The sequence below is a fragment of the Oerskovia sp. NPDC060338 genome (assembly GCF_042726295.1).
GTDB classification, from domain to species: Bacteria; Actinomycetota; Actinomycetes; order Actinomycetales; family Cellulomonadaceae; genus Oerskovia; species Oerskovia merdavium.
In genome coordinates, this window is record NZ_JBHXCQ010000013.1 from 1 (window position 1) to 54,773 (window position 54,773).

At 71.3% G+C, this 54,773-nt stretch carries 65 protein-coding genes and 1 tRNA gene (1 of these 66 running past the window's edge); 14 read left to right on the forward strand and 52 right to left on the reverse strand.

Annotation, left to right across the window (positions count from 1 at the left end; genetic code table 11):
• Positions 1-124: 124 nt before the first annotated feature.
• The 40 genes from ACFWGN_RS16100 to ACFWGN_RS16295 all read right to left on the reverse strand — a co-directional run bounded on the left by ACFWGN_RS16100 (position 125) and on the right by ACFWGN_RS16295 (position 27,812).
• Positions 125-610, reverse strand: a complete 486-nt coding sequence (locus ACFWGN_RS16100) for a hypothetical protein (protein ID WP_377618173.1) — start codon at positions 608-610, stop codon at positions 125-127.
• The gene (locus ACFWGN_RS16105; RefSeq protein WP_377618175.1) at positions 607-1,656 is read right to left on the reverse strand and encodes a M15 family metallopeptidase; all 1,050 of its coding nucleotides are present in this window, start codon (positions 1,654-1,656) and stop codon (positions 607-609) included. The genes ACFWGN_RS16100 and ACFWGN_RS16105 overlap by 4 nt, the downstream gene beginning before the upstream one ends.
• 65 nt (positions 1,657-1,721) lie before the next feature.
• Positions 1,722-2,108 (reverse strand): hypothetical protein, encoded by a 387-nt coding sequence (locus ACFWGN_RS16110; RefSeq protein WP_377618177.1) that lies wholly within the window; start codon positions 2,106-2,108, stop codon positions 1,722-1,724.
• A 67-nt stretch (positions 2,109-2,175) separates the two neighbouring features.
• Positions 2,176-3,255, reverse strand: a complete 1,080-nt coding sequence (locus ACFWGN_RS16115) for a hypothetical protein (RefSeq protein WP_377618179.1) — start codon at positions 3,253-3,255, stop codon at positions 2,176-2,178.
• On the reverse strand, positions 3,255-4,280 hold the full coding sequence (locus ACFWGN_RS16120) for a tail fiber domain-containing protein (protein ID WP_377618181.1): 1,026 nt from the start codon (positions 4,278-4,280) through the stop codon (positions 3,255-3,257). Before ACFWGN_RS16120 ends, ACFWGN_RS16115 begins: the two co-directional genes overlap by 1 nt.
• Positions 4,277-5,320 (reverse strand): hypothetical protein, encoded by a 1,044-nt coding sequence (locus ACFWGN_RS16125; protein WP_377618183.1) that lies wholly within the window; start codon positions 5,318-5,320, stop codon positions 4,277-4,279. The genes ACFWGN_RS16120 and ACFWGN_RS16125 overlap by 4 nt, the downstream gene beginning before the upstream one ends.
• 82 nt (positions 5,321-5,402) lie before the next feature.
• The gene (locus ACFWGN_RS16130) at positions 5,403-6,332 is read right to left on the reverse strand and encodes a hypothetical protein (RefSeq protein ID WP_377618185.1); all 930 of its coding nucleotides are present in this window, start codon (positions 6,330-6,332) and stop codon (positions 5,403-5,405) included.
• Positions 6,329-8,335, reverse strand: a complete 2,007-nt coding sequence (locus ACFWGN_RS16135; protein WP_377618187.1) for a hypothetical protein — start codon at positions 8,333-8,335, stop codon at positions 6,329-6,331. The genes ACFWGN_RS16130 and ACFWGN_RS16135 overlap by 4 nt, the downstream gene beginning before the upstream one ends.
• A 13-nt stretch (positions 8,336-8,348) precedes the next feature.
• On the reverse strand, positions 8,349-8,474 hold the full coding sequence (locus tag ACFWGN_RS16140) for a hypothetical protein (protein ID WP_377618189.1): 126 nt from the start codon (positions 8,472-8,474) through the stop codon (positions 8,349-8,351).
• 38 nt (positions 8,475-8,512) lie between these two features.
• A complete protein-coding gene (locus tag ACFWGN_RS16145; protein WP_377618191.1) occupies positions 8,513-8,950 on the reverse strand; it encodes a hypothetical protein in 438 nt (145 codons plus the stop codon).
• Between the two features lie 14 nt (positions 8,951-8,964).
• Complete coding sequence (locus ACFWGN_RS16150) at positions 8,965-9,291, reverse strand: hypothetical protein (protein ID WP_377618193.1); 327 nt, start codon at positions 9,289-9,291, stop codon at positions 8,965-8,967.
• A 252-nt stretch (positions 9,292-9,543) separates the two neighbouring features.
• Positions 9,544-10,578 (reverse strand): phage tail tube protein, encoded by a 1,035-nt coding sequence (locus tag ACFWGN_RS16155; protein WP_377618195.1) that lies wholly within the window; start codon positions 10,576-10,578, stop codon positions 9,544-9,546.
• Complete coding sequence (locus tag ACFWGN_RS16160; protein ID WP_377618197.1) at positions 10,562-10,807, reverse strand: hypothetical protein; 246 nt, start codon at positions 10,805-10,807, stop codon at positions 10,562-10,564. The genes ACFWGN_RS16155 and ACFWGN_RS16160 overlap by 17 nt, the downstream gene beginning before the upstream one ends.
• 11 nt (positions 10,808-10,818) lie before the next feature.
• Positions 10,819-11,286, reverse strand: a complete 468-nt coding sequence (locus ACFWGN_RS16165) for a hypothetical protein (protein ID WP_377618199.1) — start codon at positions 11,284-11,286, stop codon at positions 10,819-10,821.
• A gap of 14 nt (positions 11,287-11,300) precedes the next feature.
• Positions 11,301-11,837 carry a hypothetical protein gene (locus ACFWGN_RS16170; RefSeq protein ID WP_377618201.1) on the reverse strand — a complete coding sequence of 179 codons (537 nt, stop codon included), beginning with the start codon at positions 11,835-11,837 and terminating at the stop codon, positions 11,301-11,303.
• A gap of 2 nt (positions 11,838-11,839) precedes the next feature.
• On the reverse strand, positions 11,840-12,301 hold the full coding sequence (locus tag ACFWGN_RS16175) for a hypothetical protein (RefSeq protein WP_377618203.1): 462 nt from the start codon (positions 12,299-12,301) through the stop codon (positions 11,840-11,842).
• A 73-nt stretch (positions 12,302-12,374) separates the two neighbouring features.
• Positions 12,375-13,826 carry a hypothetical protein gene (locus tag ACFWGN_RS16180; protein WP_377618204.1) on the reverse strand — a complete coding sequence of 484 codons (1,452 nt, stop codon included), beginning with the start codon at positions 13,824-13,826 and terminating at the stop codon, positions 12,375-12,377.
• A gap of 138 nt (positions 13,827-13,964) precedes the next feature.
• The gene (locus tag ACFWGN_RS16185) at positions 13,965-14,663 is read right to left on the reverse strand and encodes an HK97 family phage prohead protease (RefSeq protein WP_377618206.1); all 699 of its coding nucleotides are present in this window, start codon (positions 14,661-14,663) and stop codon (positions 13,965-13,967) included.
• Positions 14,663-15,847 (reverse strand): phage portal protein, encoded by a 1,185-nt coding sequence (locus ACFWGN_RS16190; protein ID WP_377618208.1) that lies wholly within the window; start codon positions 15,845-15,847, stop codon positions 14,663-14,665. The genes ACFWGN_RS16185 and ACFWGN_RS16190 overlap by 1 nt, the downstream gene beginning before the upstream one ends.
• On the reverse strand, positions 15,844-16,035 hold the full coding sequence (locus ACFWGN_RS16195) for a hypothetical protein (protein ID WP_377618210.1): 192 nt from the start codon (positions 16,033-16,035) through the stop codon (positions 15,844-15,846). The genes ACFWGN_RS16190 and ACFWGN_RS16195 overlap by 4 nt, the downstream gene beginning before the upstream one ends.
• The gene (locus tag ACFWGN_RS16200; RefSeq protein WP_377618211.1) at positions 16,032-17,555 is read right to left on the reverse strand and encodes a hypothetical protein; all 1,524 of its coding nucleotides are present in this window, start codon (positions 17,553-17,555) and stop codon (positions 16,032-16,034) included. Before ACFWGN_RS16200 ends, ACFWGN_RS16195 begins: the two co-directional genes overlap by 4 nt.
• Positions 17,545-18,069 (reverse strand): hypothetical protein, encoded by a 525-nt coding sequence (locus ACFWGN_RS16205; protein ID WP_377618213.1) that lies wholly within the window; start codon positions 18,067-18,069, stop codon positions 17,545-17,547. The genes ACFWGN_RS16200 and ACFWGN_RS16205 overlap by 11 nt, the downstream gene beginning before the upstream one ends.
• A 160-nt stretch (positions 18,070-18,229) precedes the next feature.
• A complete protein-coding gene (locus ACFWGN_RS16210; protein ID WP_377618215.1) occupies positions 18,230-18,589 on the reverse strand; it encodes an HNH endonuclease in 360 nt (119 codons plus the stop codon).
• Positions 18,590-18,736: 147 nt separating this feature from the next.
• On the reverse strand, positions 18,737-19,675 hold the full coding sequence (locus tag ACFWGN_RS16215; RefSeq protein WP_377618217.1) for a hypothetical protein: 939 nt from the start codon (positions 19,673-19,675) through the stop codon (positions 18,737-18,739).
• Entirely contained in the window at positions 19,675-20,877 is a 1,203-nt protein-coding gene (locus ACFWGN_RS16220; protein WP_377618219.1) for an HNH endonuclease, read from the reverse strand. Before ACFWGN_RS16220 ends, ACFWGN_RS16215 begins: the two co-directional genes overlap by 1 nt.
• Before the next feature lie 174 nt (positions 20,878-21,051).
• A complete protein-coding gene (locus ACFWGN_RS16225; RefSeq protein ID WP_377618221.1) occupies positions 21,052-21,201 on the reverse strand; it encodes a hypothetical protein in 150 nt (49 codons plus the stop codon).
• A gap of 95 nt (positions 21,202-21,296) precedes the next feature.
• A complete protein-coding gene (locus ACFWGN_RS16230) occupies positions 21,297-21,563 on the reverse strand; it encodes a hypothetical protein (protein ID WP_377618223.1) in 267 nt (88 codons plus the stop codon).
• A gap of 169 nt (positions 21,564-21,732) precedes the next feature.
• On the reverse strand, positions 21,733-23,103 hold the full coding sequence (locus tag ACFWGN_RS16235; protein ID WP_377618225.1) for a hypothetical protein: 1,371 nt from the start codon (positions 23,101-23,103) through the stop codon (positions 21,733-21,735).
• Positions 23,100-23,561, reverse strand: a complete 462-nt coding sequence (locus ACFWGN_RS16240; protein WP_377618227.1) for a hypothetical protein — start codon at positions 23,559-23,561, stop codon at positions 23,100-23,102. The genes ACFWGN_RS16235 and ACFWGN_RS16240 overlap by 4 nt, the downstream gene beginning before the upstream one ends.
• Positions 23,558-23,755 (reverse strand): hypothetical protein, encoded by a 198-nt coding sequence (locus ACFWGN_RS16245; protein ID WP_377618228.1) that lies wholly within the window; start codon positions 23,753-23,755, stop codon positions 23,558-23,560. The genes ACFWGN_RS16240 and ACFWGN_RS16245 overlap by 4 nt, the downstream gene beginning before the upstream one ends.
• A gap of 21 nt (positions 23,756-23,776) precedes the next feature.
• The gene (locus ACFWGN_RS16250; RefSeq protein ID WP_377618230.1) at positions 23,777-24,064 is read right to left on the reverse strand and encodes a hypothetical protein; all 288 of its coding nucleotides are present in this window, start codon (positions 24,062-24,064) and stop codon (positions 23,777-23,779) included.
• 158 nt (positions 24,065-24,222) lie between these two features.
• Positions 24,223-24,621, reverse strand: a complete 399-nt coding sequence (locus ACFWGN_RS16255; protein WP_377618232.1) for a hypothetical protein — start codon at positions 24,619-24,621, stop codon at positions 24,223-24,225.
• Complete coding sequence (locus ACFWGN_RS16260; protein ID WP_377618234.1) at positions 24,618-24,905, reverse strand: hypothetical protein; 288 nt, start codon at positions 24,903-24,905, stop codon at positions 24,618-24,620. Before ACFWGN_RS16260 ends, ACFWGN_RS16255 begins: the two co-directional genes overlap by 4 nt.
• Entirely contained in the window at positions 24,902-25,351 is a 450-nt protein-coding gene (locus ACFWGN_RS16265; protein ID WP_377618236.1) for a hypothetical protein, read from the reverse strand. The genes ACFWGN_RS16260 and ACFWGN_RS16265 overlap by 4 nt, the downstream gene beginning before the upstream one ends.
• Complete coding sequence (locus ACFWGN_RS16270; RefSeq protein WP_377618238.1) at positions 25,351-25,539, reverse strand: hypothetical protein; 189 nt, start codon at positions 25,537-25,539, stop codon at positions 25,351-25,353. Before ACFWGN_RS16270 ends, ACFWGN_RS16265 begins: the two co-directional genes overlap by 1 nt.
• Positions 25,540-25,807: 268 nt before the next feature.
• Entirely contained in the window at positions 25,808-26,005 is a 198-nt protein-coding gene (locus ACFWGN_RS16275) for a hypothetical protein (protein WP_377618239.1), read from the reverse strand.
• Between the two features lie 35 nt (positions 26,006-26,040).
• On the reverse strand, positions 26,041-26,343 hold the full coding sequence (locus ACFWGN_RS16280) for a hypothetical protein (RefSeq protein WP_377618241.1): 303 nt from the start codon (positions 26,341-26,343) through the stop codon (positions 26,041-26,043).
• Entirely contained in the window at positions 26,340-27,212 is an 873-nt protein-coding gene (locus ACFWGN_RS16285; RefSeq protein ID WP_377618243.1) for a hypothetical protein, read from the reverse strand. Before ACFWGN_RS16285 ends, ACFWGN_RS16280 begins: the two co-directional genes overlap by 4 nt.
• Positions 27,209-27,472, reverse strand: a complete 264-nt coding sequence (locus tag ACFWGN_RS16290; protein WP_377618245.1) for a helix-turn-helix domain-containing protein — start codon at positions 27,470-27,472, stop codon at positions 27,209-27,211. Before ACFWGN_RS16290 ends, ACFWGN_RS16285 begins: the two co-directional genes overlap by 4 nt.
• A gap of 76 nt (positions 27,473-27,548) precedes the next feature.
• The gene (locus tag ACFWGN_RS16295; RefSeq protein ID WP_377618247.1) at positions 27,549-27,812 is read right to left on the reverse strand and encodes a helix-turn-helix domain-containing protein; all 264 of its coding nucleotides are present in this window, start codon (positions 27,810-27,812) and stop codon (positions 27,549-27,551) included.
• A 96-nt stretch (positions 27,813-27,908) separates the two neighbouring features.
• Between ACFWGN_RS16295 and ACFWGN_RS16300 the strand changes: the two genes are divergently transcribed.
• Positions 27,909-28,148, forward strand: a complete 240-nt coding sequence (locus ACFWGN_RS16300) for a helix-turn-helix domain-containing protein (protein WP_377618249.1) — start codon at positions 27,909-27,911, stop codon at positions 28,146-28,148.
• Positions 28,149-28,531: 383 nt separating this feature from the next.
• A complete protein-coding gene (locus ACFWGN_RS16305; protein ID WP_377618250.1) occupies positions 28,532-29,536 on the forward strand; it encodes a tyrosine-type recombinase/integrase in 1,005 nt (334 codons plus the stop codon).
• Positions 29,537-29,608: 72 nt separating this feature from the next.
• Here ACFWGN_RS16305 and ACFWGN_RS16310 read toward each other — a convergent pair.
• Together ACFWGN_RS16310 and ACFWGN_RS16315 are read right to left on the reverse strand one after the other, a co-directional pair.
• Positions 29,609-29,680: transfer RNA gene (locus ACFWGN_RS16310), tRNA-Lys, on the reverse strand.
• A 141-nt stretch (positions 29,681-29,821) separates the two neighbouring features.
• Complete coding sequence (locus tag ACFWGN_RS16315; protein WP_377618252.1) at positions 29,822-30,427, reverse strand: class I SAM-dependent methyltransferase; 606 nt, start codon at positions 30,425-30,427, stop codon at positions 29,822-29,824.
• Positions 30,428-30,673: 246 nt separating this feature from the next.
• Between ACFWGN_RS16315 and ACFWGN_RS16320 the strand changes: the two genes are divergently transcribed.
• The 6 genes from ACFWGN_RS16320 (at position 30,674) to ACFWGN_RS16345 (ending at position 36,959) form a co-directional block, all read left to right on the forward strand.
• Positions 30,674-30,958, forward strand: a complete 285-nt coding sequence (locus ACFWGN_RS16320; protein WP_056649148.1) for a Fe-S cluster assembly protein HesB — start codon at positions 30,674-30,676, stop codon at positions 30,956-30,958.
• 303 nt (positions 30,959-31,261) lie between these two features.
• Positions 31,262-32,143 carry a hypothetical protein gene (locus ACFWGN_RS16325; protein ID WP_377618254.1) on the forward strand — a complete coding sequence of 294 codons (882 nt, stop codon included), beginning with the start codon at positions 31,262-31,264 and terminating at the stop codon, positions 32,141-32,143.
• Positions 32,144-32,191: 48 nt separating this feature from the next.
• On the forward strand, positions 32,192-33,424 hold the full coding sequence (locus ACFWGN_RS16330; RefSeq protein WP_377618256.1) for a peptidoglycan-binding protein: 1,233 nt from the start codon (positions 32,192-32,194) through the stop codon (positions 33,422-33,424).
• A complete protein-coding gene (locus ACFWGN_RS16335) occupies positions 33,417-35,366 on the forward strand; it encodes an ATP-binding cassette domain-containing protein (protein ID WP_377618258.1) in 1,950 nt (649 codons plus the stop codon). The genes ACFWGN_RS16330 and ACFWGN_RS16335 overlap by 8 nt, the downstream gene beginning before the upstream one ends.
• A 1-nt stretch (position 35,367) precedes the next feature.
• Positions 35,368-35,991 carry an RNA polymerase sigma factor gene (locus ACFWGN_RS16340; protein WP_377618260.1) on the forward strand — a complete coding sequence of 208 codons (624 nt, stop codon included), beginning with the start codon at positions 35,368-35,370 and terminating at the stop codon, positions 35,989-35,991.
• Positions 35,988-36,959 carry a CU044_5270 family protein gene (locus ACFWGN_RS16345; protein ID WP_377618262.1) on the forward strand — a complete coding sequence of 324 codons (972 nt, stop codon included), beginning with the start codon at positions 35,988-35,990 and terminating at the stop codon, positions 36,957-36,959. Before ACFWGN_RS16340 ends, ACFWGN_RS16345 begins: the two co-directional genes overlap by 4 nt.
• 31 nt (positions 36,960-36,990) lie before the next feature.
• Here ACFWGN_RS16345 and ACFWGN_RS16350 read toward each other — a convergent pair whose 3' ends face one another.
• Positions 36,991-37,737, reverse strand: a complete 747-nt coding sequence (locus ACFWGN_RS16350) for a M50 family metallopeptidase (protein WP_056649170.1) — start codon at positions 37,735-37,737, stop codon at positions 36,991-36,993.
• A gap of 538 nt (positions 37,738-38,275) precedes the next feature.
• Between ACFWGN_RS16350 and ACFWGN_RS16355 the strand changes: the two genes are divergently transcribed.
• Both ACFWGN_RS16355 and msrB read left to right on the forward strand, forming a co-directional pair.
• Positions 38,276-39,712: a DEAD/DEAH box helicase gene (locus ACFWGN_RS16355; protein ID WP_318244364.1), complete on the forward strand. Its 1,437-nt coding sequence runs from the start codon at positions 38,276-38,278 to the stop codon at positions 39,710-39,712.
• 176 nt (positions 39,713-39,888) lie between these two features.
• Positions 39,889-40,338, forward strand: coding sequence for a peptide-methionine (R)-S-oxide reductase MsrB (gene msrB / locus ACFWGN_RS16360; RefSeq protein WP_377618264.1), 450 nt, complete (start codon positions 39,889-39,891; stop codon positions 40,336-40,338).
• Between the two features lie 20 nt (positions 40,339-40,358).
• Here the strand turns inward: msrB and ACFWGN_RS16365 are convergent, their stop codons facing one another.
• The 4 genes from ACFWGN_RS16365 to ACFWGN_RS16380 all read right to left on the reverse strand — a co-directional run bounded on the left by ACFWGN_RS16365 (position 40,359) and on the right by ACFWGN_RS16380 (position 43,679).
• Positions 40,359-40,823, reverse strand: coding sequence for a DUF2809 domain-containing protein (locus ACFWGN_RS16365; protein WP_377618266.1), 465 nt, complete (start codon positions 40,821-40,823; stop codon positions 40,359-40,361).
• A 1-nt stretch (position 40,824) separates the two neighbouring features.
• Entirely contained in the window at positions 40,825-41,301 is a 477-nt protein-coding gene (locus tag ACFWGN_RS16370; RefSeq protein ID WP_318244334.1) for a MarR family winged helix-turn-helix transcriptional regulator, read from the reverse strand.
• Between the two features lie 119 nt (positions 41,302-41,420).
• Positions 41,421-43,073 carry an MDR family MFS transporter gene (locus ACFWGN_RS16375; RefSeq protein WP_377618268.1) on the reverse strand — a complete coding sequence of 551 codons (1,653 nt, stop codon included), beginning with the start codon at positions 43,071-43,073 and terminating at the stop codon, positions 41,421-41,423.
• 99 nt (positions 43,074-43,172) lie between these two features.
• On the reverse strand, positions 43,173-43,679 hold the full coding sequence (locus ACFWGN_RS16380; RefSeq protein WP_377618270.1) for a MarR family winged helix-turn-helix transcriptional regulator: 507 nt from the start codon (positions 43,677-43,679) through the stop codon (positions 43,173-43,175).
• Positions 43,680-43,877: 198 nt separating this feature from the next.
• On the opposite strand from ACFWGN_RS16380, the gene ACFWGN_RS16385 reads away from it, so the two are divergent.
• The 3 genes from ACFWGN_RS16385 (at position 43,878) to ACFWGN_RS16395 (ending at position 46,701) form a co-directional block, all read left to right on the forward strand.
• Positions 43,878-44,477 carry a hypothetical protein gene (locus ACFWGN_RS16385; protein ID WP_377618486.1) on the forward strand — a complete coding sequence of 200 codons (600 nt, stop codon included), beginning with the start codon at positions 43,878-43,880 and terminating at the stop codon, positions 44,475-44,477.
• 593 nt (positions 44,478-45,070) lie between these two features.
• Positions 45,071-45,691 carry a DUF47 domain-containing protein gene (locus ACFWGN_RS16390; RefSeq protein ID WP_056649187.1) on the forward strand — a complete coding sequence of 207 codons (621 nt, stop codon included), beginning with the start codon at positions 45,071-45,073 and terminating at the stop codon, positions 45,689-45,691.
• A gap of 5 nt (positions 45,692-45,696) precedes the next feature.
• On the forward strand, positions 45,697-46,701 hold the full coding sequence (locus ACFWGN_RS16395; protein ID WP_056649191.1) for an inorganic phosphate transporter: 1,005 nt from the start codon (positions 45,697-45,699) through the stop codon (positions 46,699-46,701).
• A 293-nt stretch (positions 46,702-46,994) separates the two neighbouring features.
• Here ACFWGN_RS16395 and ACFWGN_RS16400 read toward each other — a convergent pair whose 3' ends face one another.
• The 5 genes from ACFWGN_RS16400 to ACFWGN_RS16420 all read right to left on the reverse strand — a co-directional run bounded on the left by ACFWGN_RS16400 (position 46,995) and on the right by ACFWGN_RS16420 (position 53,965).
• A complete protein-coding gene (locus ACFWGN_RS16400; RefSeq protein ID WP_377618272.1) occupies positions 46,995-47,948 on the reverse strand; it encodes a hypothetical protein in 954 nt (317 codons plus the stop codon).
• 421 nt (positions 47,949-48,369) lie between these two features.
• On the reverse strand, positions 48,370-49,395 hold the full coding sequence (locus ACFWGN_RS16405; RefSeq protein ID WP_191800682.1) for an NUDIX hydrolase: 1,026 nt from the start codon (positions 49,393-49,395) through the stop codon (positions 48,370-48,372).
• Positions 49,392-51,725, reverse strand: coding sequence for an RNA degradosome polyphosphate kinase (locus ACFWGN_RS16410; RefSeq protein WP_377618274.1), 2,334 nt, complete (start codon positions 51,723-51,725; stop codon positions 49,392-49,394). The genes ACFWGN_RS16405 and ACFWGN_RS16410 overlap by 4 nt, the downstream gene beginning before the upstream one ends.
• Complete coding sequence (gene mshD, locus ACFWGN_RS16415) at positions 51,722-52,720, reverse strand: mycothiol synthase (RefSeq protein ID WP_377618276.1); 999 nt, start codon at positions 52,718-52,720, stop codon at positions 51,722-51,724. Before mshD ends, ACFWGN_RS16410 begins: the two co-directional genes overlap by 4 nt.
• Positions 52,721-52,756: 36 nt before the next feature.
• Positions 52,757-53,965, reverse strand: a complete 1,209-nt coding sequence (locus tag ACFWGN_RS16420) for an alpha/beta hydrolase (RefSeq protein ID WP_377618278.1) — start codon at positions 53,963-53,965, stop codon at positions 52,757-52,759.
• Positions 53,966-54,130: 165 nt separating this feature from the next.
• Here ACFWGN_RS16420 and ACFWGN_RS16425 point away from each other — a divergent pair, with 165 nt between their 5' ends.
• Positions 54,131-54,773: the 5' portion of an NAD(P)-binding domain-containing protein gene (locus tag ACFWGN_RS16425; protein ID WP_377618280.1), read on the forward strand. 623 nt of this gene lie beyond the right edge of the window; 643 of the gene's 1,266 nt are visible here — the first part of the coding sequence; it begins with the start codon at positions 54,131-54,133; the stop codon falls past the right edge of the window.

A 54,773-nucleotide genomic window follows, 5' to 3' on the forward strand; every position in this document is an offset into this window, starting at 1 on the left:
ATCACTCCTGTGAACAGTACGGGCCCGGCCGCTAGAGCGGCCGGGCCCGTACCATCAACGCCGAACGTGTTGCGACCACCGCTGGAATCCGCCCGAGGGAGGGCGGGGCTACGTCGTGCGCAGGTCAGGCGAGGTCGTCCGGGCGGAACATTGCGACCAGGTCGGAGCCGTCCAGCCGGATGCCGTAGTGCCAACCGTCCTCGCGCTGCTCGACATAGAAGACCTTGCCGCGCTGGCCGGTGGCCGTGATGGTGACGTGGTCGCCTCGCTCGAGCACGCCGGGTGGGGTGCCGGACGTCGGGGGCATGTACTCGAGGGTGCCGATCTTGGCGTGGCGGGCGTAGATCGGGGTCTGGGCGGAGCCGAGGACGAGTCGGGTGAGCCAGTCGGGGATGTGTGGCTCGGCCCAGCGCCAGGCGATGTACCAGGCGCCGACGACCAGGGCCGTGATGGCGGTGATCGCGAGGTCGGAAGTCAGGAGGTCGGTGACCTCGGCGGGCAGGACCACGACCGTGAGCAGCCACGCGACGGCCGAGCCCCACAGGACGGGCACGACGGTGCGCAGGTAGGACACGGCGCGGTCGGAGATCGGAGACGTCGGGGTGCTCATGCGGGGGCTCCCTTGGTGGTCAGGGTGATGGACAGGCCCGAGAGGGCCTGGTTGACGGCCGCGGAGACGGCCGCGGGGTCGACGCCGGGGATCGCGGCGACGAGCTCGGCGGTGACCTTGCGGGTGGCGTCCTGCTCCGCGGGTTCGTAGCGCAGGAGGTCGCCGGCGGCCACGGTCGCGGGCTTGCCGGTGGGGCCCTTGGCGAGGGTGTGTTCGAGACGGTGTCCCCACACGGCGCCGGGCACGGCGGCCACGGCGCTCTGGACGGTGGAGAGGTCGTCGGCGATCGGGTGCCCGAGCACCCAGAGGTCCTCGATCGTCTGGACCGCGCCTGCCTTCGCGACCCGCAGGAGGCCGTTGGTGGCGAGCCACTGGATGTTCTTGAGGGTGTCCTGGGTGGCGATGCGGCGGCGGGTGATGCCGTCGCCGATCCAGACCTGCGGGTCGGCCTTGGTGCGTGCGATGACGAGCATGGTGTCGTCCTCCTCCTCGATGGGCGCAGGTGCGCCGGGGATGGTCGGGCTGGTGATGGAGCCGGCCGTGCTGCCGCCGATCGGGAAGCTGACGGTGCCGATGAACTCGTAGTGCCAGGGCTCGAGCGTGGGGATCTTGCGGGCCCAGGTGGGCCAGACCCACCCGAAGCGGGGGCCGTTCGCCACGAGCCACAGCTGCTCGCGGGTGCCGAGGTTGTTGACGTTCGAGCCGAGGTCGAGGGCCAGGCCCCACCCGTGGTTGGAGGTGCCGGGCACGGCGGCGGCTGCGGTGTTCTTGCGCCGCCACCATCGCTTGCCCTTCCATGGGCCGCGTTGGTCGTTGATGCCCTGGTAGGTCGGGTGCGGGTAGCGGTCCTCGAAGATCTCGACCTGACCGTTCGTGCCCCACTTGGGTCGGTACGCGTCGGTGACCAGCAGCGGCTTGCCGAACTCCCGGGCGAACGCCGCGGCGAGAGCCTCGAACGCCGCCGCGGCGTCGGCTCGAAGCAGGTGCCCAGTCGAGGTTCGAGTCAGCGCCTTGTCGGGGATCTCGCCGTTCGGGTAGGTAGCCATCTGGTGCCTCCTGGCATGACGAAGGGCCCCGACGCGGTGCGTGTCAGGGCCCGTGGATGGTGTGATCAGTCGGCGACGGTGAGGTGGTCGTCGAGTCTCTTGGCCAGGACGGCGTGCTCGCGGCGCTGCTCGGCGTCGCGGCCTTCCATGCGTTCGTCGAGTCGGGCCAGGGCGTCGGTCTGCTGACGCTGGGTGTGACGGATCCCGCCGATCTCCCCGTCGTGGCGCTTCTGCCCAGCCTCGAGGCGGTCGAGGCCGGCAGACAGGTCGCCACGCATGGCAGTGAGTTCGTCGCGCAGGTTCGGGTACTCGGCGTCCGCGTGCTCGTTCGCGGTCTGCTCGCGCGCCTCGCGTGCGTCGCGCCCGATCCGGTCAAGCTTGACCTTCCCAAGGGCCGCGACCAGGATCAGCCCCGCGGTCGCGATGAGTTGGATCACGACGGCGTCGCTCATCACAGGTCCCGGTACCAGACGGCGAGCAGCCACGCCCACCACGGGGTGCCTGCGGGAGGTGGTGTCATCACACTCCCAGGCCAAGATAGGTCGCCTCGACGACCGTCAGGCCGGAGCTGGCGCCGGTGACCCAGAAGGCACCGACGTCACGGCGATAGCCGACGCCGATCATGAGGTCGCCCCCTGGGTGGACGATCGTGCGCTCCACGCACGGCGACAGCGGATAGGTTCCGCCCGTGTTCGGTAGATCCCACCGGGCGAACTCGTGCGAGGGCGCCCCGCCGCCCGATGCCCACTCAACGTAGGCCGCGCCGACACAGCTCGAGCCGCTGGTGTAGAGGCTGGCGCGGCCGCTGATCCTCCAGACCCCGGCACGAGCCCCTTCGATCGTCCCGCCCGTGAGGCCGATGAGCCCGCCCGAGGAGACCTGGGCATCCGAGGTTGCCGCCCGGCTGAATCTGCGCGTGAGGCCGCCATGAGGCCACGAAACCCAGCCCGCACCGCTGGTGGTCTCGACGACCCCGGTGTCGTCACGGACGACCGAAAGCGGGGCACGAACGGACAGCGCCCCCCCGGCCGCGAGATGTGCGGACCGGTATGCGTCGCGCTCGGCCGCGTCTCGCACTGGGACCGGTGTCCCACGCAGCGCTGTTCGCAGCGCGCTCTGGGTGATCGTGACCCCGGCGTGCTGGGTCGAGAGTGCCGTCGCAGCGACCGTCGCGCGAGCGAGCTCGAGCGCCCCGGCCGGCAGAGAGGGCGGTTGCGGCGACCCCGAAGCAGCACCCCTGGCGACGTCGACCGCGGGCGCGGACGTCGGGTCGCCGGCGTCGACGTCGGCATGCCGCACGTACACGATGTCGATGCGCGCCCCGGTCGTCGGCGACGGGTCGGTGGGCGCGGTGACCGGGCCGTCGTTGCCCATCAGGACCACGCCGTCGGCGGCGCCGCGCGTGAGCACCGCGTGGAATGCGGGCACGGAGTACGCCCACCCTGCCGTGCCGGTGACGTTGCCACCGGAAAGCAGGCCAGGGCGTGCACCGACGGCGCCGAGCGGGGCGACCATGCCCGCGAGCGCCTTGCGTGCCTCGACAGGTGTCGTGCCCCGGGCGCTGTCCTTGCGGACGAAGAGGCCGCGGAATAGGGGCATCAGAGTGTCTCCTTCGGTGTGATGAGTTTGCGGAGCTCGTCGACCTGGGCCTGCAGGTCTGTGATCTGGTTCTGCTGTTGTCGCAGGGCCGGGACGAGGGCTGCGGTGAGCCGGTCGTAGGCGATCGCTTCGGGGTCGCCCTGGTCGTCGTAGATGACGTAGTCGCGTAGGCCCAGGTCGTCGAGCTCTTCGGCGATGAATCCGACGTAGCGGGTTGTGGTTTCCGGGTTGTCGTCCACCTCGGCCCGGTCACGCCAGGTGCGCGGGCGCAGCGCGAGGACCGCGTCGACGTCGACGACGGCGTCCTCGACCTCGCACTTGTACCGCCGGGAGGACGTCGAGCGCATGATCGCCCCAGTGGCGGCGATATAGCAGTTCGCTGCCGCGCTGGTCGTCGTGTGGTCGACGAAGACGAGGCCGGTCGCGGACTTGAGCTGGATCTGCCCGCCGGACTCGACGGCGATCCCGGCCGATCCCTTGACGGTCGCGGTGCCGGCCTTCGCCTCGAGCCACGCGTTCGCACCCCGCAGGACGCCCCATCCCGCGGGGGCCTCGAGGTTGATGTCGGTCTCGGCCTGCAGCCAGACGTACCCCAGGCGCCCCCACAGGCGCCCGATCGCGTTGTCGGTCTGGCCGAGGATGACCGCCGTCGTGCCGTCGGGGAAGACCTTGGCGCGAAAGACATCGTCGCCCTGTCCAGCGCCGCCGGTCCCGTCGTCGGGTGCCTGCACGTGCAGGCCAACCCCGTCCGGTACGCCGGCACCGGTGTGCAGCGGGCCGAAGTGAATCGCTGGGGAGCCGTCGGGATACTCCGCTCGGATCGCGCCGCCGTCACGCACGGTCAGGCCGCCGCCGTCCTGGATGACCAGGCCGCCGCGGCTGATCGCCGCGGACTGCAGCGCCGACGAGGACTCGAGGGCGCGCAGTCGCTCGCCGAGCCTACGAATGTGGTCGATTAGCTGACCCATGGGCTGCGCCGACTCGCGCCCCCGCCCCTTCCATCCCTGCTCGTCGCTCGTGCTCACCGGGCCTCCATCGTCGGGGCGAGCTTGAGACTCACCTTGAGCGTCAGGTCTCCGGAGATCGCCAGGATCCGGGTCCGGTAGGCACCGGGGGTCAAGTAGACGTGCGCGTCCGGCACGTGTACCTGCGACCAGTCGCCCGGCCGATAGCTGCCGAGGCGAGGTTGCTGGTCGGCCCGCACCTTGAGCCCCCAGGTCTGCCACGGCCGCCGAGAGATCTCGGCCAGGGCGGTGGCGTGGTCCTCGAGTGTGGACTGCTCGGTTACCGAGGTGTGGGAGGACTCGACGTCCAGGAGCGGGTAGCCCGCGGCGAGCATGGCCGGGTCGGTGCGGGTGGCGAGCATGAGGGCGCTCTCCATGCCGGCACCGATCGCCCAAGACCGGGAACCCATGCGGGTGGCGTCGACGTCGACGCTGATACCGGTCAGGCCCCCGCGGGCCACGCCTCGGTCCCACTGCCAGTCGGCGCCGGACTGGGTGAGCAGCGGCGCGGCCGTGGTGCCGGTGCGCAGGACCCATTCAACGTGGGTGCGGTCGGTGGTGAAGCGTGGTTGTAGCGCGACGTCGGGACCGCCGATCACGTCGGCGAGCTGTTGGATCCGCTCACCGACCCATCCGAGCTCGAAACCGGGGTAGGTGCGCTCGGCGGCGCCGGCCTCGTCGTTGGGCAAGATGATCGGCAGAGACCCGCCGGCGTGGGACATCGCGAGCTGCACAAGCCGCTTGGCGATCGTGCCGAGCGAGAGCCCGCTGAACGTGACGGCGGTGTCCTGCACGCGCTCGCCTGGGTCCAGGACCTTGAGGACCTTGCGGTGGTCGAACAGGGACAGCAGCCCGGCCCCGCCAACCTTGAGGTTCCCGTCCGCGTCGTCGAAGGAGTGCTTCCAGATGGGGCCGGCCTCGAGCACGTGCTCGCCGTCTGCGACGACCCCCAGGAAGCATCGCGTGGGCTCGAGGTAGGACAGCAGGTCGCGGCGTGCGCGGACGTCCCGGGCCCGCAGGGGCACCGTCGCCTCGACCGTGCCCGCGTCGTTGAGTGCCATCGACCACCCCGCCCCGGTGGCCGGGAGCGTCGCCAGGACTTTGCCGGTGCGAAGCTCTCCCGCAATCACTGACAGCACGTGCTCACCACCATCCCGGGGAGCAGGTCACCGTCAGCGTCGCCGCCGGTGAGGCCGGGCCCAGCGGTAGAAACATCACCGAGGACGTCGAGGCCGGGGGGATCGACGACCACTCTCGGCGCACCAAGGCACCGGACCGGTCGGCGACCTGGTCGAGCAGGACGAGCCCGGTCGCCGAGTCGAGCGAGACGCTCGAGCCCGCCGGCACCTCGTCGGTGTACTGCAGGTGCCGACCAGTGGTCACGTCGAGGATCTCGAACGCCGGCGACGGCCCAGCCACTACGTACACGGGCCACGTCTCGGCCGTGCCCGGGTTGGACAGCTCCACACGCCCCGTCGACCCCGCCTCACCGAACTCGAGGAAGCCGGTATCGCTCGTGCCGTCAGTGAACAGGTCGAACTCGAGCCCGCCAGTCATGGCCCGAAACCCAGTCGAGGCCGTGACCTCCGCCCCGTACCCGACCGGGTCGGGGGCGTAGAGCTCCGCCTCGGCGACCGCGAGACCCATCTCGTAGGACGCATCGGTCATGATGCGGTGCCGGCGAACCTTCACATCCCACCGCAGGACCGCGCGCGAGGGCAGCTGCACCCACAGCGACACCAGGTCGCCGCGAGTGGGCACCATGACCGCGCGCAGGGCCGCGAGCGCCTGGTCGTAGGTCACGCCGGTCTCGTCGTCGGCCATGATCTCGAGGCCGAGCCCGATCGGGCGGGCCGCAGCCCAGTCGTCGCCGTCGAACTCGCCGTCAGCCCAGGGGCGCTCTTCGTCCGAGGTGCGCATCGGGGGGAGCTCGTCGAGGCCGGACAGGTGGGTGATGTCGTAGGGGGTGCCGGGACCTAGGAGCAGGTCCCCGAGCTGGGCCTGCCAGGGGCTCAGCTCGGGGGGTGCTGCCCGCAGGGACATCGCGGCTGTGAGCATCTCGATCATGGTCACCGTCCCATCTGCCAGGCAAGATCGCGGGCGACCTCGCTCGAGGACGCCGGGCCGGCGTTGTACGTGTTGATGTGCACGAGCGGGCCGCCGTTGCTGTTGCCGGCCCGGCCCTGGGGGTTGGTGTTGTCGAGCATCGCGTCGAGGCGCGAGAGCGGCAGGACCGCCTCGGGCTCGCGGCCCTCGCCGATCATGGCGAGGGTCGCGCTGGTCACGACGGCGCCGGATGCGAGCATCGGGATCTTCGGGAAGGAGAACCCCTTGCCGCCCACGCCTGGCACCCAGTCGGGCACCTCGAAGTGGAGGTTGCCGATCGAGCGGTTCCAGAAGCCGGCGACCGCGTTGAACGGGCCCTTGAACGCGCCCTTGATCGCGTCGCCGACGCCACCGAGCGCGGTGCCGACCTTGCCTGGGATGCCCTTGAAGAACCCCATGATCGAGTCCCAGTTGCCGGTGATCAGACCGATCGGGGAGTACGACCAGACCTTCGTGATGATCGCGAGCGCACCGGACATGACCGACCCGACGACCTGGCCGCCGGCCCGGAAGAACCCGCTTATCGCGTTCCACCCGGCCGCCAGGGCAGGCTGCGCGGTGTTCGTCCACCAGCCCGTGACACCGCCGATCGCGGACTGGATCCCGCCCCAGACCGCCGTGACGACCGCCTTGCCGGCCTCGGTCTGCGTGAAGAACCACACCAGGCCAGCGACCAAGGCGGCGATCGCCACCACGACGATGCCGATCGGGTTCGCGGACAGGGCCGCGTTCCATGCCCACTGCGCGGCCGTCGAGACACCGGTCGCGACCGCGCCCGCCAGTTGCCCTGCCTTGGCGATGCCAGCCGCGACGTTCATCTGCGACAGTGCGAGGATGCCCATCGCGACGCTGCTGCCGAGGGCGAGTGCGTCAGCACCGAATGCTTGGGTCGCGACTGCGGCGGTACCGAGCGGTCCGGGCAGTTCAACGAGATCCTGCTGCCAGCCCTCGAAGGACCGCCGCATCGACTCGACCGAAGCCTTCGGATTGCTCGACAAGGTCGTAGCCATGGCGTCCGCCGCGCCGCTCGTGTCACCGAGGCCGGTGGAGGCGGAAGCGAGAGCGTCGACGAACGCCGGGATCTCGTTGATGCCGAGATCCTCGACTGGCGACCCGAAGAGCGCGATCGCGGCCTGGGCCTTCGCGGACGGGTCCGTGATGCCCTGCAGCCCGGTGACGATCTGACCGAACGCGGCCTTCGCGCCCTCGCCGCCGCCCGCGATCGCAGTCGACATGGACTGCGCGTCGAGGCCCAGCTGCTCGAACACCGGACCCATGCGGGCAGTGTCCTGGCTCAGGATCGTGAACTCCTTGATCGCGTCGCCGGTCTTGTCGAGCGCGATCGAGCTGATGCCGGCCGACCCGGCGAGCATGCCCATCGCCTCGTCACCGGAGATCCCGAGGTTCGCGAAGTTCACCGAGTACTCGGACATGGCGTCGAGGGCTTCGCCGCGCATCGCGGTCGGGACCTTCTGCAGGCCCGCGGTGATGAGGTCGAACGCGGCGTTCGCGTCTGGCGCGAGACCGTTCGAGATGAGGATGCCCGCGGCCTTCGTCGACTCGGCAACGTCGACGTCCATCGCCTGCGCCAGGGCGAGGGCCTTCGAGGTCGTGGCCTCGATGTCAGCCCCGCCCGCCGTGCGCATCGAGGAGATGTTGCCGACGACGTTCTCGACCGCGGCCGAGGCGTCCTCCATCGTCTCGCCCCACCCGGCGCGGTAGGCGCCGGCTGCTGCATCTCCCCACCGCTCGGCCTCGGCGGCCGAGGCGCCGAGCGAGGCGGCGACCTTGTCCTCGAGCGCGCCAGCGTCCAGACCAGCGGCCAGCGCCTCACCAACCTTGACGGCGGCGAACGCCGCAGCTGCCCCGACCGCGGCCTTGCCCGCGTTGTCCTTGAACGTCTCGAACGCCTTGTCGACACCACCCGTGTCACCAATGATGTTGACGACGAAGTCCTTGCCCTTGCTCACCGTGCACCGCCCCTCAGCGTCGTCGTCTGCCCGTCCGCGCCCGCCGGGCGCTGGCCTGTGCCACCTTCTTCACCTGCGCGACGTGTTCGTCCACCGCGAGCGCCGTGGCAAACCAGGCGTGCAGCTCGAGATCCGCCACGACAGGTGGAGTCATCCCGGGGAAGAGATCGAGGAGGTTCAGGAGGCGGGATCGGACCTGGTCTTCGAGCCACGGTTCTTCTTCGAGGAGCCGCTCGACTTTCGGGTCTTGCCCTTGGGTGCGTGCGCGGCGGGTGCGGCGTCTGCCGGGGAACCCGTCCGCGCTCGGGTAGGGCCCTCGTCGGTCTCGCCGGCCTCCGCGGCCCGGCGCTCGTCGATCTCGTCGGGGAGCACCTGCGGAATGGGACGGTCCCAGACCTTGTCCCAACTCACGCACCGTCCGCGCGAGTGCTCGGTCAGGAACTCGCACGCCTTGAGGTTCCACAGCTCACTGTCCAGAGCGTCGGTGTCGTTGGCCTTCGCGATGAGCTCGGACATCTTCAGACCGGTCGCACGCTGCAGCGCCTGGACCGCCCTGGTCGAGGCGGTGTTGATGATCTTCCCCTCGAGCTCTTCGCCGTTGATGATGATGCGCACTGGTCGTCCTCTCGTCATTCCATCTCTGCGAGCGCCGCGGCGATCGCGGCGTCGATCTGCTGTACTGCGCGCTCGCGCCCGGCGACGGCCGGCCCCCAGAAGTAGGGCTGCCCGGCCTGGTCGACGAACGTCGAGCCCGCGTGGGAGAACACCGGGTGACGAAACCGCTTCGCCTGCCAGGTGTTGGCCATGGGCCCGGAGATCGAGCGCGTGGTTCGCACGCTCACGCCCTGCCGGGTCTTGCCCGTCACGACGCGGGTCTTGAGGCCGGCCGCGATCTTGCGGCGCATGCCCTTCTTGCGGTCGCGGGCAGTGCGCTCGCGCTCCTCGTAGACGTTCACGGTGCGCAGGTACGCGCGTCGCCCGTCACTGGGAGTGACCAGTCGGGTCCTGCGGCCGGTGACGGCGACGGAGCCCGGCAGGGGGCCCGCAAGGATCGCCTTCTGACCGGCGATGATCTCGTCGCCGGTCGAGCGCAGGTCCCTGCGTAGACGCCGGGCGAGGGCCGGAGAGAACTCTTTGACCGCCGCTACGACGTCGCGGACGTTCGAGGTGTCGAGCTCAATCTCTGGCCCGCCGCCCGGCGCCACGGGTCAGACCGCCGTGTCGAGCGTCCGGTACACGGCGTATACCGGCTCAGGGCCGGCGCCCTGCAGGCCGGTCCAGTCGTGCGAGACGGTGATGACGTCGCCGCCGTTGCCAGTCGGCAGGTCCCCGTCGAGGAAGATTGCGGGCACCGCGATCTGCAGGAGAGGCTTGACGCCGGTAGCGATCTCCGCGGGGCCCTCGAACTGCAGCAGCATGGTGAGCTGCTCCTGGTCGAGGTAGGCGTCGACCAGGTCGCGCCCGGTGTACTCGATCTCGAACGAGCCGGAGACTGCGTCATCCTTGCCGCCGGTGTAGGCCGCGGGCCGGGTGCGCCGGCCGCCGCCGCCGAGGTTGAACCCGTTCTCGTCGAGGCCGTTGTCGAGCTCGACCGAGGCGGAACGGACCGTTGCCAGCGGGGTGCCGGCCGTGGCCGGCGCCGTGGCCGTCGGCGCGGTGAAAGCGTCGCCGCCCACGTACAGCCCTCCATGGACGAACGTCAGCAGGTCCTCGGCCGCCGGGTAGGAAGGGGCCGCGTAGGGCTGGGTCAGCGTGAGCTCGCGCGCAACCCACTCGGTGGTCACGGTGACGATCGAGGCATCCTTCGCCTCGATCGCGAGCGTCGAGCACTGTGCGCCGGTGTAGGTGAACGCGTCCGTCGTCGAGGACCCCAGTCGCGGGATACCCTGCTGGATCGTGTACGACGGACCGAAATCGTCGCGCTTGAGCGTGTGGACCTGCTGGAAGATGCCCGAGGACGGGGCGGTTTCGGTGCTCGTGGAGACGCCGAAGAACGCGGCCAGGAGGTACCCCAGACCGCGCGTGGAGGCGTCGAGGGTGACCTTCCCCTCCGTGGCCCGCTTGACGACCGTGCGCCGCGCAGCACGCGCCACCCGGTTACCGGGGCGCATGCCCGCGCCCTGCTTCGTCTCGGGCTTCTCCTTGAGGTCGGCCTCGGCCTCGAAGAACCTCGTCGGCACGGCGACCGTGCCGTAGGTCGTCTCGCGCGCGAGCCCGACCGTGTAGTCACTCTGCAGTCCCATCGGGCTGCTCCTCTCCCTCGTCGTCGCCGGCGCCCACCGCGCCGGCCTCGTCCGGCCTCGATGGCTTGCGCCCGCCCCGCTTAGGCAGGACCTCCTGCCAGTCGGCCTGCCCCTCGAGGTGGCGCGCCTGGGCGGCGCTCACCTCGACCACCTCGCCGGGCGCGACGACCCTGCCCACCAGGGCCAGGTCGAGCGCGCCGAGCGGGCTCACGTTCTTGAACTTCGCCACGTCGGTCCTCCTCATCTCGTCACGATCACGCGGGCTGCGAACGTCACAGAGACCTCGCAGATGCGTCCTTCTTCGGATTCCTCTTCGTGCGTCGCGCCGTCCGACGCGAGGTCATCGGACATGCACCACAGCGCGGCGCCGCCGAGTGTGGGGCCCTCGCGCAGATGCGCGTCGATCACGTCCAACAGGCCATAGGCCCGCTCGTGCGGTACCCGCTCGTCGTCGGTCACACGGAAGGACACGATCGAGACATCGACGCTGACCAGCACCTGCCGGCGACGTTCGGGGCTGACTGTCCCCTCACCGACGTCGGTGGCGCGCACCGCGGTCACCGCGACCTCGTCGGGGTACTGCGCCGGCCACCGGAACCCGAACGCGATGTCGACCTCGGTCTCGTCCGCGGCCGCGAGCGCCGCGGTGATCTGTTCGTGCAGGGCGGCCTTGACGCGTGAGCTCGCTGCACCGATCGAGCGGTACATGCCGACACCGGTCGTCATGCGAACGCCCCGGGCAGCACGTAGTCCTTGATGAGCTCGGACACCTGACGCGGCAGGGCGAACCCGGCCAGGACGTCGACGTCGCGCTCGTTGCTGCCGGCGGCACCGGGCCGCTTGGGGCCGAGCTTCGTCGGTCCGGCGAGGAATGCCGCGAGGCGCTGCCCGGCGAGAATCACCTCAGGCGGCACCGTGCCGGGCGGCCGCGCGGTCGCGGTCACGACGATGCGCCCCGGCCCGAGCGGCCCGTAGACCAGGCTGGCCTCGGGGTCTGCTGTCAACGGGGTGAGGGGCGCACCGTCCACGGTGACGCTGTCGATGCTCGCGCATGGCCACGGCAGGACGATCGCTGGACGGACCGTCACCGCCGTGACCGTGTGCGTGAGCTCTTGCCCGTGCCACGGCCCGACCTTGACCTCGATCTTGGAGACCGCGGCGGCCACGTACTGCTCGAGCTCGCCCACGCGTGAGGGCGGCCACGACATGTCCGCCGCGACCATCGCACCCGTGATCGGCCAGGCCGGGTCCGTGGCCACGGTCAGTCCGCCTTCGGCTCGGCGGCCGCGGCCGCGGAGCGACGCTGACGACCCTTGGGCGACTCGCCGGTCACCGACTCCTCGACGGGCGTTGCAGGTTCGGCAGGAACGGCCGGCTCCTCGGGGAAGGTCGACGGGACGTCGGGCACGAGCGCGATCAGACGCTCGTTCTCGGCGCGCAGGGCGTCGACCTCCTCGCCGAGCTCGATGTTCCTGACGACGAGCTCATCGAGCGCGGCACGCAGAGTGTCGATCTCGGCCGCGTCGATGTCCTCGTCGTCGACGTCGCCCAGGTCGTCCTCGTCGAGCGCGGCGAGCTGGGCGTCGACGGCTGCGATCCCGTCGTCACGGCCTCGCTGTACGTAGCCGGCGCGTTCGCTGACGAGCGCGGCGCGCAGCTCGCTGCGGTCCTGGCGGGCGCCTGCGCGTGCGGCGGCCGCGTTCTGGTGGGTCGGTGCTCCCATGGCTGTACTCCCTTGTCTCGTGTGGTTCGTGCGGGGCGTGCCCGCACCCCTCAGGGCGCGGGCACGCGATCGGTCAGAAGACCGGGGCGACCAGGCCCGTGCCGGTGATCTTCTGGTGCACGGCCTTGGGGGCGCCCTGCTCGTCGACGACGCGGTTGAAGCACGCCGCGTAGTAGCCGTAGACGACGAGGTCGATCCCGAGGTTGTTCATGCTCGGGCCGGTCTCGGCGCGGATGTACATCGGAGCGGACGGGTCCTCCCACAGGTGCGCCTCCTGGCGGGCCACGACCACGGCGACGTCCTCGTTCGCCCCCGTGCCGAGGCCATTCGGCAGGTTGTTGTCCGTCACGACGTCGCCGCCGTTCGGCAGGCGTCCGCGGACACCAGCCGGGTAGCCGGAGCCGTTCGACGTGCCGCCCGCGAGCGCCGGGACGCCCTGGGCGGCGATGAACGGCCACTTGTCGCTCATCTCGCCCTGCAGCCATGACCAGCGGCGGCCGCGCATGAGGGTGAGCAGGTCGTCCTCGTCGAGGTCGAGCAGGACATCCTCGACGTTCGCGCCGGCGCCGAGGATCTTGCGGTAGAGCTCCGCGGCGGTCGGGTCGGCGTCGGTGTACGTGATCGTGTTGGCGACGGCCAGCAGGCCCCAGGTGGAGGCGTTGATGATCGTCGAGTCGAGGTTCACGTCGAACGCCTTGAGCAGGTCCTCGAACACGATGTCTTCGGTACCCAGGCCTCGCTCGACCGACTGACGCGAGATGTTCTGCGAACCGGCCGCCGTGCGGATCGGCACGGCGATGTCCTCGTTCGCGTAGTCGTTGTTGCCCGCGGGCGTGAGCTCGGCGGCCTGGTTGCCAACGATGGTCTTGGCGGTCTGGCGCGGGATGTACGCCGTCATCCCCGTCTCGGGCAGGTTGTGCCGGCGGCACTGGTCAGCGAACTTGCGCCCGGCCCGGCCCTTGGCGGCGTAGAGGTCGACGAGGTACTGCGGCACGACCAGACCGGGCGCACCACCCGTGGTGACGCCGCGCACCTCGATCTGGTCGCCGCGCACGGTTCGCTCTTCCTGCTCGTGCGCGGCGAGCCGCTGGCTGTGCTCGCCCCGAATGCGGAGGAAGTCGAGGGCGACGTCGCGCAGGAACTGCCGTCCGTTGGGGTCGCTGTCGCGCGAGTAGGCGCGTCCCTCGCGGACCTCGAATCCGGAGCCCGCACGGGACTCGGCGGGGCGTTCCCCGGCGCGGGCACCGGTACCGGTGTCGACCGGGGTGACGCGCTCGGCCAGGCGAGCGAGGACGTCGTCCGCCTTCTTCTCGTCCTCGAGCGCGCGCAGCTCCTCGTCGAGGGTGACGAGCTCGGTGTCGATGCCCGCCTTCTTGCCGCGCAGCTCCTCCGTCTTCGTCTTGTCGTCGGCGGTCGGCTCGGTCTTGCCGCGGAGCGCGTCGAGCTCCTGGGCGTACTGGTTGCGCAGGTTGATGCGCGCGTTGATCTTCTCGCGCGCCTGCGCGATGAGCTTGTCGAGGTCCATGACCTCTCCCTTCGGATGGTGCCCCGGCGGGGCGGTGTGGTGTGCGGGGGCGCCAGTCGACGGGGCCAGTCGGCCGCCCCAGGCCGTAGCGCGGGGCGGAGCTCGAGCAGCGCGTGCGAGCAGCAGGGGTGCGGGGGCTCAGACGAGCGCACGCAGCCGCACGTCCTCGACCGAGAGGCCGAGGTCGATGCGGAGGTTCTGGGGCGCGGCCTGGTCGCGCAGGTCGGGGTAGCCGCCCGTGTGGGGGTTGGCGCCGTACCCGACGATTGCGACGTCGCCGCGGTGGATGTCGAACTTCTGGATCCGGTATTCGGTGTAGTCCGGCGACCACTGGCCGAGCGTGATCCGGAACATGAACGACATCTCGTCGATGAGGTCGGCCCGGATCTTCGGCGCGATGTACGCGACGTCCTGGTCGCGGGGGTCGAGCGCAGGGGCCTCGACACGCAGACCCGTCTCGTCCTCGGCCAGGAGCAGCGTGCCGTTCGTCGTGCGCGCGATGCGCCGCAGGCTCTCGTGCTGCAGAACGAGCGGCACGTCGAGGTCGGAGCGGGCGAGGGACTCGGCGCCAGCGGCCTCGGTCACGATCTCCGTGTACGGCCCGTACCAGTCCCACATCTCGTACCCGCGCTCGTACACCGATGCGTAGCCGGTGAACGCGAGTGGGCCGGACTCGTCGTCGCCGGCTGCGCGTAGCGACATCTTGACGCCGCCCACGTGCACCGCGGCGCGAGAGCCCTGAGGCTCGGCGGAGCGGCGCTGTCGTGGGCGGTCGGCGCGCTGCGCCATGCCTTGGGCACGCGAGTGCCCGGTTCGTGCGATCAGCTCGGGGTCCATCAGGTGTTGCCTCCCGTCGGGGTGGTTTGCGGCTGGCCCTGGCTACGGGCACCGAACAGCCGGTCGAACTCGGCGAGCTGCTCCTCGGTGAAGGGCTCGCGGTCCTCGAGCTCGCGCGCCTCGGAGGGGGCGAGCTGGCGAGAGTCGACCTGCAGCTTGAACAGCTCGGCGCGAGTCTTGGCGTCCATCGCCAGGACCGCGTTCCGGTTGAGCTTCGCGAACCGCGACGCCGGCAGGATGCGCGTCGAGACGGCGTCCTCGCGCCGCTTGATCGCGCCGCCCATGTTCATGACGAGGAGCTGCAGGTTCCGCTGCATGACGTTCGCGTAGGTGATGCTGCCGCCCGAGGACTGCACGTCGACCATGTCGGCGGGCACGCCGAAGAACCGGGCGAGCGCGACGTCGGTGTACTCCATCTGCTGGATGAACCCGGACTCGGCGGCTTTGGCTGCGAGCGGGGAGTACGTCCAGTCCTTGCCGGAGACGAACACATCGCCGGCGGCTACGGTCGCCTTGAACTGCGCCTTGATCGCCTCGGCCTTGGCCGGGTCGGGGATCTCGAGCTGGGTGTTCTTCAGGTGCGCCGAGGGCACCGTGCCGTTCGCGAACCAGTCGGTCGCGAACGTCTGGGCGCCGGCGGCGCCGAGGATGCTGAGTGCGGCGTGCGCGATCGGGGACAGGCCGAGCGGGAGGCCACCGACTGTGAACTGGCGTTCGTGCCACACATGGCGAGGGTCGGTGCGTTCTCCTGCGATCCGGTAGTGCAGGATCCGCCCGTCCTTGATCCGGGCGGTGATGTCCTCGGGCTGGACGAGGTCGATCTGTGCGGGCTTGCCCAGAGCGTCTACGGCGCGGATCACGCCGAAGCCGTTGCCGTGGGTGTCCAGGTCCATCTGGCTCGACCCGAGCCACTCACCCATGGACATCGGTTGGCTATCACCATCGGTCCAGAACGATGGTGTGACGAGCACCGGCGGGGCTGGCACGCGGACGTTGATCGCGCCTACCTTGCGGAAGACGTCGACCGGCATGAGGGACAAGATGTCCGAGCGCAGCCGACACGCCGCCCACACGACGGACTGTTGCCGAGCTTCGGTCGAGCGGACCGCGCGGCCCCGAGCCCGTGCCTGCCGGCCGATCGAGAGCACCTCGTGCGCGCCGCTCGCACGCCGGAACAAGCTCATCGCTTCCCCTTCCTTACAGCCCACCAGCGGCGCAGCCGTGGCCCGCCGTCGACGAGCCACGACAGAGCCAGCAGGCCCGCGCCCACGGCCGCGAGCGCCAGGGCTGGGCTGATGGGCCACAGGAGCACGGCGAGGGCCAGGACGAGCAGCAGCGACCCGAGCAGGTCGAGCAGGGTCGTGAGGTTCACGCGTCCTCCTTCTTGGGGCCGACCACTGAGTCGGCCGGGTCGTAGTCCGCCGGCGCACGGGTGAGGAACCCGTGCCGGGCGAGGGTCGTGGCGTACAGGGCGGTGATGTCCTCCATCGACCGCTTGCGCCCCCACCGCCAGGCGTCGCCGCTCGAGGTCTTCGCGGCGGCCTTCGCTGCGGCGTAGAGCTCGACGTCGCCGCCGTGTCGGATGTTGATCTGGGTGACGTCGTCCCACAGGCCCCCGCACGCGGCGTTGACCTCGCGCGAGGACAGGAGCACGACCTCGAACCCGGCCTTGACCAGGTCCGTCTCGAGCGAGGCCGCGGGCCCTCCGCCGTCGAGGACGACCAGGCGCCCGCCGAACGTCTCGCGCATCCTCTTCGCTGCGGCCACGACCCATGCCGTGCCGGGGTCTTGGCGCACGGTCTCGAGCCATGCGCGCGCTTCGGGGTGCGCGGCCGCGGCCGCGAGCGCAAGTGTGGACACCGAGCGGTCGGGGGCGACGTCTATGCCGTAGACCGGCCTCCCGGTCCAGTCGGGTGCCTCAGGGTCCAGCTCGGCGCACGCACGCAGCGACGCCTCGGGCAGTGCCCACTCGTCCTTCTTCTCGTCGGGCCACCACCCCAGGTATGGGCGGTAGAACTCCCACGGGTTGGCCTCGGACGCCTCGAGCGCGGCGGCGAGCTTTGCCTCGGTCGTGAGCCAGCCCAGGCCCGGGTGGCAGTACCACCACGACTTCGGGTCGTTCGGGTCCATGGTCTTCGGTAGGGCGTACTGGACGAACATGGTCCGCGAGCGTGTGGGGCCGAGCGGCCCGTACTGTGCGACGAGCGAGGTGAACCGAGCCTCTTCCTGGAGCTGCTTGGCGCGCAGGTAGAGCGACTTGGACGTACCGGCCGCCGAGGCGATGACGAGCTGCGCATGCGCGATCGTCTGCATGGCCGGTCGCATGGCCTGCTCGACTCGGGCGTCGAGGTGGGCGAACGCCTCGTCGATGATGCCCTTGGTCAGAGACGGGCCGTGACCCGACTCTTCCTTGAGGGCCTCGACCTCCCACTTCGCGCCGGTCGTGAAGCGGATGCACTCAGACCCGGTCGTCCCGTCCCACCCCGGCTTACCCGTGCGCCGGCCGTAGGAGTGGTCGAGGAACATGTCGAGCGGGGACCGGTGGATCTTCTTCCAGAACTCATCCTCGAGCCGTGACGCCGCACCGCCCTTGGTCTGGGCCGTGTAGCGGATCAGGGCGTCGGTCTCGAACAGGCCGGTCTCGGTCCCCTCGACGATCGTGAACTCGGTCTTCCCGATCTGCCGCAGTCCGATCAGGACGAGCGTGTCATACCAGTAGGTGCCGGTCGCCGGGTCGATCTCGCCCCACACGTCCGCGAGCTCGCGCTGCCACGGGATGAACGGGCGCCCCATCGCGCGTGCGACGCCGGCCTTGCGGTGGCCCGTGGTCTCTCGGGTCGGGTGGCGTGGTGTGTGGAACAGGGGGATCGCCTCGGGACGATCACGTGCCACTTGCCGCACCCTCCTCGCCCTCGGCTCCGCCCCGGATCAGCTGGAGCACTCGCTCGCGCTTCTCCTCCTCGCTGAGCTCTCCGGCGCCGTCAGGCTTCGGCGCGAACAGCCGGCCGCCGATGTCGACCAGGCGCTGAGCAAGGGGGGACACCAGGTCGTGCCGTTGGGCCTTGACCGCGCCGTCGAGCGAGCGGGCCACTGTGACGGCGACCGCGCGCAGGAAGTCAGGCTTGCCGTCATCGCGCTCGAGGTCAGCCGCGAGCGCCCGTTCGATCGGACCGGCCGAGGCGCGGGGAGTCTCCTCGGGGGCCGGGTCGTCGGGCTCGTCCGGGACGTGCACGACGAGCGGAGCCTGCTCGAGCTGGACGTCGGGCAGCGCGGCCTGGCGCTTGCGCTCGCGCCAGTCACGCAGGTAGGTCGCGTTTGCCTTGATGCACTCCGGGCAGCGGCACCCTCGCCGGTAGCCCGTCGTGCCTGGGGTCTTGCTGACATCGACGTCGTGCGACGCGGTCACGGCTGCCCCCTCCCCGCGAGCCTTTGCCCGGTGAAGGGCCTTACAGGTCCTGAACTGTGCGTGTTGAGAAAAATGGACACGCGAGGGTCTCCACGCAGGCGAACTCTCAAAAAACTGCGCTGACCTGCGCGGACGCTCCCGAGTGGTCGTGTCTTGCGGCTCAGTCTGGGTCGAATGCCTGTGCTGATCGCTTCGGTCGGGGCTGCTCGTCCATCGCTGTCACGCGCGTCGCGCGCTGCGTGGCCAGGGTCAGTGCGGCGCGGTGCTCGGCCCGGCGGCGGGCCGACTTGAGGACGTTGCATCGCAGGTGCGCCGGTTGCAGGTTGTCGGGGTCTTCCTCGGCGCCGCCCTCCCACAGCTCGACGATGTGATCGAGGCTTGGGCCTTGGGGGTGACGGGGGCGCAGGTCGAACAGGATCTCGCGGGAGGGGTACTCGCACTCGTCGACCTGGCAGTAGGAGCCGGGCGGGCACAGGAGCCGGACGAGCTCACGCCACGCATGACCGCTGCGACCGCGCATCGTGGCACCTCCCGCCGTCGCCGGTGCCCCGCGCCCACTCGGTCCGGGCGACGGCGGGAAGGGTGGGGACGCAACGAAGGCCCGGCCGTCAGCGAGGCGACGGTCGGGCCTTCGGCTTGTTTCGGGTACGCCAAGCACCCGGAAGCGTTACAGCGAGGATAGACCACGCTGGGCCCGGGGCGCACCTTCCACGACACGGGCGGCCACGGCGCCGAGCTCGAACAGCGGACGGCCATACCTGTCTGTATCGACCGCGGTGACCAGGCCGCGGTGCACCCACTGGCGCCAGGTGCCGGCCTTGAGGTGCGGGTAGATCTCGCGGGCCTGCTGGGCGGTGACGAGCGCGCCGGGGCGGGTGGCCGCGAGGTCGGGCAGGTGCGTGCGGGTCGCGGCCACGAACGCACCGCGCGTGCCCCAGGTCGTGTGGCAACCGGTGCAGCGGGCGACGTCGGACAGGCCGTCCGCCTCGGACCAGTCGCGCACGACGCGGCCGCCGCAGTGCACGCACGGTGCGGGCTCGGGCTCGGGTGCGAGGCCAGCGAGGCGGCGCACGACGGCGCGTGTCCGGCGGAGCTCAGCGAGGTACTCGGGCCAGGCGGGGTGCTGGTGCGCGGCCCAGACCGTGTGGGCCTCGAGGTAGGCGAGGGTGTCCCACGCGCCGGCCGGGTCGCCGGACTTCTCGACCCAGTCGTCGACCCACCACTCGAGCAGGTCCATCGCTCCTTGCTGGGTGGTGATCGACCCCGGGCCTGAGGCGGCCCGTGCTTCGCGGTAGGCGACGTCGAGGCCGTGGTCCAGGCGCTCGACGTTCCCGGCCGAGCGGGTCGTGACCAGGTCGTAGCGGACCGAGCGCAGGCCGAGGGTGACGCGGGCGACGTCGGACATGGCGCGCAGGTAGGTGCCGATGTCGTCGAGGAGCCCGAGCGCGCGGGTCAGGCAGCGGGGGCAGATCACGAGCGAGGACTCGTGAGCTCGCCCGCAGTCGCGGCACCCGGTCGTGGTCGCCGTGCACCTCGCGCAGGCGTAGGCCGGGGGGACCTCGTCCGTGGTCTGCGTCCAGTCGTGGGTCTGGCAGGGTGCGGGCATCAGGGGGTTCCTCCGGGTGTGGCGCAGGAGCGGCAGGGCAGGTGGTGGCCGTGGAACGCGCAGACGTTCTCGGTGGAGATCGGGGACGCCGGACCCGACCAGGTCTTCCATGGCGAGCCGCCAGTGGGTGGGTCGTGCAGGACGGGCGCAGGGCCGGCGTTCATCGAGGAGGGCGGGCGGGCCTGGTTGGTCGTGGGCTTGCCGCCACGGCCGCGACGTCGACGACGAGATCTCGAGGTGGAGCGTTGGGCGGAACCCTCTCCCACACCCTCACCCTGACCAGACCCTGTCCCTGACCCTGACCCGGGTGCGCGCCCAGGCCCACGCGCGTGTACGTGCGCGAGAGGACCTTCCGGGGAGGCTTCAAGCGAGGCTTCCCGGAGGCTTGGCTCTGACGCCACCACGGGGGCCACAGGAGCCGCGAGCGCCGGTGTGGGCTCTGCTGGCGCTGGTGCCGTGGTGTGGGTGTGGTGGGCGGTTGCGGGCGTCGTGTCTGCGGCGGGGGTTCCCGGCGAGGCGACTGCGGCCGTGTCCTGCTCCTGGGGGGCGCGTGGTGCGGGGTAGAGCGTCATGCCGGCGTCGTCGGGGGTGCGGGCGCCCTTGCGCCTGTTGCAGCCGGCGCACGAGACGACGAGGTTGGTGACGCCGCCGGCGAAGGCGGGGTCGACGTGGTCGAGCTGGGGGCGGCCGTCGAGGTCTTTGCTGCTGGCGTCGTAGCGGTTGACTTCGCGTTTGCAGTAGCGGCAGCGGGCACGGTTCTTACCCTTGGGGTCGGTGGGGTCGATGCAGTCGCGCCACCAGACGGCGTTGACGACGTGGGGCAGCTTGTTCTCCTTGCCCTTGGCCCAGGCTTCGCGCATGACGGCGGCCGGCTTGTAGCGCATGTCCCACCAGTCGTGGAAGCGGTAGTGCCCGGCGGGGACGGGGTCGCATCGGGGGCAGTCGTGTCCGGGCGCGTGCCAGAGCCCTGCGTCCACCAGGAGGTGGGCGAGCTGTTCGGCGGTGGCCTTGACGTAGATGGTCCCGATGAGGTCGACGATGGACACGAGACCGTCCGTGCCCGTGGCCTGCGAGGAGGCGCCGGCCAGGTTCCACATGCCCAGCGCGGCAAGACCCGAGTGGTCACCGGCGAGCACGGGAGCGGTCAGCTTCTTCACCTTGCGGCTGACGGGCAGCTGGTCGTCGGACATGAAGTAGGGCACGAGGTGGGGCTCCTGGGTCAGTCTTCGTCGGTGGTACTGGGTGGGGGTTGAGGACTCGGCCGGGGCGCGGCGGGTGCTTCCATCGGCCAGTGGCCGAAGACGTCCTTGTGGGACTGCGCGGCGCCCAGACGGTTGGTGTACCGGGCCCCGCACCGGCAGGTCAGGAGCAGGAAGTCAGAGCCCAACAGCGGCCTGCCTCGCCCGCACCTCGTCCGCCCGGGCGATCGCGGCGACCTTCGCGGCCGCCGTGTCCGCGACATGACGGGCGTGCGCCTGCTCGATCAGCTCGACCGCCGTCGTCCCGGCCGGCGGCACAGGCTGCACAGCAGGACCGTGCACCGAGCACCGCCACCCCGAGACGTACAGGCGAGCGGGCTCGGTGCAGCCGTCATACAGGCACGGGCGGGCCGCGAGCGCCATCAGGTCGACCCTTGCAGGTGTGCCTTGGCGGCTTCGGCGTGGTCGAGCGCGATCTTGCGGCGGGCAGCCCACTGGAGTGCGGCGAGCGGCCGGCGTGCCTCGATCGGGTGGTCCTCGAACGCCTCCGGGTCCATGGCACGCGCGAGCTCGTCGGCGTCGATGGACGCGAACACGGCACGAGCCTGGGCCTCGAGAAGCCCCTGCTGCCCGCGCAGTCCCCACCAGGGGAGCAGCGACTCGGCTGCCTTGTCGATGGGGGTGGTCATCGCGTTGCTCCTCTCCGGCACGGCGAGCAGCCCGTCCCTCGTGAGGCCGCGTCGAGGCGACTCCCCGAGCGTGGGAGGTTCGCGTGGGCGCACGCCGGGTCGGTCGTGACGTGCGTCCGGGCAATGAAGCGCTTGGCCCGGCGAACACGCCATAGCGTCAGGCGCCGGATCAACGCGCTTCTCCTCTCAGGCGGGCGAGGGCGTCGTAGACGGCCTTCTCGCGCCTGTCGACGGCGTGCTCGTCGACGTCCTCACCGCGGCCAGGACCAACCCAGCCGTCGAGCCCGACCGCGTTGCCGTCATCCCACAGGTCGCCCAGTGTCGCCTCGTCCGCCGCGGCGGTCGGGGCAGGGAGTATGGCCAGGAACCGGGCGAACGCGGCGTCCGCGGCATCGGGCTCTACGACGCCTCGGAGTGCGACTCGATGCGCGGTACGGACCTCGTCGATCGTCGGCGTGTACCCGTCCTCGCGTCGGATGTCGGGGGCCATGAGAGTTGGGTCCTCGACGGCGTCGAACTGGGCGTGCCCTTCGGCCTCTTCGAGGCTGGTGTCGGACACCGGGGCGGGGTGGGCTCGGGGGCCCTCGGGCTTGATCTCCTCGGTGATGATGCGGACGGGGTAGGCGGGGAGTGTGGTCGGCCCGTGGTAGGTGGAGGGCTCGGGCATCGTGCCCTTGTCGCTCTCTTCGGGGTAGGAGATGGCGAATGCGTCGCCATCGCTGTCCCAGGTGGTGATCCATGGGCGGTCGTAGGCGTCGCGGATCAGGACCGACACGAGGCCGACGTCTTCCATGGCGGCGGTCAGGTGCTCCTCGAAGTCCGCGGGGGTCGTGAACGTCAACGGTGCGGGGGACAAGGGCGTCGTGATACCGGCGTGCGTCTGCGTCGCCGCGTGAGAGCAGGCGTCGGACACCGGGGCGGGCGCGGCCGGTTGGCGCCTGTCCAGGCAGTAGAGCGCGTGCGCGGCGGTAATGCCGGCACTGAGGTCGCATGAGCACCCGGGGAGAGCCTCGCACCCGTCGCACCGGTCACGCGACGACAGGTAGCCAACGCTGTCCGCGCAGGACACGCACACGCCGCGGTTGCCAGCGGGGTCGGACACCGTCTCGGGGCCCGGGTTGAACGAGCCCGGGTCGGCGTCGGCGATGAGGCGGGCGACGTGCTGGGCGGTGATGATCCAGCGGGCGCGCTCGCCGCGGGAGAAGCTGGCCCAGGGTGAGGTGAGCGGGCGGCGGCCGAGGAGGTTGTACAGGCGCTCCGCGATGACAGGGACGGTGGGCGCATCGACGAGGGCGGCGTCGGTCGCGATGTCAGCCCACCAAGCGCGGGCCTCGTCGGTGAGCTCGTCCCACGCGCCGAACCGGTCACGGGTATGACGCGAGTACAGCAGGTGTGCGACGGCCTCGAGGAGGGTCGCGCCCTCGGGCGCGGTGACCTCGTGACCGTCCTGGTCGAGCACGATGCCGAGGTGCGCGGCGATCGCGGAGGTCGAGTTGAGGGTGACGCGGATCTGCTCCGCATTCACGTGCTGGTCGCTCATCGGGTCGCCGCCGTCCGTGCGAGACGGGCAGACCAGCCCTGCAAGGCCGCGAGCGCCATGCCTGCGAGGCGGGTGCGGATCGTGGCGACGTCGCGGGGGCCGAGGTAGTCGGCGATGCCGGTGTAGGTGTTGAAGAGGTTGGCGCAGTAGGTCAGGACGTCGGCCTCGGTCAGGCCGAGGGTCAGGTGCGCCCACATGTAGGCCGTGAGCTCGGCGTCGAGGGCCTCCATGTGGTCGTAGAGGTCTTGGACGTCGCGGTCGAGTTCGTCGCGGAGCCGGGTGAGGTTGGTCGCGATCGCGGCGACGCGGCCCACGCGGAGGGCGGCGGCGAGCGTGTACCGCAGTGTGTCGAGGTCCGGGGTGGGCTCGGTGGCGAGGGTGGTGCAGCGCTCGTCCAGGATGGACGCCGCTACGGTCGGTGCGACGCGCACCGGCCTGCGGGTCAAGGTGGCGGTCATGCTGCTGCCCCCCGAAGGCGCGAGACGCGCAGTCGGAAGTCGCCGCAGCGGGTCTCGAGGATGATGCTCGCGTCGTGGACGAGGGCCGTGAAGTTCTCGCTGACGGCCTGGACCGTCCAGGTCTTGCGCGCGTCGTCGACGCGCACCTTCTGGCCGACCACGGCCTCTGCCGGGGTGGTGAGGATCTTGGACATGGGGCATTGCTCCTTCAGGGGTTAGGCGTACTCGAGGTGTTCGACGTGTTGGCGTTCGAAGTCGGCATAGGTCAGGCGCCCGTGTTCGGCCCACCAGTCGCGGAGCTCTTCGCTGGCCCAGCGTTCGGCGCGGGCTCGGGGGCCGATGAACAGGGAGTAGGAGTCGATGCCGAGCGCCATGGCTTCCTTGCTGAGCAGGCGTGCGTTGCAGTCGTGCTCAGCGCGGGCGTGCTGGGCCTCGCGGTAGACCTCGAACTCCTGGCGAATCTCCCTGTACTGCGCGATCGCGTACTCGAACAGGACGCTCACCGGTCACGACCGGTGAGTCTGCGCATGCGGGGCGAGCACGGCAGGGGTCACGTGCAGGACGCGTGCGCCCTTGCCCGTGGCCACGAACGCTGCGTGATGCTCGACGAACCGGCGGCACACGTGACACCAGAGCGAGACCTTCGCGGACTCCTCACCGCTCACTCGAGGTACCCGCTGATGTCGGGGGCGACGAAGGGCTCGCCGCCGGTGTGGATCCGGCCGCCGCGGGCGGCAGTGTCGTAGGTGTTGATGACCACGGTTGTCGTGTTGGCAGGTGTGGGGTCGGGGGTGGGCTCGATGTCGGGTGCGGCTTCATCGTCGGCGGAATCGCCGGGGGCGTCGGGGGCGTCGGGCAGGTCGGTCGTCCAGGTCGCCCGGAGGTCGTGCGAGCGTCCATGGCGGCTGTAGTCGAACACCGCGATCACGGCGTCTGCCGGCACCCGCTGCAAGAACGTCAGGAGGGCGGCAGCGGTCGGCGCGCCGTGGCCGCTGATCCTCACCTCGCTGGTCACCTGGTGCCGGGGCGGGACGGGGTTGGCGGCGGCGTCGGTGGTCATGGGGTCTCTCCAAGGGCAGGGTCGGTCAGGACAGGTGCGATGTGCAGGCGCCCGCGTGGGTCGCGGTGGGCTGGGGCCGAGGCGCGCAGGAAGAGTCCGACGTGCTCGGTGGTGACGCCCTCGGTGGTGGTGATCGCCACGGGGCCGTCGATCAGGACGCCGGCGCTGCGGGCTTCCTCGAAGAACCTCGAGCGAGCCTCGGGGGTCAGGTCCGCGACGGTGCGCTGGTCGTCGAGCACGGGGAACGCCCACAGGAACGTCCCCGCCTCGAGGTCGGTGCTCACGCGTGGGATCCGCGGGGGCGGGTAGGGATGCCGTGAGCGGCCATGAGCCGGTTGACGTAGGTCGGGGAGATCCCGAGCCGGATACCGACCTCGCGCTGCGAGAGCTTCTCGACGAGGTACAGGCGCCCGATGTCCTCCAGGAGTGCGGTGCGTTCGGCGGGGGTGCGCCGCTCGGACCCACGCGGCGCCGGCGAGGGCGCCAGCGGCTTGGACTCGAACAGGGCCTTCTCACGGGCAGGGTCGTGCGCGGCCGAGTTGCGCGCGGCCTTCTGCTCTGGAGTGCCTGGGGCGGGGGCCTCGCGGCCGGCCCACGGCGAGCTCGAGCGGGCACGCTTGGCTTCCATGCGCGCCCGCACCTCGTGGCGATCCTCGCGCTCGCCCATCGGCAGCCCGAGCCCACCCGTCGACGGGTTGCCGGCCGCAAGGACGATCCCCTCGACGCGCATCAGCGCGTCACCGGGACCCGGCCGACACGGTGCGCCTGACGATGCAAGGGCGCCTCGACCTGCTGCAGGTGCGACTTCGCGGTCGGGCCGGCCGTCCACGCGCAGTGCTCACACGACGCGCGGTACAGATTGGTCAGGTCAGCGGGACTGATCGTGACCTTCGGGCGGGCGATCTTCGCGTGGTTCATCGGGACTCCTCAGGCGGGCGGGGGCGGGCAGGGCAGGTAGCGAAGTGGGTGAGCGCCGGGCGTTCGTCGGGGCCGGCGGTCTCGTCCGCGAGCAGCGGCCGGCACCTGGTCCAGCCCGTCGAGACGGCGTGCGAGGCACGAACACCGGCCGGGTCGAACTCCGGGTCGAGCGGCAGCTGCTTGCGTCTCGTGCCGGGCTTGATCCGGGTCGGGATGACCTGGACTAGGACCACAGGGCGCCCGCACGACCGGCAGGGCTGGGTGGTCTTCATGTCCGGCCACCGGCGCGCAGCAGCGGGTCGAGCTGCAGGCGCTCGATCCAGCCGGCCGCGGTGCGCGGCCGCGAGGGTCGGGGCGTGCCGACCTGGCGCATGACGACATCGACCGGCGCCGGGGCCGGGTGCACGCGGGTCACGAGCCCGTCGAGGGGGTCATACTTCGGGCGCTTGGGAAGGGGCGTGGGCACGGAGAACCTCCGGGGTGAGACAGCGAACGGGGGAGTCAGAGCACGGGTGTGGCCGGCAGCGGCTCGACCAGCACGACGTCGAGCGGGGCAAGCGTCACGACCTGGCCGCCGAGGTAGACCTCGAAGTGCGGGGCACCGACGTGCAGTCGCTCGGGGTGCACGGCACCGGTCGGGCAGCCGACCAGGCGGGCAGCGGGGCCGGTCCGGTAGACAGCGACGTCGGACAAGCGACCGGTGATCGCGGGTGAGTCGCCCACGGCCGGCACGACGACGCACTGCCCGACGAACGAGGAGTGCTGCAGGTAGGACGCCTCGACCTCCTCGAGGTCCCCGGTCACCGCCGGCCACCACGACGACGCGCCTGCGACCACTGTGCGGCGAGGCACGCGCCCACTGCGGCGAGGAGGATGACCCCGCCGGTGGCCACGTCGACCGGGCTGTTTGCGCCGCCGAAGACGTACGCGCTGATGACCGCGAGTGTCACCGCGATGCACGGCAGGACGTCCCACCGGGAACACCGGGCCAGCGGGGGCGCGGAGGTGAACGCAGCCTCGGGGGTCGCATCAGGCGTCGGCCCCGCAGTCGGCCAGAGGTCGATCGGGGCGTCGCGATCGTCCGAGCTGACGCGACCCGTGGAGGAGTCGACACGGGTCGCGTCAGCGGGTACCTCTACGATCGGCGACACCGCGACAGGCACTGCAATGCCTGTCGCACCAACCGAAGAGGAGACATCATGGTCACGCTCGACCGAGCGAAGGACATCCGCGACACCATCCGGGGCTACCTGTACGCGTCCCCGTCCGGGATAAGTCAGGTCCCCGAGATCGAGGGAGACGACCCGACCGGCCAGGTACGCAAGCTTCAGATCCAGGTCTTCGCCCTGACCGATGCGCTCGTGGACACCGTCGCCGTCGTCGACGACCTGCTTGCCCGCGTCGAGCACCTCGAGAGCCGTCGCCGTCGCTGGTAGCTGCCCGGACTCGTCGTCGGGCACGACTTCGAACTCGTCCGGTAGCAGCTGCCGGCTGTGACCGCTACGGTCCACGACTGTTGCGGACCGCAACTCACCGGTGGTGGCTCTCCTGTCCACGGCGACGACAGTGCCGATCTGACCGCCGCCCCAGTGCCAGCTCACATGCCTCAACCGCACGTGGGTACCGAGCCGGAGATCGTCCGGCTGCTCGGCGAGCGCCGTCGCGGGGCTCATGCGGACACCGGCCGGCGCGTGTCGAGCTCGACGACGTTCGATGCTGAGGCCTGGTGCTCGCACTTGGCGCCGTCTGCCCACGCTTCGAGGCAGGCGACGCGAATCTTCCAGCGTCCGCCCTTCGTGCGCTGGGCACCGTGCAGTTCGCCTGTGGCGAGTGCGGCGTAGACCGTGTCGGGGTGGCGGTCGGTGAGGAGTGCGGCCTCGACGGGGGTGACGCGGGCCGCGATCGTTGCGGCCGGGCTAGCGGGGTGGGGCACGGTATTGTCTCCTTTGCGTGTAGAGGCGCCCCGCCGGTCGGCTAAGAGAGGCGGGGCGCCGTTCTGCTATCTGCGTTCAGGCGGCAGGGGCCGTATGACCGTCAGAGGCCCGACGCTCGGCCTCCTGGAAGAGCCCGACGACGCTGACATTCAGCAGGTCTGCGATCGCCACCACCTCGGTGACTTTGAACGTGCTATCGGGGCTGCTGAGTCGCCTATGCAGGGTGACGAGGGGGATCCCCGTCTGCGCCGCGACCTTGCGCTGGGACTGGCCCGCGCCCTTCATCGCCGCTTTCACAGCCTCAGCCAGCCCCTCGTCGATGCGAGTGCTTGTCGTCATACGAGTCAGGTTAGTCTTCGTTTGGAACATGTGCAAGCGCCTTTCAGCATCCGTGTGTAGATGCTCTGTCGCCAAACGGATGCTAAACTACTCCGCGTGGAACGAACAGAAGAGGAGAAGTGGATAGCCGCGATTGCGGCGACCCTGCGCGCTGAGCGCGGAGTGGCCGGGCTCTCCCAGGCCGAGGTGTCCAGGCGAACGGGCATCGCCCGAACGTCCTACCGGTTCTACGAGGAAGGGGAACGCCAACCCGATGTACTGCAGCTAGCGGCAATCAGCGAGGCATTCGGCATGTCGCTCTCGCAGCTAATAGCTGAAGTAGTTCGTCGAGTCTGAACGTTCGCAGGGAGGCCCCCGGACCTGGGTCCGGGGGCCTTCTGCGTACCCTGACCTGGGAAGACGCTCTAGATCGGACACGATGCCGACGATGGCAGCGGGGTCTGACAGGGGTGTGTGACACGCATGTCGCGCCCCGCTCCCTGTTCCATCTGACACAGATGCGGGATCATCGAGGGCATGACCGAGCAGAGCGCCGACTGATGGCCTGGGTGCGTAGGCTCCCCTCCGGGAAGTACCAGGCGCGATACCGTGACGCCGGGGGCAAGGTTCGCTCCACCCCAGATGGCCCCTACACGCACAAGAAGGCTGCCGAACGCGCCGGCGAAACTGCGGAAGCGGCATCCCGGAAGCCGGGCTGGCGCGACCCAGAAGCCGGTCGCATGACGTGGGGTGCCTGGTGCGAGACCCACTGGTGGCCCTCCCGGACCGTCGAGGCATCCACGCTGCGAGCCGACGCGAACCGCCGTGACGTCCACGTCATGCCCCGGTGGCGCGACGTCCCCCTCACAGACATCACCCGCCATGACGTCAAGGCATGGGCCGCTGAGCTACGCACGTACACCGACAAGGATGGCGTCGAACGCACTCGCTCCGGGTCAACCGTCCAGCGAATCGTGCATCTGCTCTCGGCGTCGCTCGCCGCGGCCGTCGATGCCGAAGTCCTCACCAGCAACCCAGCGTCCCGGCTCAAGCTCGGCGGAGGAACCGCTTCCCATGAGCACTACCTCACGCGCGAGGAGTTCGACCGGGCACTCGAGCATCTCGACGGCGAGCACCGTGTCATGGCCCAGCTGCTCGCCGGCACGGGGATGAGGTGGGGCGAGGCAACCGGCCTGCACTGGGAGCGGGTCGACGCTCGTCGCGGGGTCGTCGAGATTGCCGAGGTGTGGGACGCCAAGGGTCGGCGCATGAAGCCCTACCCGAAGGGCAAGCGGCGGCGGCATGTGCCCCTGCCGGAATGGATCGACCTCGGCGCCGCAGGCGAAGAAGGGGCTTGCGGATATGAGCACACTGAGGGCCGCTGCCCGTCGCGGCTTGTGATCACCACACCTCGAGGCGCGGTGCTCGATGCGACCCAGTTCCGCACGGCCTGGAATGCCGCGTGCGCCGAGGCCGGCGTCGGGCATGTCCGCGTCCACGACCTCCGCCACAGCTACGCCTCATGGCTTCTGCAGGGCGACATCTCCCTCGCGAGGGTTGGGCGGCTCCTCGGGCACGTCTCATCAGTCACGACCCAGCGGTACGCACACCTCGATGAGACCCCCGCCGACGACATCCTCCACGCACTCGGAGCGCGCCGCGCGCCCGACCTTGAGCCCGAGCCTTTCGAGTCGCCCGCGAATGCCAAGCAGGGCCGGCGGGCCGGGCTCCGGGTCGTCAGGTGAGATTCTGCGCCTATTCTGCGCCTACGCCCCGTGTCGCAGCTGCGACACGGGGCGTTCTTGCAGGTCAGGCGGTGGGCCCCGTGGGACTCGAACCCACAACCTACGGATTAAAAGTCCGCAGCTCTGCCATTGAGCTAGAGGCCCGGGCACCGTGCGTCACCTCGCAGGAGGCGGCGCCAAGGCCCGCGGAGAGTCTACGCGCCGAGCCCCCGCACGCGGTGACGTGCCCGTGCGTGGTGGGTGGCGCCGTCGGGCACGCTGCGTGACGGGCGCGGAGTCCCCCGGTCAGCGCGGCGCGCGGGCGATCACGTCGAAGACGTGCCAGTGCTTGGGGCCGCTGAACGACGGGCCGTCCTCGTCCTCCTCGCGGAAGGCGAGGACGTCGAGGCCGTCGAGCAGCGCCTCGGCCTCCTCGCGTGTCAGGAAGGTCCCGTCGATCGTCCCGGCGAACGAGTCGTTCGCGCCGAACAGGTTCACGGCCAACCACGCACCCGGCCGCAGGGAGCGGCGGACCGCGGCCCAGACGCGCGGGAAGTCCTGTGGCGACGCGTACGGGAGGGCGTACCCCGAGTACAGGAGGTCGGTGGGCGGCAGGTCGGTCAGCTCTGCGAACGGTACGACGGCGACGCTCAGCCTCGTCTCCTCCTCGCCGCCCGTGGTGGTGCGGACGAGCTGGGGAGTCGTGGGGTCGCCGTCGAGCGCATGGACGCGCCACCCGGCGCCCAGCAGCGCGGCGGTCTCGACGCCTGCGCCGCAGCCGAGGTCGACCGCCTGCCGGCCCGCGCCCGGGCCCGCGAGGGACAGGACCTCCTGGCAGAGCTCGCGCGCGGCACGGCCGGGCTGCGCGGCGTTGTAGTCGGCCCAGTGGTCGGGGGAGTGGAGAGCGGTCACGCAGCCATGCTCCCACCGACCTCCGTGCTCACCGGTGGCGACCCCACGCCCCCGCGTGCGCGGACCCTAACCCGAGCCCGGCGCACCTGTCGCGCCCGATCCCACTGGGTGAGAGACACGCCGCGGATCGGCCCGCGACCTTGCGATCGCGGCCGATCCTTGTTTGGTTGGAGGCAACCGAAAGGCGCACGTCGGGGATCGTCGCAAGGCGTCCCGTGCGTCCCCAGGCAACCGAGAGGAGCTCTCATGCTCACCCTGACCGACAACGCCCGCGATGCAGTCCAGGACCTCACCACGCGGGCCGGAGTGCCCGACGGTGGCGGCCTCCGGATCGCCGAGTCGGCGCCGCAGTCCGGCGACTTCGAGCTGGCCCTCGTCCCGAGCCCGCTGCCCGACGACACGGTCGTCGAGAGCGGAGACGCACGCGTCTTCGTCGAGCCGACCACCTCGATCGCGCTCGCGAACCTCACCCTGGACACCGATCCTCGTGCGACCGAGGGACCCGGGTTCGTCCTCACGCCGCAGGCCTGACCGGCCCGGCACCACCTGCGGGGTATGACCGCCCGCACCAGCGCTCGACCGGCTGCGCGGCCCGCCCGTCCCGGGAGCCGACCCCCTCCTCCTCGGAAGGTTCCCGGCCCGGCAGGGCTACGCACCCGATCACCTCGACGGGCCGTCCGCGCACAGCGGGTGGCCCGTCGTCGTGTGCGCTCTCTCGTCACGACGTCCGACGGCGACCCCGCCGTCGAGCCTGATCGACCCACGGGCCCGGGTCGCGCAGGAAGATCCGATCCCAGGTGTTGCACCTCGCGCCCCGCGAGCCATGTGCAGGGTATGAGAACCACTGCTCGTCTCGTGCGACCTCGTGCACTGATCGCCGGGCTCCTCGTGACCGCTGCCCTCGCGGGCTGTTCCGCTGCCGGTGCGGCCGACGGGCCGGAGCCCGGAAGGGGACACTCGGACTACGGCTACGACGAGTCGACGGCGACGCTCACCCCCGTGTACGAGCTGGTCCCCCAGTTCAACGACCCGCGGGACGGGTACGCCCGCGACCTCCTCGCCCAGGAGTGCCTGCAGGGCGTCGTCGAGTACCGTCCGTCGGAACCCGGGGGCGAGCCCACGCTGGTCGACGCGCGCACGGGCCAGGCGCGCTTCGACGAGCAGGTCGCGCAGCAGTGGGGGTACCCGCACCTGCGGTCCGAGTCTGCGCCCAACAGCGGGGTACCGGACGGCGTGGAGATCACCTCCGCGATGCAGGACGCGATGATCGCGTGCGGGCAGAGGACCGACGAACGGCTGGGGGCCGTCCCGTCCCGCTACCTGAGCACGGTCGAGGCAGCGGGCTGGGAGGCGGTCGACGGGAACGCGCGGGTCCAGGAAGCGATCCAGGCGTGGCGGACGTGCATGGAGCCGGCAGGGGTCGTCGACCTGCCGGAGCGCCCGGTGGACATGCCGTCGGAGTCGGTGACCGGTCCGATCGGCGACGCCGACGGGATGCTCGCGGACACGGCGGTCCCGTTGTCGGACCGTGAGCGCGAGGTGGCCGTGATCGATGCGCGCTGCCGGGCAGGGGGGTACGACGAGGCGGTGTTCCACGCCCGGGTCGAGGGCGAGCTCGCCGCGATCGGACGGGACGTCGAGGGGTTCGAGGCGACCCGGAACGACTACCTCGAGTACCAGAAGCGCATCGACGCCGTCATCAACGAGCTGGGCTGATCGGGCGATGGGACGGACGGTGCCCTCGGGCAGACCGGTGAGAGAAGCATGAAGCGCCTCGTGCTCGCCGTCGTGGCGATCGTCGCCGTCGGGGTCGGTGCGTGGCTGCTCGCGGTCGGGATGGAGTCGCCTCAGCAGGCGGCGGCCCGCGCCGAGCCGCCGGCACCCGAGCCCGTGGTCGTCGCGCTGGACCGTGGGTACCTGAACGGTCCGGTGTCGATGACCGTCGAGGCTCAGAACCAGCAGAGCGTCGTCATCACACCTCCGGCCGCGCTGACAGGTGTGGTGACGTCCGTCGACCGGTCTGCCGGCGACACGCTGTCGCCGGGGTCGGTCCCGTTCCGCGTGAACGGGAGACCGGTCTTCGTCCTCGAAGGGGCCTTCGCGCTCTACCGCGACATCCGTCCCGGGGACGAGGGCGACGACGTCCTGGCCCTGCAGAAGGGGTTGCTGGCCGCAGGGTATGCACTGGGCCGGCCCGACGGGAAGTACGGCCCGCGGACCCAGGCGGCCGTGCGGTCCATGTACCTGTCGGCCGGCTACGCGGCGCCCGAGGTCGCCTTCGGGACTCTCGGCGCCGCGGCTGCGCCCTCGCCCGGAGCGAGTGCTCCGGAGACGGCGGCCCCGGGCGCCGCGGCGCCGTCGGACGGGACGACGGTCCCGGCGGCCGGTCCGGGGGCTGCGGCCACCGCGAAGGGCCCCGGGGTCCTGCAGTCCGAGGTGCTGACGGTGCCTCGGCTGCCGGCCGTCGTCGAGGGGATCACGACGGTGGGCACCGGCATCGCCGCCGACACGGGCCTCCTGACCCTCGGGACGGGGCAGGTCGTGCTCACGTCGACGCTGCCCCAGGGATCGGTCGGAGCGCTCGCGGTGGACGCCGCCGCTCGGTTCACGGACGATTCGGGCGCAGACGCCAAGGCACGCGTGACGGCGCTGGAGCCGACGGAGACGGGTGAGGTCACCGTCAGCCTGCTCACCGACGGCGTCGTCCGTGCGGGCTCCTCCTACGTCCTGACGATCGACAACCCGGCAGCGGAGGACGGGGAGAGGCTGCTCGCGCCCGTGTCGGCGGTCGTGACCCGCGCCGGGCGGACGTACGTGTACGTGCGCGAGGGGACCGAGTTTCGCGAGGTGGCGGTCGAGGTCGAGGTGACCGTGGGCGGGGTCGCGGCGATCGTCGCGGCCGACGCCGACAGCGGTGCCGACGCCGATGCCGACGAGGACCGCGACGGCGATGCCGGTGTCGTGCTGGGTGAGGGGACGGAGGTGCGGGTTGGTTGACGTCGTGCTCGAGAAGGAGATGCCCGGTCCGACCGAGGACGTGGGTCGCCCGCTGATCGAGCTGCGGGGGATCACCCGCAGGTACGGGAACGGGACGACGGCGCTGGCCGGCGTCGACCTCGTCATCGGCCCCGGGGAACGCGTTGCCGTCGTCGGACGCTCCGGCAGCGGGAAGAGCACGTTGCTGAACGTGCTGGGCCTGCTCGACGCCCCCGACGAGGGGGAGGTGCTCATCGACGGGCACCCCGTCGAGGCCGCGCAGGACCGGGTAAGGGCGGAGTGGCGGTCCTCGGAGCTGGGGTTCGTCTTCCAGCGGTCACACCTGATCCCCGCGCTGAGCGTGCGCGAGAACGTCCTGCTCGGGCTGCGCTACTCGAACGCCTCGCTCGACCACGCCGACCAGGTCGTCACCGACTCGCTGCGCGCGGTGGGGCTCGAGCACAAGGAGCAGGCGCTGGCCCGGACGTTGTCGGGCGGGGAGATGCAGCGGGTCGCGATCGCACGGACCCTCGCCCGCCCGGCCCGCCTGTGGCTGGCCGACGAGCCGACCGGGAACCTCGACTCGGCCCAGTCGCTCGAGATCATCGAGGAGCTCAAGCGTCGCGCCGCGGAGCGTGGGGCGGCGCTCGTCGTGGTCACGCACGAGCCCGACGTCGCTGCGCGGCTCGACCGTGTCGTCACCCTGCGTGACGGCCTCGTCGTGGCCGACAGCGCCCACGCCACGACTCCGGCCCACGGGCCGGACCAGGACCGGGGAGACCTGCCGACGCGTGATCGCAGGCCGCGGACCCGGCTCACCGCGCGCCTCGCGCGCACCCTGCGGTTCGTGGCGCAGGGCATCACGTCCAACGCCGGGCGGACCGCGAGCGGCACCCTCGCGTCCGCGGTCGCGGTCGCCCTGGCCGTCACGGCGCTGGGGCTCGCGCAGAGCGCGTCAGGACAGGTGACCGAGCTCTTCGACGCGCAACGGGCGACGCAGGTCACCGCGGCGCTGGCCGCGGACGGGACCTCCGATGCCCGATGGCCCGTCCGGGTGGACACCGTCGCCGAGTTCCCGGGCGTGACCGGGGTCGAGCACTGGCGGTATCGCACGGGGGTCCCCGTCGCGAACGGAGCGCTCGCGGCCCTGACGGTCGATCTCGTGGAGGTCGACGAGGCCCCGGGGGCGATCACCGACACCGCCGTGACATGGGCTCCCGGGGACGACCGCGTCCTTGCCGAGGGCGAGGTGCTGCTGGGTGCGGACCTCGCCCGACGGCTCGGCGTCGCACAGCTGGACGTGAGCCCCGAGATCACGGTCCAGGGCGCCCCGCTCCGGGTCGTCGGGCTGGTCACCGCGTCGAGGTCCGGCACGGCGACCGGATCGGCCTTCGTCGGCCCGGGGGCGACCGGCGACCTGGCGGCGTCGCTCTCGAGCGAGCTGTTCGTCGAGACGGTCCCGGGCGCGGCGCGGAACGTCGCAGACCGCCTTCACGACCTGGCCGACCCGTTCCAGACCACCCGGATGACCATCCACCCGGTGCTCGAGCCGAACGCGTTCCGCGGAGAGCTCCAGGACAGCGTCTCGGCCTCCCTGCAGGTGCTCGCCGTCGTGGCCGCGCTCGCAGGGTTGGTCGGTGTCGTCTTCGTCAATCTCCTGAGCGTGAGCTCTCGCACGGCCGAGCTCGGCGTGCGACGGGCGTTCGGCGCGCGACGGGGCGAGCTCGTCACGCTCGTCGTGGGCGAGTGCACCGCGCTCGCCGTCCTCGGCGCGGTCGTCGGCCTCGCCGTCGGTTTCGTGGCGATCATGGTGGTGACCGCGGCCGCCCGGTGGCAGCCGATGTTCGACGAGCGCCTCCTGCTCGTCCCCCTCGCCGGTGCGCTCGTCTTCGGGCTCCTCGGCGGACTACCACCCGCGATCGCCGCCGGAAGGATCGAGCCCGCCGATGCCGTACGGTCCTGACGTGAGCCGCGACAGCGCCGTCGAAGCGGCCTTCGCCGGCATGTACCGAGAGACCTACCCGCACGTCCTGGCCTACCTCCGCCGGCGGGTCGACGACGACGCGGAGGACCTCGCGTCGGAGGTCTATGCCGTGGCGTGGCGCAGCTGGGGTCGCGTCCCGGCCGACGAGATGCGGCCCTGGCTGTTCGGGGTGGCCCGCAACATCCTGGCGAACGGGCACCGTGCCACGGTCCGGCGACGGCGCCTCGAGCTCCGGGTGAGCGGCGAGCGTGCGCCGGTGGCCGACGACGGGGCGCTCGCGGACATGTCGATCGACCTCCGCCGCGCCTGGGCGCTCCTCGACGACACGGACCGAGACGTCCTCGCGCTCGTCTCCTGGGACGGGCTCACCTCGGCCGAGGCCGCTCGGGTGCTGGGCTGCTCGCGCGCCGCGTTCTCGATGCGCCTCACCCGAGCACGCCGACGCCTGCGACGGTCGCTCGACGCCGTCGAGCACGAGCCCGCCTCGAGCTCGCGGTCCGCCACCGAGGTGCGGCCCGCCCCGGACGCGAGGTCGGACCCCGATCTGCGGCCTCGCCAGGACGGTCGCTCGATGCCCACGCTCACCGAAGGGAGCACGCCATGAAAGGCCCCATGGACGACCCGGTCCTGCTGCAGCTCGCGGCCGCGAACCCGGTCCACGTCGTCCCCCTGACCCCGGAGGAGTCGGCTCGGTCGGAAGCGGCCCTGCACCGGATCGTGACGACCCCGCACCAGGACCGGCGACGTCGGCCCGCGTCGATGCTGCGCCGATGGGCGACCGTCGTCGCGGCCCTGCTCACGTCCGTCGCGGTGGCCCTGTTCGCGACGGCGCCCGCCTCTGCGGAACAGGTGCTGCTGGAGGCGGGGGAGAACGCCGCCAAGCAGCCGCCGCCGAGCGGGCAGTACCTGTACATGCGCTCTCAGGTGGAGGACCCGTACTCGTTCCCCTACGAACGCGAGATCTGGTTGTCGAGGGACGACACGGTGCTCCGTGACGAGTCGGACGTCTCCTTCCTGGCCTTCTACGACGGCAAGGACGGTTTCGACCCGAGCCTCGCGCGGGTCATGGACCTCGACGACGACGGCGAGATGTCCACGTTCGGGAACGGTGAGTCGATCACGTGGGACGAGCTGGCCGAGCTGCCCACCGAGCCCCGGGCGCTCGAGCGGCGCCTCTCCGAGGGGCTCTCGCCCTCGGGTCACGGAGACGAGTGGGACCTGTGGACGCAGGTGGTGGGTCTCCTGCGCGAGAGCCCGGCCTCTCCTGACCTCCGCCGAGCGCTCTGGCAGGTCCTCGCCGCCGCCCCGGGCACCGAGCTGCTCGGGGCGATGACGGACTCGGCCGGTCGTCCGGTGACGGGCATCGAAGCGGACTTCATGCAGGAGATCGGTCAGCGCGAGGTGCTGCTCATCGACCCGAGCGACGGCACGCTGCTCGAGGTGCGGACCATCGATGCCGACGGCACTCTCGCCTACCGCGCGACCATGCTCGAGCGGGGCTACCGGGACGTCGCCCCGGAAGCGGACCCACCTCGTTGCGGCCCCGGTTCGGTCCCGTACATCTCGTGCTGATGACGGCCCGGGGCCGCGCGTGCCCGACCGCTCACGCCCCGACGGGCGACACGATCCAGTAGCCGCCCAGCGCGGCGGCGCCGACCGTCACGAGCAGGAAGACCCCGACCCACACGATCCCCGGGATGCCGGTGAGGCGTGCGAGCATGTCGGCGTCGGACTGGCGGGCCTTGCCGCGGCTGCGCGAGACCTGCAGCTCGAGGACGGGGCGGACGGCCCCCAGCAGCAGGAACCACGTGACGGCGTACGCGACCGCGCTCTGCACGGGCGGGGTCGCGGCCCAGGACACGAGCACGAGCGCGACGCCGCTCACGAGCACGGACCACAGCCCGAACCAGTTGCGGATCTGCAGCAGCATGAGGGTCAGCAGCAGCACGAGGAGCCACAGCAGTCCGACGGCGTAGCCAGCCCTGAGCAGCGCGGCCGCCCCGAGGCCCACGAGGCCCGGGCCGACGTACCCCATGAAGGCCGTGAGGACCATGCCGAACCCGCGCGGCTTGCCGTACGAGACCGTGAGGCCCGACGTGTCGGAGTGCAGGCGGATGCCGCTCAGCCGCCGACCCGTGAGGAGTGCCGCCAGGGCGTGGGCGCCCTCGTGCGCGATCGTCACGACGTGCCGCGCGACGCGCCACACGGGCGTGAAGACCACGACGATCAGGGCCGCGAGCGACATCGACAGCACGATCGCGGAGGCCGGCGCGGGCACCGGCGTGGTGGCGGCCGACCAGATCTGACCGATGACGTCGCCCACTGAGCTCATGAAGTCCACGGGCGACATTCCACCACGGTCACATGTGCGGTGGGTGAGGGGTTCGGGCGGGCCACGGGGGAGGTGAGAGTCCGGTGAGGGATGTGGAGACGTCGATCACCATCGACGCACGCACGCCCCAGTCATGAGAGAGTGGGGACCGTGGCTGCGCATCTCTGCGCGCCCAGCGTCGTGGAGTTCCCTGGATTTCTTGCGGCGAACCCCGACCCTACGCCCGAGAGGCAAACCCTTGAACAACCCCATTCGTGCTGCCGTGCGCCCGAACGCCGCAGCCCCCCGCACCAACCAGTCGCAGGGACAGCAGTCCCGCGACACCAACCGCCCGGCTCGCGACGACCGGGCCCGCCCGGCCCGCGACGAGCGTGACGGCCGCGACTCGCGTCCCTCCAAGGTGACCCGCGACGGTCGCCCCGTCCGTGAGCGCGACTCGCGCGACGGCCGCGGCGCCGGCCAGGGCCGCCCCGCGGGCGCCAACCGTGAGCAGCGCGCTCCTCGTGAGCAGCGCGAGCAGCGTCCCGCCCCCGTCCGCTCGTCGGTCCCGACCGTCGTGCCCGAGGGCCTGACGTTCGCCGACTTCGCGATCCCCACCACGGTGGTCCGCGAGCTCAGCAGCCAGGGCATCGAGTCGCCCTTCCCCATCCAGGTCGCCTCGCTCCCGGACACGCTCAAGGGCCGCGACGTCCTGGGCCGTGGCCGCACGGGCTCGGGCAAGACCCTCGCGTTCTCGCTGCCGGTCGTCACGCGCCTGTCCCAGTCGGACACGCGTCGCGCCGCCCGTCGCCCCCGCGCACTGGTCCTGTGCCCCACGCGTGAGCTCGCGAACCAGATCAACGCCACGATGGAGCCGCTCGCGAAGGCCCTGGGCCTGAACACGACGACCATCTTCGGTGGCGTCGCGCAGAGCCGCCAGGTCAGCGCCCTCAACGCGGGCGTCGACATCGTCATCGCCTGCCCGGGCCGCCTCGAGGACCTGCTCAACCAGCGCGTCCTGTCGCTCGACGGCATCGAGATCACGGTCCTCGACGAGGCCGACCACATGGCCGACCTGGGCTTCCTGCCCGGCGTCAAGCGCATCATGGACAAGACCCCGACGCGCGGCCAGCGCCTGCTGTTCTCGGCGACGCTCGACAACGGCGTGGACCAGCTCGTCAAGCGCTACCTGAGCAACCCGGTGAGCCACTCGGTGGACTCGGCCGAGTCGCCCGTCTCCAACATGACGCACCACATCTTCGCGGTCCGTGACGCGGACGCGAAGAAGGACGTCGTGCAGCAGCTCGCGTCGGGCACGGGCCGTCGTGTCCTGTTCACGCGCACCAAGCACCAGGCCAAGAAGCTCGCGAAGCAGCTCACGGCGCAGGGCATCCCGTCGGTCGACCTGCACGGCAACCTCGGTCAGGGGGCGCGCGAGCGCAACCTCGAGGCGTTCTCGAACGGTTCGGTCCGCGTGCTCGTCGCGACGGACATCGCGGCGCGCGGCATCCACGTCGACGAGATCGAGCTGGTCGTCCACGTCGACCCGCCGGCCGAGCACAAGGCGTACCTCCACCGCTCGGGCCGTACGGCCCGCGCCGGTTCCGAGGGCGTCGTCGTGACCGTCATGCTCCCCGAGCAGCGCAGCGACGTGAAGGACCTGACCCGCAAGGCGAAGATCACGGCGCAGCCGCAGTCGGTCGCCCCGGGTGACGCGGCGATCACGTCGCTCGTCGGCGAGGTCGCCGAGTACGTGCGCCCCGCGGACATCACGCCGCCGCAGACGCAGGCCCGTCGTGGCACGCCGTCGCGCAACGGTGGGACGCGTGCGACGCGCACGGCGGCCCCGGCCAAGTCCGCAGGCCCGACGGCGCAGCGCGCCCAGGGTGGGCGCGGCCAGTCGGCGCAGGGCGGTGAGGGCGGCGCTGGTGCGCAGGCTCGTCGTCGTGGAGGCCGCGGTCGCGCGCAGCGCGGTGGCGGCTCGGCGACGGTGTACTCGTCGTCGTCGTACTGATCCTTCGTCAGCCGGCCCGACGGGAGCCTCCCGCCGGACGCAGGTGAACGACCCAGCAGGGCCCCGGCGGTGATCTTCGGATCGCCGCCGGGGCCTTCTGCGTCCGGGGACCGGGCTCGTCGCGCCACCGGGAACACCTGCAGTCCGGCGACGGTTGTCGCTGTCGGAGGTGGAGCATGACCAACGAGACCCACGACACGACCAGCAGCCTGTTCTCGCAGAAGGTGTACCCGGTCGCCAAGCCCGAGGCCCAGTGGCGCGAGGAGCTGGCCCCCGACGAGTACGCGGTGCTGCGACAGGCCGGCACCGAACGCCCCTGGACGGGTGAGCTCCTGGACGAGAAGCGCGAGGGCATCTACCGGTGCCGGGCGTGCGGCCACGAGCTGTTCCGTTCGGACACCAAGTTCGACTCGCACTGCGGGTGGCCGAGCTTCTACGCGCCCAAGGAGTCGGACGCGGTCGAGCTCATCCAGGACCGGAGCCACGGCATGGTCCGCACCGAGGTGAGGTGCGCGAACTGCGGTTCGCACCTGGGGCACGTGTTCGACGACGCGCCCCAGACCCCGACGGGCGACCGGTTCTGCATGAACAGCCTCAGCCTGACGTTCGAGGACGTCGAGGCCTGAGCCGTCCCGGCAGCCGCGTGTCAGAGCGGGCGTGACCTCGAGGTCACGCCCGCTCTGGCGTCCACGACCAGGTCGAGGCCGACCGCGAGCAGCACGCCGAGCAGGTAGAGCAGCAGGTCACGCGCGTTGAACGTGCTCCCGAGCACCCACGCCGCCGCGGGCACGACGTCGAGCACCGCGCCGACCGCGGGCGTCGCCTGGAGGGCCTCGACGAGCCAGCACCACGCGAGGGCCACGGCCCCCGCGACCCACGGCCGCAGCCGTGGGGCCACGAGTACGAGCGCCACGTAGACCGCGACCGCGTACAGCAGGTCCCCGACCACGTCACCGACGGGGTCGGGGACCTGCGTCGTCACCACGAGGCCCAGGGCGACCACGGCCGCGAGGACGGCCAGGACGCGCGGGCGGCTGCGCCGTCGGGCACCGTGCCACCGCGGCGCGGACCCCCGCCGCCCCGTGGGCACCGCGTCCGGCCGACCCGTCATCTCAGCGCGTCGCCTGCCAGCGCACGACGTCCTCCGAATAGCGGTGCAGCAGGCCCGCGAGGGCTGCGACGTCGTCGGAGGACCAGTCGCTCAGGGCCTGCGAGATCGAGTCGACGCGCCGCTCGTGCGTGGTCCGCAGCAGCGTCGCGCCCTCCTCGGTGAGGGTGATGATCTGGCCGCGGGAGTCGTCGGGGTCCACCTCGCGGCACACCATCCCCACGGACTCGAGCCGTGCGAGCTGGCGCGAGATGGTCGCGCGCCCCACGCCGAACTGCTGCGCGAGGTCCGACCCCCGCACGCCGGGGTTCACGGCGATGTGCGCGAGCAGCGGGTAGGCGCTCGCGTCGAGGTCGGGGTGGATGCGCTTGGCCATCGCGTTCGCGGACGATCCCGCGCGGCGGGTCAGGACGCGCAGCTCGCGCTCGAGCGCGAACAGGGGCGACTCGTCGCTGGGCGAGGTGGTGGGTGTTGAGGACACAGTCGGCTCCGGCTGGTCGGTCGGCGAGGGCGAGGTCACGGCCCCATCATGGCGTGCAGCGGGGCCGCCGTGGAACAAGCATCCACGACGGCCCCGGGTGAGGTCCGGCAGGTGGGCGGTCAGCGCGACGCGCTGCGCCCGGACGGGGCGCCGTCGCCGGCCCCCGCGAGGACGGCCTGCTCGGCGTCGAAGTCGCCCTCGTGCTCCTGCTCGATCTCGTCGGTCAGGTCCGTCAGGCCGGCCGCGAGCTCGCGCTCGAGACGCTCGTCGAGGCCCGACTTGGTGCCGAGCGGCACCTCCTTGAGGAACAGGACGCAGATCAGACCGATGACCGCGAGCGGCACGGCCACGAGGAAGATGTCGGCGATGCCGTCGCCGTAGGAGCGCTCGACCAGGTCACGCATAGGGGCGGGCAGGGTGCTGACGTCGGGCACGGTGCCACCCGTCGCGTCGGTCGGCACGCCCATCTTGGCCAGGCCGTCCTGGATCGAGGTCGTGACCTTGCTCGCGAGGATCGCCCCCAGGACCGAGACGCCGATCGCGCCGCCCAGGGTGCGGAAGAACGCGACCGTCGAGGTGCCGGCACCCATCTCGGAGACGTCCAGGGTGTTCTGGACCGCGAGCACGAGGTTCTGCATGAGCATGCCCATGCTGGCGCCCAGGAAGAACAGGTAGACGCTGATGAGCACGAAGCTCGTCTGGTAGTCGATCGTCGACAGCGCGAAGAGCGACGCGACGAGGAACACGCCACCGGCGACCATGAACGCCTTGTAGCGCCCGGTGCGCGTGATGAGCTGGCCGATGAGCGTCGAGGCGACGAACGTCCCGATGATCATGGGGATCGTCAGCAGGCCCGACTCGGTCGCGGTCTTGCCGCGGGCCACCTGCATGTACTGGCTCAGGAAGACGGCCGTGCCGAACATCGCGACACCGACCGCGACGCTCGCGAGGACCGCGAGGACGAACGTGCGGTTCTTGAACAGGTGCAGCGGGATGATGGGCTCGACCGCGCTCTTCTCGACCAGGACCGCCGCGACCAGCGCGAGGACCGAGCCGACGACCATGACGGCGCTCTGCCACGAGACCCACTCGAAGTTATTGCCCGCGAACGTGACCCACAGCAGCAGGGTCGAGACGCCCGCGCTGATGAGCAGCGCGCCCCAGTAGTCGATCTTCACGATGCGGCGCGGGATGGGCGGCAGGTGCAGCGTGCGCTGGAGCACGACGATCGCGGCGATCGCGAACGGCAGGCCCACGAAGAAGTTGAGGCGCCAGCTCACGGTGTCCGTGAGGACACCGCCGAGGAGAGGGCCGCCGATCTGGCTCACGGCCATGATCGCGCCCATGAGGCCCATGTACTTGCCGCGCTCGCGCGGGGAGATGATGTCCGAGATCAGGACCATGGCCAGGGCCATGAGGCCACCGGCGCCGATGCCCTGGAGGGCGCGGAACGCGATGAGCGTGCCGATGTTCTGCGAGAGGCCCGCGAGGGCGGCCGCGACCACGGAGATGACGAGCGCGACCTGGATGAGGACCTTGCGGTTCGTCAGGTCGGCGAGCTTGCCCCAGATGGGCGTGGAGATGGTGGTCGTCAGCAGGGTCGCGGTGACGACCCAGGTGAACGACGACTGCGACCCCTCGAGGTCGCTGATGATCTTGGGGAGCGAGCTCGAGACCACGGAGGTCGCGAGGATCGAGACGAACATCCCGAGCAGGATGCCGGACAACGACTCCAGCACCTGCTTCCGGGTCATGGTGGTGGTAGCGCTCATACAGGTCTCACATTCATAGGTCGTGCTTCTTCGTCGAAACGTCGTGGCAAGGCCCGACGGCGGAGGTCGGGCCGGGTGGGCGGGTCGCCCGGGGAGTGGTCAGGTGCGCGAGAGCGCCTCGGTGAGGCGCTCCAGGTGGCGGATCGCCTCCCGGAGCTGTTCGGGGGTCCAGCCCACGAACGTCTCGGCGGTACGGCTGGTGAGGAGCGCGAAGGTCTCCTCGACCTTGGCGCGTCCCGCGGGCGTGAGGGTCACGCTGCGGGCGCGACGGTCGTCGTCGCACGCGGTGCGCTCGACGAGGCCGGCCTCGGCGAGATGGGTCACCTGGCGGCTCGCGACCGACAGGTCGACCCGCAGGTGGTGCGCGAGCTCGGTGACCTGGAGGGGGCCGCAGCGCTGGAGGAGCCGGAGCGCTCCGAGCGAGGCCCGGGGGAAGTCGAGCTCGCGCGACAGGCGGGCCGAGACCTCGCGCTGGGCGCGGTTGAGCTCCTCGAGCGCGACCGTGAGCTCCATGACGGGGACGTCGAGGGGCTGGGTCGGGGAGGGGGTGGGGGGTGCCGCGTCGTCGAGGGGGGCATCGAGCGACGGGGTGGTGGAGAGGGACACGCGAGAAGGCTCCTTAGTTGCTGCAAGCAACGATACTCCGAATGGTTGCTGAGGGCAATGGTTGCAGGGGGCATCTTTTCGCGGCGTGATGGGCGCCGTGACGCGTGCACGTGCGCGAGCTCCGCCGTCGGGCCTCGTGCGTACGATCGAGAGGTGAGCGAACAACCGACCCCCACCCACCGCCCGCGCCGCCCCGCGATGCTCGACCCGCGCGACGCCGAGGAGCTCCCCGGGGAGATCGACCCCGCGCTGCGCGACCAGATCGCCCACACGACCGCGGCCGCGATCGTGCACGGCGCCCGCGCGTCCGAGGACCCCGAGGTCGTCGACCGGCTCATCCGCCTCGTCGAGACCGAGGGGCTGGACGTCGTCTCGGGCCTCTGGGCCGACTCGGCTCCCGCTACCTTGCCCGGCGCGCTCTGGCGCCTGTACGTCCTGCGCGAGTGGGTGCGTCGCGACCCCGAGACGGTGACCCTGCGCTACCGGCTCGGCGTCGACGCGGCCCCCGTCCACGAGGTCGTCGCGGGCGTCGCGAGCCCGCCCGGCCCCCAGGACGTGCGCGAGCTCGCCGACGCCGTGCTCTCGGGCGTCTTCGCCGGAGACCTCGCCGTGGCCCTCGAGCGGGCCGCCGCGTTCTGCCGCATCCTCGCTACGGGAGCCGCGTTCGACGCCGACACGCGCGAGGTCGCCGACCCGGGCTCGGCGCTGCGCATGACGCGCGGCGCCTCGTCACTGCTGCGCACCGCCGAGGAGCTCGAGCACGCCGCAGCGCTCTGGCGGGCCGACAGGCTCGACTGACGCTCCGCCGTCGGGCGTGCGGGCGGTTCGGCCGGGGCGCGCTCGTCGCGCGTGCTCCCGAGGTCTCCGGCGCTGCGCCCGCACGCCCTTCGGGCGGTGCGACGGTGCTGCGCCCGGACGCCCTTCGGGCGGTGCGACGGTGCTGCGCCCGGACGCCCTTCGGGCGGTGCGACGGTGCTCGCGCGGTGCCGTCACCAGCCGGTTCGGAGGCTCCGGCCGAGCGGGCGTAGGATGAACGACGACGTCGGGTCGCGGTAGCCCCGGGCTCCAACATCAGCCGCTTCGAGCGGCCTTCGCGCCGACAGGCGCTCCCGGCCCGGCGTCGCCCCCCACCATGACGTGAGCCCCGTTCCGCCCTGCCCTGGCAGGCGTTCTCGGTGCTGCCGTCGGGGTGCCCGAGCGATTGAACGTTCAGGCGACAGTTCGGTTACATTTGACGGGCGTTAGGGATGCGTTAACGCGCACCTCGAGCGCTTCTCACCACAGCGTCACCTTCCAACAGAACACCTGTGACATCCAGGTGGCGATCGCTCTGAGCGGTCGTCATCTCGCCTGTGAAACCCCACCAGCGTCCAGCCCTTCCGGAGCCTCCCGTGCGCTTGCGCCTCACCCCGCGCGATACCTCGTTCTTCGACCTTCTTGCTGACTCCGCGCAGCACCTGGTCACCGGGGCAAACCTTCTCGCCGAGCTGCTCGGCGCAGACCGGCCCACCCGCAAGGAGCTCGCCAAGAAGCTGGCAGAGACCGAGCACCTGGCTGACGACGCGACGCACACGATCATGCGACGCCTCAACCAGACGTTCGTCACGCCGTTCGACCGCGACGACATCTACGGCCTCGCCTCCGCGCTCGACGACTGCATGGACTACATGGAGGAGGCCGCGGACCTCATCGTCCTGTACAAGATCGACGAGCTGCCCGCGCGCGTCTCCGAGCAGGTCCAGGTCCTCCAGCGCGCCGCCGAGCTGACCGCAGAGGCCATGCCGCGCCTGCGCTCGCTCAACGACCTCGCCGAGTACTGGGTCGAGGTCAACCGCCTCGAGAACCAGGCCGACAAGATCCACCGCAAGCTCCTCGCCGAGCTCTTCGACAACGTCGCCGACCCGATCCTCCTCATCAAGCTCAAGGAGGTCGTCGAGATCCTCGAGCAGGCCGCCGACGCGTTCGAGAAGGTCGCGAACACCGTCGAGACCATCGCGCTCAAGGAGTCCTGAGCTCCGTGGAATTCGCTCTTGTCGTCCTCGTCGTCGCGCTCGCGCTGAGCTTCGACTACACGAACGGATTCCACGACGCGGCCAACGCGATCGCGACATCCGTCTCGACGCGCGCGCTCACCCCGCGCGCTGCTCTCCTCATGGCCGCGGTCATGAACTTCACCGGCGCCCTGCTCGGGACCGAGGTCGCCGAGACCATCGCGACCTCGATCGTCGACCTCCAGGACGTGCCGTCGCACACCGCCCTGGTCGTGGTGCTGTGCGCCCTGGTCGGGGCCATCGTCTGGAACCTCATCACCTGGTGGTTCGGGCTGCCGTCGTCCTCGACGCACGCGCTGATCGGTGGCCTCGTGGGCGCCGGCCTCGCCGGAGGCCTCGCGATCTACGGCGCCTCGATCGTCGACAAGGTCGTCCTGCCGATGATCTTCTCCCCGATCGTGGGCTTCGGACTCGCGTTCATCGTCATGGTCGGCCTGCTGTGGGCGTTCCGCCGCGCGGCCCCCTCCAAGACGACGCGCCGCTTCCGCCTCGCACAGACCGTGTCCGCCGCAGCGATGGCCCTGGGCCACGGCCTGCAGGACGCGCAGAAGACCATGGGCGTCATCTTCATGGCGCTCCTGACCGTCGGCTGGGCCAGCCCCGACGAGGGCATCCCGCTGTGGGTCAAGCTCGCCGCCGCGGCCGCGATCTCGGCCGGGACGTACTCGGGTGGCTGGCGCATCATGCGGACCCTGGGGCGCAAGATCATCGAGCTCGACCCGGCGCGCGGGTTCGTCGCCGAGTCGGTCTCCGCGATCGTGCTCTACGTCAACGCGTTCGCGCTGCACGCCCCGGTCTCCACGACGCACACCATCACGTCCGCGATCATGGGCGTCGGCGCGACCAAGCGCCTCTCCGCGGTGCGCTGGGGCGTCGCCAAGAACATCGGCATCGCGTGGGTCCTCACCATCCCGGCGGCCGCGCTGGTGGCCGCGATCATGTACTGGATCCTGTCGCCGATCCTGCTCTGAGGCTCCGCCTCGTCCGCGCCTTGCCAGGACCAGCGTGACCTTGAGGTCACGCTGGTCCTGCTGTTTCCGGGGGGATCAGTTGTCAGAACTGAGCCGGGGCATGCCCGGGTGTGCTTCTGACAACTTTGCTGGTGATGTGGCCTGATCGACGTTGCACTGCTTGGTTGTCAGAACTGAGCCGGGGGATACCCGGGTGTGCTTCTGACAACTTTGCTGGTGATGTGGCCTGATCGACGTTGCACTGCTTGGTTGTCAGAACTGAGCCGGGGGATACCCCGGCGTGCTTCTGACAACTACGCGGAAGTCTCCTGCGCTGCCGACCCGAGATGGTGCCGGAGGATGTCGTAGACCCGGTCCGGCTCCAACCGGACGGCACCAGCGGGGACCCTGACGACGATGTCCCGCCTGCTCGCGTCGAGCTCGGCCGTGCGCAACAGGTCCTCGTACCAACGGTCCGGATCGCTGTGGCCGATCCCGTCGACCTCGACCACCAACCGACGCCCGTCGCGGAGCCGCCACTCGACGTCGAGGTAGCGCTGGCGTCCCTGCGAGTCCTTGCGTCGCGCCTGCCGTTCAGGGGCGGGCAGGTCGCGCTCGCGGCAGAACCTGATGAAGTCGATCTCGGCCAAGGACTGCGAACCGCCGGCGATGTCGACGAGCGAGGTGCGCATGACGCTCCGGAAGCGGACGGCGCCTACCCGATCGAGCTGTTCGAAGAGCTCGTCGGTCGTGGCCAGCCCTTGCTGCACCGTGGCGGCGAGCAGACCGACGGCGGTGCGGGGGTGGCGTTGCCACGCAGCTGCGTCGACCGCAGCGCGCGGCGCCGTGTGGACAGGGAGCCCGAGGAACGGACGGATGTCCTCGGGCGCCGGGCGGCGAGACTCGTGGACGACGACGGCGGGGACGCGTGGGGGCCGCGCCCCACGAGCGACGACGATGTGGATCCCCGGCCGGGTCCAGCCCGTCAGCCCGCGCATCGACAGTGCGGACCACGAGCCGATGGCGACCGTCCCCTGTGCGCTCAGCACCGCGATCCATCGCCGGGCCGGCTCGGTGACAGGGCCGTTGTGAAGCAGGACGACGTCGCGGGTTGCGAGCGTCCACCGTCGCGCAGCCAGCTGTGCGCTCACGTGGTCCCAGGAGACGCCCAGCCCCTGCAGCTGCTTCCGGGTCACCACTCCTTCCTGGTGGTGGTTGATCCGGTGCATGCCCGGGACTGACTCCAACGCGTCCGACGTTCCGCTCATGCCGGGGATTCTTGGCGGCCGCGACGTCGGGTGTCAGGGGGGACGCGGTCGTCTGTGGACGAAGGACGCAGGGAGTGCGCGGTGCACGCCGTCGAACGGTGCGATTCCACCGCCGCCGGTTGTCAGAGCTCGCCCGGGGTTTGGCCCGGCTCAGTTCTGACAACTGGAGCGGGTGAGCTGGGGATCACTGGGGTGCTCCGCCTGGGCATGAGTTGTCAGAGCTCGCCCGGGGTATGGCCCGGCTCAGTTCTGACAACAAAGCGGGGCCGTCCCAGGTGCTTGATTCGCTCCGAGCCTCCGAGCTTCCGAGCTTCCGAGCTTCCGAGCCTCCGAGCCTCCGAGCCTCTGGGCTCCCGAGGCGTACGAGCGAGCCCACTCCCTGGCTTCGACACAGGGACCGAGCACACACCACCGGCCCACCTCAGTGCAGCGGCGGTGCGACCTTCTCTGCCGCGAGCACGCGCGGCCCCTTGGGGGTGTCCGCGACGTGCGCCACGAGCATCTCTCCCGGCTCCAGGAACGGGTCCCGTGTCGGCAGGGCGTTGGCCACGGGGCGGCGTGAGTGCTGACCCAGGACGTCGAGGACCGTGGGCAGGACGGGCCGGTGCGTGCAGAGCACGGTCGAGCGCTGCGACTCGAGCAGCTCGCGCACGGTACGCGCCACGCGCGAGGGGGACCGCTCGTGCTGCGCCTCGGTCAGGTGGTCGATCGAGAGGGTCTCGAGCCGGGCGGCCTGCGCGTAGGGCGCGATGGTCTGGGCACAGCGGTCCCACTGGCTCGTCACCACGGTGTTGACCCCGTAGGCCGCGAGCACGGGAACCAGCGCGACGGACTGCGCGTGCCCGGCGGGCGTGAGCGGCCGGTCCTGCTCGGCCCCGTGCCACGCGGCCCGGGTCACGGCCTTGCCGTGCCGGGCGATCACGACGACGCGGGTCGAGAGCCGTCCGTGCGTGTACTCCTCGACGAGCGCGGCGAGCGGACCGCGGTCTGCCTTGCGGGTCACCCGGCGTGCGGCCTCCTCGACGCCGAGCCACTCGGTCGCGTCGATCTCGTCGGGCGACACCGGGGGCACGGGGGCGCGCGCGGCGAGCGGGCCCGCGTCGCGCACGCGCTTGGCCTGCTGCGCGGCCCAGTAGTGCACGCGCTTCACGCGCCCCTCCGGGGTCAGGTACTGCAGCCCGGGCAGCGGGACGCCGAGGATCACGGGCTTGCCGGTCTCCTCGGCGACCTCGCGCACGGCGGCGGTCTGGAAGGTCTCGCCCGGGTCGAGCTTGCCCTTGGGCCACGACCAGTCGTCGTAGCGCGGCCGGTGGACGAGGCGCACCTGGAGCTCGCCGTCGCGCACGCGCCACACGAGCCCTCCCGCCGACTCGATCACGGGGGCGTGCGGGACGTGGGTGGGGCCGAGGGTGTCCACGAGCGGTGCGAACGAGGACGGAGAGCTCATTGACCCATGCCCAGACGACGGCGTTGTCGGGTGATGAGGGTGGACTGGATGTCGGTCAACGGGCCGTCGGGCCCGGTCGAGTGCCGCACCCACGTCCCGTCCGCCTGCAGGTGCCAGGACGCCGTGCCGCTGTCCATCGAGATGTCGATGAGGTCGAGCAGGTTCGTGATCTGGTCCGGGTCGACGAGCCGCACGAGCGTCTCGACGCGGCGGTCGAGGTTGCGGTGCATGAGGTCGGCCGACCCGATGAAGACCTCGGGGCCGGACTCGGGGCCGTCGGCGATGGCCGGGCCGCCCGAGTTGGCGAACGCGAAGATGCGCGAGTGCTCGAGGAACCGGCCCAGGATGGACCGCACCCGGATGTTCTCGCTGAGCCCCGGTACCCCGGGGCGGATCGCGCAGATGCCGCGGACCACGAGGTCCACCTTCACGCCGGCCTGCGATGCCCGGTAGAGGGCGTCGATGATGGTCTCGTCGACGACCGAGTTGACCTTGAACTTGACCCACGCCTCGCGGCCTTCGCGGGCCGCGACGGCCTCGCGCTCGATCCGTTCGACGAGGCCCGAGCGCACCGAGCGGGGCGCGACGAGCAGGCGGTGGAACCTCGACTGGGGCGCGTAGCCGCTCAGCTGGTTGAACAGGCGCGTGAGGTCCTGGCCGACCTCGGGGTCCGCGGTCAGCAGTCCGAGGTCCGTGTAGAGGCGCGCGGTCTTGGGGTTGTAGTTGCCTGTGCCCACGTGGCAGTAGCGCACGAGCCCCTCGGGCTCCTGGCGGACCACGAGCGAGAGCTTGCAGTGCGTCTTGAGGCCGACGATCCCGTAGACGACGTGGACGCCTGCCTGCTCGAGCTTGCGCGCCCACGAGATGTTGGCCTGCTCGTCGAAACGTGCCTTGATCTCGACGAGCGCGAGGACCTGCTTGCCGGCCTCGGCCGCGTCGATCAGGGCGTCGACGATGGGCGAGTCGCCCGACGTCCGGTACAGCGTCTGCTTGATCGCGAGCACGTTGGGGTCCGCAGCAGCCTGCTGGAGGAACGTCTGGACCGAGGTCGAGAACGAGTCGTACGGGTGGTGCAGCAGGATGTCGCGCTCACGGATCGCGGCGAACACGTCGGTCGGGTTGGCGCTCTCCACCTCGGCGAGGAAACGGTGCGTGGTCGGCACGAACCGCGGGTAGTGCAGGTCCGCGCGGTCCAGGTCGGCGATGAGGTTGAGGCCCGTGAAGTCGAGCGGCGCGGGCAGCTTGTAGACCTCGTCGTCCGCGACGTCGAGCTCGCGCACGAGCAGCTGGCGGATGCGCGGGCTGATCCCGTCGGCGATCTCGAGGCGCACGGGCGGGCCGAACCGGCGACGCAGCAGCTCCTTCTCCATGGCCTGGAGCAGGTTCTCCGCGTCGTCCTCCTCGACCTCGACGTCCTCGTTGCGGGTCACGCGGAACGTGTGGTGCTCGCGCACCTCCATGCCCGGGAAGAGGTGGTCGAGGTGCTGGGAGATGACGTCCTCGAGCGGCACGAACGACGTGGGGCCCTTGTCGGGGTCTGCGGCCTGCGTGCTGGGTGCCGAGGGTCGGCCGCGCGAGTCGACCGCGATGAAGCGTGGCAGCAGCGGCGGCACCTTGACGCGCGCGAAGTGCTCCTTGCCCGTCGTCGGGTTCACCACGACGACCGCGAGGTTGAGCGAGAGCCCCGAGATGTACGGGAAGGGGTGCGCGGGGTCCACGGCCAGGGGCGTGAGCACGGGGAAGATCTGCTTGCGGAAGAACTTGTGCAGGCGCTCCTGCTCGCGCGTGTCGAGGTCCTCCCAGCGCAGCAGCGAGATGCCCTCGGTCGCCAGCGCGGGCTGCACCTGGTCGGCGAACACCGCGGCGTGGCGGGCCATGAGCTCGTGCGCACGCTCGCTGATCGCGTCGAGCACCTGGCGCGGCGTGAGACCGGAGGCGGCCGTCACGGCGAGCCCGGTCGCGATGCGTCGCTTGAGCCCTGCGACCCGGACCATGAAGAACTCGTCGAGGTTCGACGCGAAGATCGCGAGGTAGCGCACCCGCTCCAGCAGGGGCTGGTTCTCGTCCTCGGCGAGCTCGAGCACGCGCTGGTTGAACGCGAGCCAGCTCAGCTCGCGGTCCGCGAACCGGTCGGCGGGCAGGGGCTCGGCGCCGAGCACCTCCGTGTCGACGGTCCCCGTGACGGGCTCCTCCTCGGCGATGTGCTCGGCGATGTGCGCCGCGAGCTCAGGGTCGAGGGCGGGCCGGGGACGGGCGTCGCGAGAAGCCTCCGGCTGCTGGTCCGGGCGCGCGGGGGTCCGGACGCCGGGACGGACGGTGGAGTCGGTCATGGCTTCATGGTGGCATCACTCGGTGAACTTTGGGTGACGGGATGCACAGCCGGCGGGCCGTACTGCACGTCCACGGTGTCCTTGCCGAAGCCCGCGCCGAGGTAGGTGCGGGTCGCTACGGTGTTGTCGCCGTCGACGTAGAGGACCGCGCGGTCGATACCCTGGGCCGCGAGGTGCGCGAGCCCGACGGCGGTCAGCACCTTCCCGAGCCCCTGGCCCTGGGCGTCGGGGTCGACGCCGACGACGTAGATCTCACCCTCGCGCACGGGCGCGTCCGAGGACCCGGCCTGGTCCGTGGGCACCTTGGTCCACAGGAACCCGGCGAGCGACCCGTCCTCGCGCTCGAGCAGGAAGAACCCCTCGGGGTCGAACCAGTCCTCGGCGAGCCGGGCGTCGAGGTCGGCCTGGGTCAGGCGGCCCTGCTCGGGGTGGTGCGCGAAGGCGCGCGCGTTGACCCGGAGCCAGGCCGCGTCGTCGGACCCGGGGCGGAACGTGCGCAGCCGCAGGCCCGCGGGGACCTCGGGACGCTCCCACGTCCCCGAGCGCAGGTCCAGGCCCATCTTCCACAGCTCGCGCACGACGACGAGCCCCGCGTCGGCCGCGAACGCGCGCGCCGCGGGGAGGTCGCCGTGCGCCCACACGTGCAGCGTGCGGCCGTGCTGGCCGGGCTCGCCCGAGCGGGCGGGCAGGGTCGCGTCGCGCTGCGCGGTGCGCAGCAGCATGCGGCCGGTCCGACGGCGGCGCGCGGCCGGGTGCACCACGAGCTCGGCGCTCGCGACGTCCCCTCCGCGGTCGATCTGTGCGTACCCCGTGACGGTGCCCGCACCGTCGTGCGCGACCACGTGCGTGAGGTCCTCGTCGTCGACGCCGAGGCGCAGGAGCGGCTGCTCGGAGAGGGGGGCGACGCCGTCGGACTCGCGGGCGGCGGCCGCCAGGGCGCGGACCTCGTCCGCGGTGGCCGGGTCGAGCGGGCCGATCTCGAGAGGGGAGTGCATGGCTCCATCCCATCACAACCGGGCGGACGCACCGGCTCAGGGCTGGGCCAGGTGCTCCGAGACGAACTCCAGGCCGTAGGGCAGGCCCGCGTGGACCATGGCCCACGTGTGCCCCTGGCCGGGCTCCTCGCGGAGCGCGACGGTCTGACCGCGTTCGACGAGGGCGGCGGCCAGCCGGCGGTTCGCCTCGCGGTCGAACCGCGGGGCCTCGGTACCGCCGTCGAGGAAGACCGCGACGGGTGCCGTGAAGTCCATGGTCGGGATGTAGTGGCTGGGGGAGTTGGCGTCGAGCTCCTCCTGGGTCGCGAGCATCGCGCGCCCGCCGCCGCCCGGGTCGCCGTAGGGCTCGAGGGCCATGATCGCGCTGAACGTGTCGAGGTGGCGCAGCCCCAGGTTGAGCGCGCAGAACCCGCCCGACGACATCCCGCCGATCGCGCGGTGCTCGCGGTCCGGGACCGTCGGCAGCGTCCTGTCGACCCACGGGATCACGACGTCGGTCACGTAGGTCTCGACCTGCGCGCCGCCCGTCGTCGAGTCCAGGCACTCGGTGTCGCGCGACGAGGGGCCGGTCCCGTTGACGTCGACCGCGACGAGGATCATGGGCTGGACGAGCTGCGCCGCGAGCAGCGTGTCCATGACGTTGGCGCTGTCGGCCGCCGCGAACCAGTCGCTCGGCTGACCGGGGCTGCCGTGGAAGAGGTAGACGACGGGGTACCGCGTCGACGCCGAGGGGTCGAAGCCCGGCGGCGTGTAGACCCACGTGATGCCGTCGGCCATGCGCAGGTCCGTGGCCGGCAGCGGCGTCGAGGTCACCGAGCCCGTCGCCGACGACCCCGCGCGCTCCGAGGGCTTGTCGCGATGGCTCGGCGGTGGGTCGACGAGCCCCCACCCGGCCATGGTGGTGCGGAACGCCGCGACGTTGGGGACGTAGCCCGCGTAGGCGTTGACCGCGACCGACACCGACAAGACCACGAGGACCCCCGACGCGACCGTCCCCACCCAGGCGCGCCACGAGCCGCGCGGCCTGCCGGGACCGTCTGCGTGGCGTGCGGTCCGTCGCCGCCGGTCCCAGACCACGAGCCCGGCGACCAGGACGCCGGCGGCCGCGAGCAGCCCGACCGTCCACCACGAGGACACCCAGTCGCTGCGCCCCGCGAGCTCGCGCAGCACGGCAGGGGGCAGGGTCGGGGCGGTGTCGGGCTCGGGCAGCGGGACTGCGCCGGGGAGGGCGTAGGACGGACTCACCCCTCCAGGGTGCCCGCCGTGCACAGGTTCCACCGGGCGAACGCCCAGGTGGCCGCCAAGGTCCACGGGACGTTCACGGGGTGTCCCCACGCGTGCCGTCGCGCTGTGCGGTGCGTCACGGCCGTGCCGTGGATGAGTCCCGCGGCCCGCGCGGTTGGTACGGGTGTGAGCACCTCCGCACCGGCACACCACCTCTCGAAGGCCAGGCCCGTCGACCAGCCACGGCCCGTCGACGTCGACGTCCTCGTGGTGGGCGCGGGGCAGGCCGGGCTCTCGGCCGCGTACCACCTGAGACGGCGCGGCATCGTGCCGCTCGGTCTCGACGGGATCGTGTCCGCCGGACCTGACGACGGTGCCTCCCGGGGCGACCAGCGCACCTTCGTGGTGCTCGACGGGGCGCCCGCACCAGGTGGCGCGTGGCAGTTCCGCTGGCCGTCGCTCACCATGGCCCAGACGCACGCGGTGCACGACCTGCCCGGGCTGGCCCTGGACCCGGGCGACCCGCGCGAGAGCGCGAGCACCGCCGTCGGGCGGTACTTCGGGGCGTACGAGCAGGTCAACGACCTGCGCGTGCTGCGACCGGTCACGGTGCGCGAGGTGCGCGACGACCCCGCGACGGGTGCGCTGCTCGTCGAGGCGACCACGCCCGAGGGTCCCGTGACCTGGCGTGCCCGGACGCTCGTGAACGCGACCGGGACCTGGACCGAGCCCTTCTGGCCCTGGTATCCGGGCCGGGAGACGTTCGCGGGCACCCAGCTCCACACGCACGACTTCGGGCGGGCCGAGGACTTCGCGGGCCGGCGCGTGG

Coding starts and splice junctions, on each gene's coding strand:
- ACFWGN_RS16350 (WP_056649170.1), bottom strand. CDS start 37,737: ATGTCGCCCGTGGACTTCATGAGCTCAGTGGGCGACGTCATCGGTCAG.
- ACFWGN_RS16270 (WP_377618238.1), bottom strand. CDS start 25,539: ATGAACCACGCGAAGATCGCCCGCCCGAAGGTCACGATCAGTCCCGCT.
- ACFWGN_RS16325 (WP_377618254.1), top strand. CDS start 31,262: ATGAGAACCACTGCTCGTCTCGTGCGACCTCGTGCACTGATCGCCGGG.
- ACFWGN_RS16320 (WP_056649148.1), top strand. CDS start 30,674: ATGCTCACCCTGACCGACAACGCCCGCGATGCAGTCCAGGACCTCACC.
- ACFWGN_RS16175 (WP_377618203.1), bottom strand. CDS start 12,301: ATGGGAGCACCGACCCACCAGAACGCGGCCGCCGCACGCGCAGGCGCC.
- ACFWGN_RS16235 (WP_377618225.1), bottom strand. CDS start 23,103: ATGAGCGACCAGCACGTGAATGCGGAGCAGATCCGCGTCACCCTCAAC.
- ACFWGN_RS16230 (WP_377618223.1), bottom strand. CDS start 21,563: ATGACCACCCCCATCGACAAGGCAGCCGAGTCGCTGCTCCCCTGGTGG.
- ACFWGN_RS16190 (WP_377618208.1), bottom strand. CDS start 15,847: ATGAGCTTGTTCCGGCGTGCGAGCGGCGCGCACGAGGTGCTCTCGATC.
- ACFWGN_RS16285 (WP_377618243.1), bottom strand. CDS start 27,212: ATGAGCCCCGCGACGGCGCTCGCCGAGCAGCCGGACGATCTCCGGCTC.
- ACFWGN_RS16305 (WP_377618250.1), top strand. CDS start 28,532: ATGACGTGGGGTGCCTGGTGCGAGACCCACTGGTGGCCCTCCCGGACC.
- ACFWGN_RS16330 (WP_377618256.1), top strand. CDS start 32,192: ATGAAGCGCCTCGTGCTCGCCGTCGTGGCGATCGTCGCCGTCGGGGTC.
- ACFWGN_RS16410 (WP_377618274.1), bottom strand. CDS start 51,725: ATGACCGACTCCACCGTCCGTCCCGGCGTCCGGACCCCCGCGCGCCCG.
- ACFWGN_RS16255 (WP_377618232.1), bottom strand. CDS start 24,621: ATGACCACCGACGCCGCCGCCAACCCCGTCCCGCCCCGGCACCAGGTG.
- ACFWGN_RS16400 (WP_377618272.1), bottom strand. CDS start 47,948: ATGAGCGGAACGTCGGACGCGTTGGAGTCAGTCCCGGGCATGCACCGG.
- ACFWGN_RS16385 (WP_377618486.1), top strand. CDS start 43,878: ATGCTCGACCCGCGCGACGCCGAGGAGCTCCCCGGGGAGATCGACCCC.
- ACFWGN_RS16100 (WP_377618173.1), bottom strand. CDS start 610: ATGAGCACCCCGACGTCTCCGATCTCCGACCGCGCCGTGTCCTACCTG.
- ACFWGN_RS16240 (WP_377618227.1), bottom strand. CDS start 23,561: ATGACCGCCACCTTGACCCGCAGGCCGGTGCGCGTCGCACCGACCGTA.
- ACFWGN_RS16245 (WP_377618228.1), bottom strand. CDS start 23,755: ATGTCCAAGATCCTCACCACCCCGGCAGAGGCCGTGGTCGGCCAGAAG.
- ACFWGN_RS16115 (WP_377618179.1), bottom strand. CDS start 3,255: ATGCCCCTATTCCGCGGCCTCTTCGTCCGCAAGGACAGCGCCCGGGGC.
- ACFWGN_RS16215 (WP_377618217.1), bottom strand. CDS start 19,675: ATGCCCGCACCCTGCCAGACCCACGACTGGACGCAGACCACGGACGAG.
- ACFWGN_RS16365 (WP_377618266.1), bottom strand. CDS start 40,823: ATGACGGGTCGGCCGGACGCGGTGCCCACGGGGCGGCGGGGGTCCGCG.
- ACFWGN_RS16155 (WP_377618195.1), bottom strand. CDS start 10,578: ATGGGACTGCAGAGTGACTACACGGTCGGGCTCGCGCGCGAGACGACC.
- ACFWGN_RS16110 (WP_377618177.1), bottom strand. CDS start 2,108: ATGAGCGACGCCGTCGTGATCCAACTCATCGCGACCGCGGGGCTGATC.
- ACFWGN_RS16125 (WP_377618183.1), bottom strand. CDS start 5,320: ATGGCACTCAACGACGCGGGCACGGTCGAGGCGACGGTGCCCCTGCGG.
- ACFWGN_RS16185 (WP_377618206.1), bottom strand. CDS start 14,663: ATGGACCCCGAGCTGATCGCACGAACCGGGCACTCGCGTGCCCAAGGC.
- ACFWGN_RS16295 (WP_377618247.1), bottom strand. CDS start 27,812: ATGACGACAAGCACTCGCATCGACGAGGGGCTGGCTGAGGCTGTGAAA.
- ACFWGN_RS16165 (WP_377618199.1), bottom strand. CDS start 11,286: ATGTACCGCTCGATCGGTGCAGCGAGCTCACGCGTCAAGGCCGCCCTG.
- ACFWGN_RS16265 (WP_377618236.1), bottom strand. CDS start 25,351: ATGCGCGTCGAGGGGATCGTCCTTGCGGCCGGCAACCCGTCGACGGGT.
- mshD (WP_377618276.1), bottom strand. CDS start 52,720: ATGCACTCCCCTCTCGAGATCGGCCCGCTCGACCCGGCCACCGCGGAC.
- ACFWGN_RS16405 (WP_191800682.1), bottom strand. CDS start 49,395: ATGAGCTCTCCGTCCTCGTTCGCACCGCTCGTGGACACCCTCGGCCCC.
- ACFWGN_RS16345 (WP_377618262.1), top strand. CDS start 35,988: ATGAAAGGCCCCATGGACGACCCGGTCCTGCTGCAGCTCGCGGCCGCG.
- ACFWGN_RS16180 (WP_377618204.1), bottom strand. CDS start 13,826: ATGGACCTCGACAAGCTCATCGCGCAGGCGCGCGAGAAGATCAACGCG.
- ACFWGN_RS16375 (WP_377618268.1), bottom strand. CDS start 43,073: ATGAGCGCTACCACCACCATGACCCGGAAGCAGGTGCTGGAGTCGTTG.
- ACFWGN_RS16105 (WP_377618175.1), bottom strand. CDS start 1,656: ATGGCTACCTACCCGAACGGCGAGATCCCCGACAAGGCGCTGACTCGA.
- msrB (WP_377618264.1), top strand. CDS start 39,889: ATGACCAACGAGACCCACGACACGACCAGCAGCCTGTTCTCGCAGAAG.
- ACFWGN_RS16210 (WP_377618215.1), bottom strand. CDS start 18,589: ATGCGCGGTCGCAGCGGTCATGCGTGGCGTGAGCTCGTCCGGCTCCTG.